At 42.4% G+C, this 57,671-nt stretch carries 53 protein-coding genes and 11 tRNA genes (2 of these 64 cut by a window edge); 41 read left to right on the plus strand and 23 right to left on the minus strand.

The window, feature by feature from the left end; genetic code table 11:
- Nucleotides 1-1,388: the 3' portion of a chaperonin GroEL gene (groL, locus tag C9J40_RS14770; RefSeq protein WP_105061388.1), read on the plus strand. Its footprint begins 256 nt before the window's first position; 1,388 of the gene's 1,644 nt are visible here — the last part of the coding sequence; the start codon falls outside the window, past its left edge; the stop codon is at nucleotides 1,386-1,388.
- An 891-nt stretch (nucleotides 1,389-2,279) separates the two neighbouring features.
- Here the strand turns inward: groL and C9J40_RS14775 are convergent.
- The 3 genes from C9J40_RS14775 to epmB all read right to left on the minus strand — a co-directional run bounded on the left by C9J40_RS14775 (nucleotide 2,280) and on the right by epmB (nucleotide 5,534).
- Nucleotides 2,280-2,738, minus strand: a complete 459-nt coding sequence (locus C9J40_RS14775; protein ID WP_107247320.1) for a molecular chaperone GroEL — start codon at nucleotides 2,736-2,738, stop codon at nucleotides 2,280-2,282.
- Nucleotides 2,739-3,171: 433 nt separating this feature from the next.
- Nucleotides 3,172-4,074 carry a 30S ribosomal protein S6--L-glutamate ligase gene (gene rimK, locus C9J40_RS14780; protein ID WP_045137470.1) on the minus strand — a complete coding sequence of 301 codons (903 nt, stop codon included), beginning with the start codon at nucleotides 4,072-4,074 and terminating at the stop codon, nucleotides 3,172-3,174.
- 437 nt (nucleotides 4,075-4,511) lie between these two features.
- Nucleotides 4,512-5,534: an EF-P beta-lysylation protein EpmB gene (gene epmB, locus C9J40_RS14785; RefSeq protein ID WP_107247321.1), complete on the minus strand. Its 1,023-nt coding sequence runs from the start codon at nucleotides 5,532-5,534 to the stop codon at nucleotides 4,512-4,514.
- A gap of 33 nt (nucleotides 5,535-5,567) precedes the next feature.
- Here epmB and efp point away from each other — a divergent pair, with 33 nt between their 5' ends.
- A complete protein-coding gene (gene efp / locus C9J40_RS14790; RefSeq protein ID WP_008986072.1) occupies nucleotides 5,568-6,134 on the plus strand; it encodes an elongation factor P in 567 nt (188 codons plus the stop codon).
- Between the two features lie 176 nt (nucleotides 6,135-6,310).
- Here efp and frdD read toward each other — a convergent pair whose 3' ends face one another.
- From frdD to frdA, 4 genes are read right to left on the minus strand one after another with little or no spacing between them, the layout of a single operon-like run.
- Nucleotides 6,311-6,673, minus strand: coding sequence for a fumarate reductase subunit FrdD (frdD, locus tag C9J40_RS14795; RefSeq protein WP_107207988.1), 363 nt, complete (start codon nucleotides 6,671-6,673; stop codon nucleotides 6,311-6,313).
- A 10-nt stretch (nucleotides 6,674-6,683) separates the two neighbouring features.
- Entirely contained in the window at nucleotides 6,684-7,067 is a 384-nt protein-coding gene (frdC, locus tag C9J40_RS14800; RefSeq protein WP_107207989.1) for a fumarate reductase subunit FrdC, read from the minus strand.
- A gap of 2 nt (nucleotides 7,068-7,069) precedes the next feature.
- The gene (locus C9J40_RS14805; protein WP_107207990.1) at nucleotides 7,070-7,810 is read right to left on the minus strand and encodes a succinate dehydrogenase/fumarate reductase iron-sulfur subunit; all 741 of its coding nucleotides are present in this window, start codon (nucleotides 7,808-7,810) and stop codon (nucleotides 7,070-7,072) included.
- A complete protein-coding gene (gene frdA, locus C9J40_RS14810) occupies nucleotides 7,810-9,633 on the minus strand; it encodes a fumarate reductase (quinol) flavoprotein subunit (protein WP_107247322.1) in 1,824 nt (607 codons plus the stop codon). The genes C9J40_RS14805 and frdA overlap by 1 nt, the downstream gene beginning before the upstream one ends.
- A 529-nt stretch (nucleotides 9,634-10,162) precedes the next feature.
- Between frdA and epmA the strand changes: the two genes are divergently transcribed.
- Nucleotides 10,163-11,131 (plus strand): elongation factor P--(R)-beta-lysine ligase, encoded by a 969-nt coding sequence (epmA, locus tag C9J40_RS14815; protein ID WP_107247323.1) that lies wholly within the window; start codon nucleotides 10,163-10,165, stop codon nucleotides 11,129-11,131.
- A gap of 278 nt (nucleotides 11,132-11,409) precedes the next feature.
- Here the strand turns inward: epmA and C9J40_RS14820 are convergent, their stop codons facing one another.
- The 3 genes from C9J40_RS14820 to rsgA all read right to left on the minus strand — a co-directional run bounded on the left by C9J40_RS14820 (nucleotide 11,410) and on the right by rsgA (nucleotide 14,551).
- Entirely contained in the window at nucleotides 11,410-12,126 is a 717-nt protein-coding gene (locus tag C9J40_RS14820; protein WP_107247324.1) for a carbonic anhydrase, read from the minus strand.
- 301 nt (nucleotides 12,127-12,427) lie between these two features.
- Complete coding sequence (gene asd / locus C9J40_RS14825; protein WP_107247325.1) at nucleotides 12,428-13,300, minus strand: archaetidylserine decarboxylase; 873 nt, start codon at nucleotides 13,298-13,300, stop codon at nucleotides 12,428-12,430.
- 198 nt (nucleotides 13,301-13,498) lie between these two features.
- On the minus strand, nucleotides 13,499-14,551 hold the full coding sequence (gene rsgA / locus C9J40_RS14830; RefSeq protein ID WP_107207995.1) for a small ribosomal subunit biogenesis GTPase RsgA: 1,053 nt from the start codon (nucleotides 14,549-14,551) through the stop codon (nucleotides 13,499-13,501).
- 72 nt (nucleotides 14,552-14,623) lie between these two features.
- Between rsgA and orn the strand changes: the two genes are divergently transcribed.
- From orn to C9J40_RS14890, 12 genes are all read left to right on the plus strand, one after another.
- Nucleotides 14,624-15,169, plus strand: coding sequence for an oligoribonuclease (gene orn / locus C9J40_RS14835; protein WP_107207996.1), 546 nt, complete (start codon nucleotides 14,624-14,626; stop codon nucleotides 15,167-15,169).
- A 130-nt stretch (nucleotides 15,170-15,299) separates the two neighbouring features.
- Nucleotides 15,300-15,376 (plus strand) — tRNA-Met (locus C9J40_RS14840).
- 22 nt (nucleotides 15,377-15,398) lie between these two features.
- Nucleotides 15,399-15,474: transfer RNA gene (locus C9J40_RS14845), tRNA-Gly, on the plus strand.
- Nucleotides 15,475-15,563: 89 nt separating this feature from the next.
- Nucleotides 15,564-15,640 (plus strand) — tRNA-Met (locus C9J40_RS14850).
- 20 nt (nucleotides 15,641-15,660) lie between these two features.
- A tRNA-Gly gene (locus C9J40_RS14855) sits at nucleotides 15,661-15,736 on the plus strand.
- Between the two features lie 71 nt (nucleotides 15,737-15,807).
- Nucleotides 15,808-15,884: transfer RNA gene (locus C9J40_RS14860), tRNA-Met, on the plus strand.
- 22 nt (nucleotides 15,885-15,906) lie between these two features.
- Nucleotides 15,907-15,982: transfer RNA gene (locus C9J40_RS14865), tRNA-Gly, on the plus strand.
- A gap of 89 nt (nucleotides 15,983-16,071) precedes the next feature.
- Nucleotides 16,072-16,148 (plus strand) — tRNA-Met (locus tag C9J40_RS14870).
- A 21-nt stretch (nucleotides 16,149-16,169) separates the two neighbouring features.
- Nucleotides 16,170-16,245 (plus strand) — tRNA-Gly (locus C9J40_RS14875).
- A 52-nt stretch (nucleotides 16,246-16,297) separates the two neighbouring features.
- Nucleotides 16,298-16,373, plus strand: a tRNA-Gly gene (locus tag C9J40_RS14880).
- A gap of 52 nt (nucleotides 16,374-16,425) precedes the next feature.
- Nucleotides 16,426-16,501: transfer RNA gene (locus tag C9J40_RS14885), tRNA-Gly, on the plus strand.
- Between the two features lie 52 nt (nucleotides 16,502-16,553).
- A tRNA-Gly gene (locus tag C9J40_RS14890) sits at nucleotides 16,554-16,629 on the plus strand.
- A gap of 748 nt (nucleotides 16,630-17,377) precedes the next feature.
- Here the strand turns inward: C9J40_RS14890 and queG are convergent.
- The gene (gene queG, locus C9J40_RS14895; RefSeq protein ID WP_107207998.1) at nucleotides 17,378-18,511 is read right to left on the minus strand and encodes a tRNA epoxyqueuosine(34) reductase QueG; all 1,134 of its coding nucleotides are present in this window, start codon (nucleotides 18,509-18,511) and stop codon (nucleotides 17,378-17,380) included.
- A gap of 201 nt (nucleotides 18,512-18,712) precedes the next feature.
- Between queG and C9J40_RS14900 the strand changes: the two genes are divergently transcribed.
- The 12 genes from C9J40_RS14900 to C9J40_RS14955 all read left to right on the plus strand — a co-directional run bounded on the left by C9J40_RS14900 (nucleotide 18,713) and on the right by C9J40_RS14955 (nucleotide 31,934).
- Nucleotides 18,713-20,197 carry an NAD(P)H-hydrate dehydratase gene (locus tag C9J40_RS14900; RefSeq protein WP_107247326.1) on the plus strand — a complete coding sequence of 495 codons (1,485 nt, stop codon included), beginning with the start codon at nucleotides 18,713-18,715 and terminating at the stop codon, nucleotides 20,195-20,197.
- 4 nt (nucleotides 20,198-20,201) lie between these two features.
- Nucleotides 20,202-20,666: a tRNA (adenosine(37)-N6)-threonylcarbamoyltransferase complex ATPase subunit type 1 TsaE gene (tsaE, locus tag C9J40_RS14905; protein ID WP_107208000.1), complete on the plus strand. Its 465-nt coding sequence runs from the start codon at nucleotides 20,202-20,204 to the stop codon at nucleotides 20,664-20,666.
- A gap of 5 nt (nucleotides 20,667-20,671) precedes the next feature.
- On the plus strand, nucleotides 20,672-22,414 hold the full coding sequence (locus tag C9J40_RS14910) for an N-acetylmuramoyl-L-alanine amidase (RefSeq protein ID WP_199187171.1): 1,743 nt from the start codon (nucleotides 20,672-20,674) through the stop codon (nucleotides 22,412-22,414).
- A gap of 2 nt (nucleotides 22,415-22,416) precedes the next feature.
- Complete coding sequence (mutL, locus tag C9J40_RS14915) at nucleotides 22,417-24,582, plus strand: DNA mismatch repair endonuclease MutL (protein ID WP_107247327.1); 2,166 nt, start codon at nucleotides 22,417-22,419, stop codon at nucleotides 24,580-24,582.
- A gap of 2 nt (nucleotides 24,583-24,584) precedes the next feature.
- A complete protein-coding gene (gene miaA, locus C9J40_RS14920; RefSeq protein ID WP_045129185.1) occupies nucleotides 24,585-25,520 on the plus strand; it encodes a tRNA (adenosine(37)-N6)-dimethylallyltransferase MiaA in 936 nt (311 codons plus the stop codon).
- 86 nt (nucleotides 25,521-25,606) lie between these two features.
- A complete protein-coding gene (gene hfq, locus C9J40_RS14925) occupies nucleotides 25,607-25,873 on the plus strand; it encodes an RNA chaperone Hfq (protein ID WP_005372819.1) in 267 nt (88 codons plus the stop codon).
- Between the two features lie 28 nt (nucleotides 25,874-25,901).
- Nucleotides 25,902-27,191: a ribosome rescue GTPase HflX gene (hflX, locus tag C9J40_RS14930; protein WP_005372817.1), complete on the plus strand. Its 1,290-nt coding sequence runs from the start codon at nucleotides 25,902-25,904 to the stop codon at nucleotides 27,189-27,191.
- 54 nt (nucleotides 27,192-27,245) lie between these two features.
- On the plus strand, nucleotides 27,246-28,412 hold the full coding sequence (gene hflK, locus C9J40_RS14935; protein WP_107208003.1) for an FtsH protease activity modulator HflK: 1,167 nt from the start codon (nucleotides 27,246-27,248) through the stop codon (nucleotides 28,410-28,412).
- Between the two features lie 2 nt (nucleotides 28,413-28,414).
- A complete protein-coding gene (gene hflC / locus C9J40_RS14940) occupies nucleotides 28,415-29,416 on the plus strand; it encodes a protease modulator HflC (RefSeq protein WP_107208004.1) in 1,002 nt (333 codons plus the stop codon).
- Between the two features lie 73 nt (nucleotides 29,417-29,489).
- Complete coding sequence (locus C9J40_RS14945; protein WP_105061373.1) at nucleotides 29,490-29,684, plus strand: DUF2065 domain-containing protein; 195 nt, start codon at nucleotides 29,490-29,492, stop codon at nucleotides 29,682-29,684.
- Between the two features lie 121 nt (nucleotides 29,685-29,805).
- On the plus strand, nucleotides 29,806-31,122 hold the full coding sequence (locus C9J40_RS14950) for an adenylosuccinate synthase (protein WP_107208005.1): 1,317 nt from the start codon (nucleotides 29,806-29,808) through the stop codon (nucleotides 31,120-31,122).
- A gap of 182 nt (nucleotides 31,123-31,304) precedes the next feature.
- The gene (locus C9J40_RS14955) at nucleotides 31,305-31,934 is read left to right on the plus strand and encodes a tetratricopeptide repeat protein (protein WP_107208006.1); all 630 of its coding nucleotides are present in this window, start codon (nucleotides 31,305-31,307) and stop codon (nucleotides 31,932-31,934) included.
- 76 nt (nucleotides 31,935-32,010) lie between these two features.
- On the opposite strand, the gene hmpA is transcribed toward C9J40_RS14955, so the two are convergent.
- Nucleotides 32,011-33,213, minus strand: coding sequence for an NO-inducible flavohemoprotein (hmpA, locus tag C9J40_RS14960; protein ID WP_107247328.1), 1,203 nt, complete (start codon nucleotides 33,211-33,213; stop codon nucleotides 32,011-32,013).
- A 104-nt stretch (nucleotides 33,214-33,317) separates the two neighbouring features.
- Here hmpA and nsrR point away from each other — a divergent pair, with 104 nt between their 5' ends.
- From nsrR to rplI, 7 genes are all read left to right on the plus strand, one after another.
- Nucleotides 33,318-33,752: a nitric oxide-sensing transcriptional repressor NsrR gene (nsrR, locus tag C9J40_RS14965; protein ID WP_005372804.1), complete on the plus strand. Its 435-nt coding sequence runs from the start codon at nucleotides 33,318-33,320 to the stop codon at nucleotides 33,750-33,752.
- 139 nt (nucleotides 33,753-33,891) lie between these two features.
- Nucleotides 33,892-36,450 (plus strand): ribonuclease R, encoded by a 2,559-nt coding sequence (gene rnr, locus C9J40_RS14970; RefSeq protein ID WP_107247329.1) that lies wholly within the window; start codon nucleotides 33,892-33,894, stop codon nucleotides 36,448-36,450.
- Between the two features lie 3 nt (nucleotides 36,451-36,453).
- On the plus strand, nucleotides 36,454-37,188 hold the full coding sequence (gene rlmB / locus C9J40_RS14975; protein ID WP_005372799.1) for a 23S rRNA (guanosine(2251)-2'-O)-methyltransferase RlmB: 735 nt from the start codon (nucleotides 36,454-36,456) through the stop codon (nucleotides 37,186-37,188).
- A gap of 290 nt (nucleotides 37,189-37,478) precedes the next feature.
- Entirely contained in the window at nucleotides 37,479-37,868 is a 390-nt protein-coding gene (rpsF, locus tag C9J40_RS14980) for a 30S ribosomal protein S6 (RefSeq protein ID WP_107208009.1), read from the plus strand.
- Nucleotides 37,869-37,877: 9 nt separating this feature from the next.
- Entirely contained in the window at nucleotides 37,878-38,180 is a 303-nt protein-coding gene (gene priB, locus C9J40_RS14985; RefSeq protein ID WP_005372796.1) for a primosomal replication protein N, read from the plus strand.
- Between the two features lie 15 nt (nucleotides 38,181-38,195).
- Nucleotides 38,196-38,423, plus strand: a complete 228-nt coding sequence (rpsR, locus tag C9J40_RS14990) for a 30S ribosomal protein S18 (RefSeq protein ID WP_002539422.1) — start codon at nucleotides 38,196-38,198, stop codon at nucleotides 38,421-38,423.
- 38 nt (nucleotides 38,424-38,461) lie between these two features.
- Nucleotides 38,462-38,914, plus strand: coding sequence for a 50S ribosomal protein L9 (gene rplI / locus C9J40_RS14995; protein WP_005372794.1), 453 nt, complete (start codon nucleotides 38,462-38,464; stop codon nucleotides 38,912-38,914).
- A gap of 95 nt (nucleotides 38,915-39,009) precedes the next feature.
- Here the strand turns inward: rplI and C9J40_RS15000 are convergent, their stop codons facing one another.
- Nucleotides 39,010-39,768, minus strand: a complete 759-nt coding sequence (locus tag C9J40_RS15000) for a YdiY family protein (RefSeq protein WP_107208010.1) — start codon at nucleotides 39,766-39,768, stop codon at nucleotides 39,010-39,012.
- Nucleotides 39,769-40,017: 249 nt separating this feature from the next.
- On the opposite strand from C9J40_RS15000, the gene C9J40_RS15005 reads away from it, so the two are divergent.
- The 3 genes from C9J40_RS15005 to C9J40_RS15015 are packed head-to-tail and all read left to right on the plus strand — an operon-like array spanning nucleotide 40,018 to nucleotide 43,819.
- Nucleotides 40,018-41,415 (plus strand): replicative DNA helicase, encoded by a 1,398-nt coding sequence (locus C9J40_RS15005; RefSeq protein WP_005372791.1) that lies wholly within the window; start codon nucleotides 40,018-40,020, stop codon nucleotides 41,413-41,415.
- Between the two features lie 27 nt (nucleotides 41,416-41,442).
- Nucleotides 41,443-42,522 (plus strand): alanine racemase, encoded by a 1,080-nt coding sequence (alr, locus tag C9J40_RS15010; protein WP_107208011.1) that lies wholly within the window; start codon nucleotides 41,443-41,445, stop codon nucleotides 42,520-42,522.
- A 28-nt stretch (nucleotides 42,523-42,550) separates the two neighbouring features.
- The gene (locus C9J40_RS15015; protein WP_107247330.1) at nucleotides 42,551-43,819 is read left to right on the plus strand and encodes a BamA/TamA family outer membrane protein; all 1,269 of its coding nucleotides are present in this window, start codon (nucleotides 42,551-42,553) and stop codon (nucleotides 43,817-43,819) included.
- 64 nt (nucleotides 43,820-43,883) lie between these two features.
- On the opposite strand, the gene C9J40_RS15020 is transcribed toward C9J40_RS15015, so the two are convergent.
- Complete coding sequence (locus C9J40_RS15020) at nucleotides 43,884-44,303, minus strand: secondary thiamine-phosphate synthase enzyme YjbQ (RefSeq protein ID WP_005372784.1); 420 nt, start codon at nucleotides 44,301-44,303, stop codon at nucleotides 43,884-43,886.
- A 255-nt stretch (nucleotides 44,304-44,558) separates the two neighbouring features.
- On the opposite strand from C9J40_RS15020, the gene pgi reads away from it, so the two are divergent.
- Complete coding sequence (gene pgi, locus C9J40_RS15025) at nucleotides 44,559-46,211, plus strand: glucose-6-phosphate isomerase (protein WP_105061366.1); 1,653 nt, start codon at nucleotides 44,559-44,561, stop codon at nucleotides 46,209-46,211.
- An 86-nt stretch (nucleotides 46,212-46,297) separates the two neighbouring features.
- Here pgi and C9J40_RS15030 read toward each other — a convergent pair whose 3' ends face one another.
- The 3 genes from C9J40_RS15030 to zur form a co-directional block, all read right to left on the minus strand.
- Nucleotides 46,298-46,504, minus strand: a complete 207-nt coding sequence (locus tag C9J40_RS15030; RefSeq protein WP_005372779.1) for a cold-shock protein — start codon at nucleotides 46,502-46,504, stop codon at nucleotides 46,298-46,300.
- A gap of 225 nt (nucleotides 46,505-46,729) precedes the next feature.
- Entirely contained in the window at nucleotides 46,730-47,191 is a 462-nt protein-coding gene (locus C9J40_RS15035; protein WP_005372777.1) for a chemotaxis protein CheX, read from the minus strand.
- Between the two features lie 24 nt (nucleotides 47,192-47,215).
- Nucleotides 47,216-47,671 carry a zinc uptake transcriptional repressor Zur gene (gene zur, locus C9J40_RS15040; RefSeq protein ID WP_005372775.1) on the minus strand — a complete coding sequence of 152 codons (456 nt, stop codon included), beginning with the start codon at nucleotides 47,669-47,671 and terminating at the stop codon, nucleotides 47,216-47,218.
- 394 nt (nucleotides 47,672-48,065) lie between these two features.
- Between zur and C9J40_RS15045 the strand changes: the two genes are divergently transcribed.
- On the plus strand, nucleotides 48,066-48,308 hold the full coding sequence (locus C9J40_RS15045; protein WP_107208015.1) for a hypothetical protein: 243 nt from the start codon (nucleotides 48,066-48,068) through the stop codon (nucleotides 48,306-48,308).
- A gap of 907 nt (nucleotides 48,309-49,215) precedes the next feature.
- Here the strand turns inward: C9J40_RS15045 and C9J40_RS15050 are convergent.
- The 4 genes from C9J40_RS15050 to C9J40_RS15065 all read right to left on the minus strand — a co-directional run bounded on the left by C9J40_RS15050 (nucleotide 49,216) and on the right by C9J40_RS15065 (nucleotide 54,030).
- A complete protein-coding gene (locus tag C9J40_RS15050; protein WP_107247331.1) occupies nucleotides 49,216-49,521 on the minus strand; it encodes a helix-turn-helix transcriptional regulator in 306 nt (101 codons plus the stop codon).
- A 402-nt stretch (nucleotides 49,522-49,923) separates the two neighbouring features.
- On the minus strand, nucleotides 49,924-51,072 hold the full coding sequence (locus C9J40_RS15055) for a mandelate racemase/muconate lactonizing enzyme family protein (RefSeq protein ID WP_107247332.1): 1,149 nt from the start codon (nucleotides 51,070-51,072) through the stop codon (nucleotides 49,924-49,926).
- A gap of 2 nt (nucleotides 51,073-51,074) precedes the next feature.
- Nucleotides 51,075-52,658 carry a BCCT family transporter gene (locus C9J40_RS15060; protein WP_107247333.1) on the minus strand — a complete coding sequence of 528 codons (1,584 nt, stop codon included), beginning with the start codon at nucleotides 52,656-52,658 and terminating at the stop codon, nucleotides 51,075-51,077.
- 16 nt (nucleotides 52,659-52,674) lie between these two features.
- Entirely contained in the window at nucleotides 52,675-54,030 is a 1,356-nt protein-coding gene (locus C9J40_RS15065) for an FAD-dependent oxidoreductase (protein ID WP_107247334.1), read from the minus strand.
- A 144-nt stretch (nucleotides 54,031-54,174) separates the two neighbouring features.
- Here C9J40_RS15065 and C9J40_RS15070 point away from each other — a divergent pair, with 144 nt between their 5' ends.
- Both C9J40_RS15070 and C9J40_RS15075 read left to right on the plus strand, forming a co-directional pair.
- Nucleotides 54,175-54,828 carry a GntR family transcriptional regulator gene (locus C9J40_RS15070; protein WP_107247335.1) on the plus strand — a complete coding sequence of 218 codons (654 nt, stop codon included), beginning with the start codon at nucleotides 54,175-54,177 and terminating at the stop codon, nucleotides 54,826-54,828.
- 195 nt (nucleotides 54,829-55,023) lie between these two features.
- Nucleotides 55,024-55,644, plus strand: a complete 621-nt coding sequence (locus C9J40_RS15075) for a recombinase family protein (RefSeq protein ID WP_107247344.1) — start codon at nucleotides 55,024-55,026, stop codon at nucleotides 55,642-55,644.
- Between the two features lie 65 nt (nucleotides 55,645-55,709).
- On the opposite strand, the gene dcm is transcribed toward C9J40_RS15075, so the two are convergent.
- On the minus strand, nucleotides 55,710-57,380 hold the full coding sequence (dcm, locus tag C9J40_RS15080; protein WP_107247336.1) for a DNA (cytosine-5-)-methyltransferase: 1,671 nt from the start codon (nucleotides 57,378-57,380) through the stop codon (nucleotides 55,710-55,712).
- A 62-nt stretch (nucleotides 57,381-57,442) separates the two neighbouring features.
- Nucleotides 57,443-57,671, minus strand: partial view of an MvaI/BcnI family restriction endonuclease gene (locus tag C9J40_RS15085; RefSeq protein WP_107247337.1) — the end only. It continues 1,211 nt past the right edge of the window; 229 of the gene's 1,440 nt are visible here — the last part of the coding sequence; the start codon falls outside the window, past its right edge; it ends in the stop codon at nucleotides 57,443-57,445.

Here is a 57,671-nt window from a genome sequence, read left to right on the forward strand (position 1 = left end):
GTGACGGCACAACAACAGCAACAGTACTTGCACAAGCGATCATCGCTGAAGGTCTAAAAGCAGTCGCTGCGGGTATGAACCCTATGGATCTTAAGCGCGGTATCGACAAAGCGGTTATTGCTGCGGTTGAAGAGCTAAAAGCGCTATCTGTTCCATGTGCTGATACAAAAGCTATCGCACAAGTAGGTACAATCTCTGCGAACTCTGATGCAACTGTGGGTAACCTAATTGCTGAAGCGATGGAAAAAGTAGGCCGTGATGGCGTTATCACCGTTGAAGAAGGCCAAGCACTTCAAGACGAACTAGACGTTGTTGAAGGTATGCAGTTTGACCGTGGCTACCTATCTCCATACTTCATCAACAACCAAGAAGCGGGTTCTGTTGATTTAGAAAGCCCATTCATCCTATTGGTTGATAAGAAAGTATCAAATATCCGTGAACTTCTTCCTGCATTAGAAGGCGTTGCTAAAGCATCTCGTCCTCTACTTATCATCGCAGAAGACGTTGAAGGTGAAGCGCTAGCAACATTAGTTGTGAACAACATGCGTGGCATCGTGAAAGTGGCCGCTGTTAAAGCACCTGGTTTCGGTGACCGTCGTAAAGCAATGCTTCAAGATATCGCAGTACTAACAGCAGGTACCGTGATTTCTGAAGAGATCGGTCTTGAGCTAGAAAAAGTTCAGCTAGAAGATCTTGGTCAAGCTAAGCGTGTAACTATCACGAAAGAAAACACAACAATCATCGACGGTTCTGGTGAAGAAGCGATGATTCAAGGTCGTGTTGCACAAATTCGTCAACAAATTGAAGATGCAACATCTGACTACGACAAAGAAAAACTTCAAGAGCGTGTCGCTAAACTTGCTGGCGGCGTAGCGGTTATCAAAGTTGGCGCAGCAACTGAAGTTGAAATGAAAGAGAAGAAAGACCGCGTAGAAGATGCACTACACGCAACTCGCGCAGCGGTTGAAGAAGGCGTTGTTGCAGGTGGTGGTGTTGCACTTATCCGCGCAGCATCTAAAGTTGCAGGCCTTACTGGCGACAACGAAGAGCAAAACGTGGGTATCCGTGTAGCACTTCGTGCAATGGAAGCACCTATCCGTCAAATCACGAAGAACGCAGGTGATGAAGAATCTGTTGTTGCTAATAATGTACGTGCAGGTGAAGCGAACTACGGTTATAACGCAGCAACTGGCGAGTACGGTGATATGATTGAAATGGGTATCCTAGACCCAACAAAAGTAACTCGTTCAGCACTTCAGTTCGCAGCATCTGTTGCTGGTCTTATGATCACGACAGAAGCAATGATTACTGACAAAGCGACTGATACTCCTGCAATGCCTGATATGGGCGGCATGGGTGGTATGGGTGGCATGGGCGGTATGATGTAACCCATTAATAACAGTAGAGATTTTTCTCTTAGTTATTTGAAAAGCCGAGCATGATGCTCGGCTTTTTTATTGCCTGATAAATATAGAACCAATATACGTAACATTGTTTTTATTGTTGTACATAGTTTGTCGGGAATATTCCTAAAAAAGCTGCACAAAAATAAAGTTATTTTAAAACAATGAGTTATGTAAGTGTTACGATGTGTTAGCTTATACCGTTGAAAGTGTACACCTATTTGCTGTTCTTGTTATATAAAGGTCTTCGTCTTGTCCTGTTACTCTCTCTAATACACTCAAGATAAAAGTAAGGCGTGATTGTTATAATCAAGCATATAATCAGAAAAAATCATGTACAGCATTGTGCCTTAAAAATACCAATAACCACTATTTTGAGTGATAAGCATATAAGAGTTTATATTCCCATCTTTTAAATCAAATTGTGTTTTTATGTTTTTATTGTATATAAACTCAATTAAGCCACTTAATTGCCATTAATATATTAGAGCATGTTTTTTGTGAAATAAGATTAAAAATGTGTTCAATAAGTATTGGTTTAATAATTACTTAATCAAACTATCGACTTTGACGTGGTCGATAAATATGATTTTTCTAGTATATTAACCTCTATGAACCATTGCTCATCTAGAAAAAAGCCCTAAAAGCTGTACGTTGTTTTTATTGTTTTATTTCAATAAGTTATGTTGGAATTAAAAGGCGCTATAAATGCGATTGTATTTGAGCATAAAAAAGCTGTAATTTTTTCATTTAGCTGTACAGGTTAGTTCGGAGAGGAGATTTTGATGTCTGATAGGGCTGGAAACGATGGTGTTTAGTTATAAAAACGCCCCTGTATTTAAGCAGAGGCGTAGTGAATATCAAAAAGGGAGTCTATTAGCTCTCGCTAGGCAGGTTATCCTGATTTAATGAGACCCACGCAGCCATAAAGCAAATAATGAACGACTGGATGAAACCACGTAAATCGATATCACCTTGAACTAATACATCATCGGCGTTAGTTTCCATGTTAAAAGATACGGTACGATCCGTTATGCTGAAGAATACACGACCAACCAGTACTAAGTTCTCACCATTATCGTCTGGGTTGTAAACCATACCTGCGCCAATTTGATCGTGTTCAGTGATAGGTAAAGCGCTAAACGCTAACTTTTCAGCTCCTTCAAAGCCAAAGCCAGCGTAATGCTTACTTGGATCTTCTTGTTGTAATAGCTGAGAAAGCATCTCTGTATAAGTCTCTAGGGCTTCTTCTGGTACATCTTTAGTATTTACCTGTCCCATGTCAAAAGGCTTTTCATCTTCAATCATAGCAACGTTATAGGTAAAGTCTGTCATCGTTAATCCTTTGATTTTTAATATCATCATCATTATATAACGTACTACGTTAACGTAATTTTGAACGGTCTGATAGTATTAATCTCATCAGTGATTAGTGGATGTTTTAACGATCACAGTTATAGGAATGTGGCGATATATTGTTCCAAACTTTGCTTTGTCAGTGAAGAAGTAAGCTGTTACTTACTAACTATATTAATAATAAATAAGGTATAAAGAACTTAGCGGTATAAAAGCTTTAGTTTATTGAGGAAAAATCTTAAAAAGCTGTACAGAATTAACTTATTTATAATCAATAGGTTACCCTGATTATTTGAGGTTTTGGCTTGCGGAGTGTTTTGTTCTGCTTTTTGCTGTATTTTTCGTGAAAAGCTGAACTTTATTTAAGTTCATAGTTGCCGTTGTTATGTTTCATAACAACGGCGAGTTCAAGTTATTGATTTAATTGAAACCTTTTGCTCTTGTTGGCATTTTTTTCAATATATTCGATGATCATACCAGCAATATCTTTGCCTGTTGCCGCTTCAATGCCTTCAAGGCCAGGTGATGAGTTGACTTCCATGATTAATGGACCACGGTTAGAACGCAGTAAATCTACACCCGCAACGCTTAATCCCATTGCTTTCGCTGCTGCAATCGCCGTTTTACGCTCTTCTGGTGTAATACGGATCAGTGATGCACTTCCACCACGGTGTAGGTTTGAGCGGAACTCACCTTCAGCTGCCTGGCGCTTCATTGACGCAATGACTTTATCGCCAATAACAAAACAACGGATGTCGGCGCCACCGGCTTCTTTAATATATTCCTGAACCATAATATTGGCTTTTAAGCCCATAAAAGCCTCAATCACACTCTCTGCTGCTTTTTGAGTTTCAGCTAATACTACGCCAATCCCTTGAGTACCTTCTAATAACTTAATAACCAAAGGTGCACCACCGACCATTTTGATTAAATCAGGTACGTCATCTGGTTTACTCGCAAAGCCGGTAACAGGCATACCAACACCTTTGCGGCTTAATAACTGTAATGAACGTAGTTTGTCGCGTGAACGGGAAATAGCAATGGATTGATTGACAGGGAAGACACCCATCATTTCAAACTGACGTAATACAGAGCAGCCATAAAAGGTAATGTCTGAGCCAATACGCGGAATAATGGCATCAAAACCTGTTAAATCATTGCCCTCAAAGTGAATTGAAGGCTGCACAGAGTTGATGTTCATATAACAACGCAGTGCATTAATAATCACAGCTTCATGTCCTCGTTGCTCACAAGCTTCAACAAGGCGACGGGTGGAGTATAGGTTAGCGTTTTGCGACAAAATGCCAATTTTCATTGCGTTACTCGCGACAAATAAGAGGTGATAGTCAGCAGCGTTAAGTTTGGCGAACTTGTTAAATATATGCCGCTGTATGAGTCGCGACTATGCGCTTAAAACAATAAAAAATCGATAGCCGTAAAGATGATTTTTTTTGATTGTGTTGGATAAATTTATTTATCGAATAAGTAAAAGTAACATGATGTTCTTTTTAATGTAAGTAAAAAGAACATCATGTTACCTATTCTTAGTTGTTATTTTACTGGAAAAGCTGTACGTGTTATTTTAGTTTTTAATAATCAATGTGTTATGATTGGTTTATTATGTTACTTTAAGTGATTGTTATAGTGTGGTCACCTTTTTGGTGTAATTAATTCGAAAAGGTGTTTATTTTGTTTTTGGTGTAAAAAAAGACGATTTAATCGTCTTTTTCGTGTTGCTGTTGGGTTTATGGCCTATTCAAGCAGTAAGTCCAGCGGCGTTTTACTTGCTCGTCCACCGACTTCTCTGGTGAGTTTAGGGACGAGATACCCTGAGACTTGGGTGATTAATCCGGCCATTAATTGACGAGCCGTTTCATCATCTACCATATAATGCGCAGCGCCTTGCACGCGGTCTAAAACGTGGAGGTAATAAGGCTGAATACCTGCATCAAATAATGCTTCGCTAAGGTCTGTTAATGTCTTTACCGAGTCATTAATGCCTTTTAGCAGTACGCCTTGGTTAAGTAAGGTGACATTGGCTTGTTTTAGCTTCTGCATTGCTGTTTTTAGCGCATCATCGATTTCGTTGGCATGATTAATATGAGTCACCAAAATCGTTTGTAAACGCGTCTCTGCCAGTATTTGACACAAGCTATCGGTAATACGGTTAGGGATCACCACTGGTAGCCTGCTGTGGATACGTAGGCGCTTGATATGAGGTATTGCTGAAATATGCTCAACAAGCCATTGGAGCTCATGATCTTTAGCCATTAACGGGTCGCCACCGGATAAAATCACTTCATTGATTTCAGGATGGGCGGCGATGTACGCCAGGCTCTGCTGCCATTGATGCTTGTTACCTTTATTGTCGCTATATGGAAAATGACGACGGAAACAATAACGGCAGTTGACCGCACAGCCACCTTTGACTATCAGCAATACACGATTGTGGTATTTATGCAGTAACCCTGGAATATCGTTCTGCTGCTCTTCTAGGGGATCGACAGAGTAACCTTGGTGAACTTCGAATTCTTGCTCTAAGGGTAAAATTTGACGTAAAAGTGGGTCATGTGGGTTGCCGATTTCCATTTTTTCAACAAAGCTCAATGGAACACGTAGCGCAAACAGCTTCCTTGCGGCGAGGCCATTTTCCCATGGTGTGGGATCAATTTTGAGCAATTTGAGTAACTGAAAGGGATCAGATATCGCATTCGATAGATCATTAAGCCAGTTTTGCTCAACAGATGGCACGTTTAGGGGTATGATATGCGACATTAAATACAACTCGAAGATGTTAAGAGGATTAGAATGGCGTCTTTCAGCACCAATGAATTCCGCGGCGGAATGAAAATTATGCTAGATAATGAACCATGTGTCATTATCGAAAACGAATTTGTTAAGCCTGGTAAAGGTCAAGCGTTCAACCGCGTACGAATCCGTAAACTTATTTCTGGTAAAGTTTTAGAGAAGACTTTTAAATCAGGTGAATCAGTTGAAGCTGCGGACGTAATCGATACTGATCTTGATTACCTATATAACGATGGTGAATTCTACCACTTCATGAACAACGAAACGTTTGAGCAAATTGCTGCTGACGTTAAAGCGGTTGGTGAGAATGCTAAGTGGCTAGTTGAAAACAACACTTGTACGCTAACACTTTGGAACGGTAACCCAATTGCTGTTACTCCACCAAACTTCGTTGAGCTAGAAGTGACTGAGACAGATCCTGGTCTTAAAGGTGATACACAAGGTACTGGCGGTAAGCCAGCAACACTAAGTACGGGTGCTGTTGTTCGTGTACCTCTATTTATCGCTATCGGCGAAGTGATCAAAGTTGATACTCGCTCTGGTGAATACGTAAGCCGTGTTAAGTAATTAATCGGTTTATAAGGTCGTTATATTATTAACGATGAAAAGGTCGCGTAAGCGGCCTTTTTTGTTTCTATTTTTTGATATTGATGGAAAAAGGTAAATTAGAAACGGTTGCTATCATAAAATTTAGATAATAAAAAAGCACCGCTTGCGGTGCTTTTTGTGTTTTTGTATACAGTTTAAATCATGAATACAAAAATGATGGATAGGGCGGTGATCAAAAACGCAAATGCGTAACAAGCGATCTTACCGACCACACCTGCATGGATTTTTAAATCATGCATACCGTGGTGCAAACGGTGCATCGCATGCCACATTGGTAGCGACAGAGTTGCGATAACAAACAGGGCACCAATAAAGCTGGTTGCGAAATCTGCTGCGCGATCGTAAGTCATTGCTTCTGGGCTAATAATGCCAAGAGGAACAAGAATACCGAGTACTAAAATCGTAACCGGTGTGATCATTGCAAACCAAGTACCGCCAGCACCGAACAGACTCCACCATACTGGCTCGTCAGAACGTTTAGGATGTAAATTAACCACGACGGACTCCTTAAACTATCGCAAGAACAAACAAGGTAATAACAGCAACAACAGCCCACTGAGCAAGAATGATAATTTTCTTATCAAGCAATTTGCCTTTAATACGAATAGGCACAACTTGTGGCATCATATTGAAGTAGGTGAATGCGTGGAATAGGCTACCTGCTAGGGCAAGAATATTTAAAATAATCACAATAGGGTTAGCCATGAAATCTAACCAGCCTTGCCATGCTTCAGGACCTTTAACTAGGCTACCTAAACCGAATGTTAAGCAGATTGTAAAAAAGATCAAAGGTAGTACTGTTGCTTCGCGGATCATGTAGAAGCGATAGAAAGCGCTGTCTTTCCACCAAGTACGCTTCATTTCACGAACGTAAGGTTTACGGTTGCTCATCCTTATGCCTCCATTGGTTTGATCATTGCAATAACGAAATCTTTAGAAGATTCGACTTTGCCTTGGTTAACAGCCGCAGCTGGATCAACACTCTTAGGACAGACTTCAGAACAGTAACCTACGAATGTACAACCCCAAGCACCGTTTTCACCATTGATAAGCGCCATACGTTCATCTTTACCATTGTCACGGCTATCAAGGTTGTAGCGATGAGCCAGAGTCAATGCTGCAGGGCCAATAAATTCAGGGTTTAAACCAAACTGAGGACACGCGGCGTAGCACAGACCACAGTTAATACAGCCTGCAAATTGCTTGTATTTCGCCATTTGCTCTGGTGTTTGTAGGTTTGTACCATCTTCAGGTGTGCGATCGTTACCAATAATGTAGGGCTTAATCGCTTCAAGACGCTCAATAAATGGCGTCATATCGACAATTAAATCTTTTTCAATCGCAAAATTTGCTAATGGCTCAATTTTTACACCGTTAGGGTAGTCACGTAAAAAGCTCTTACAAGCAAGCTTTGGCACGCCATTTACCATCATGCCGCAAGAGCCACAGATAGCCATACGACAAGACCAACGGTAGGATAAATCCTTATCTAGGTGGTCTTTAATGTAACCAAGCGCATCAAGAACAGACATGGTTTCATTGAACGGTACTTCGAATTGTTCTAGGTACGGTTCTGCGTCTTTTGCTGGGTCATAACGCAGAATTTCAACTGATTGAATGCGAGTCGCTGACATTATGCCTTTTCCTCTTGTTGCTCTGTGGCTGCTAGTTTTTCAGCAGAGTCTTTTGCTGCAGCTTCGTCAGCGGCAGCACCATATAGACGTGCTTTAGGTTGAGATTTGGTGATCGTTACATGGCTGTAATCGATAATTGGTGCTGCGCCATTGTTGTAAAACGCTAACGTGTGTTTTAGGTAGTTCACATCATCACGTTCAGTACAACCGTCATCTAAGCGTTGGTGTGCACCACGAGACTCTCTACGATTTATTGCTGAGTGTGCCATCGCTTCAGCCACTTCTAGGCCGTAACCAATTTCAATTGCGTATAGCAGATCGGTATTAAAGACTTTACCTTTATCTTGAATGGAGATGCGCTTGTAACGATCTTTTAGCTCCGCTAGCTTATCAATCGTTGCCTGCATTAAATCTTCTTGGCGATAGATACCACAACCCGCTTCCATGGTGTGACCCATTTCAGTGCGGATCTCTGCCCAGTTCTCATCACCTTCTTGTGCCATTAGGGCATCAATACGTGCTTGAACTGCATCAATTTGTGCATTGATCGATGCGTCATTCCAACCTTTGAATTCCTCGGCACGTTTAACCGCGTGCTCACCAGCAACACGACCAAATACCACGAACTCTGCTAATGAGTTAGAACCTAAACGGTTGGCGCCGTGAAGACCGACAGAAGCACACTCACCCACAGCAAATAAACCTTTAATGCGAGTTTCACATTCGCCATTTGTTTCAATACCACCCATGGTGTAGTGAACAGTAGGGCGAATTGGGATCGGCTCTTTTGCAGGATCGACGTTGACATAGGCTTTTGCTAATTCACAGATGAACGGTAGACGTTCATGCAAGTATTCTTCACCAAGATGGCGTAGATCTAGGTGTACCACATCACCAAGTGGGTGCTTGATGGTGTTACCCTTTTGTTGTTCATGCCAGAAAGCCTGTGACACTTTGTCACGAGGGCCTAATTCCATGTATTTGTTCTTTGGTTGGCCGACAGGTGTTTCAGGGCCCATGCCGTAGTCTTGCAAGTAACGGTAACCGTTTTTATTTACAATGATACCGCCTTCACCACGACAGCCCTCTGTCATCAGGATCCCTGTGCCAGGAAGACCTGTTGGGTGATATTGTACGAATTCCATATCACGTAGTGGAATACCGTGACGGTACGCCATTGCCATACCATCGCCAGTTACAATGCCACCGTTAGTATTACAGTGGTAAACACGACCTGCACCACCCGTTGCAAGGATCACTGACTTTGCTTTAATACAAATCAATTCGCCTTCAGACATGTGGATTGCAATTAGACCTTGTACTTCACCATCTTCAACTAAAAGATCAACCACAAAATATTCATCAAAACGTTTGATTTGAGAATACTTAATCGAGGTTTGGAATAAGGTGTGCAGCATGTGGAAGCCAGTCTTATCTGCAGCAAACCATGTACGTTCTACTTTCATACCACCAAAACGACGAACGTTTACTTCACCGTTTTCTTTACGGCTCCATGGGCACCCCCACTGTTCCATCTGGATCATTTCGCGAGTGGCGTTCTCAACGAAATATTCCACAACGTCCTGTTCACATAGCCAGTCACCACCGCCAACGGTATCGTTGAAGTGATTATCTAAGCTATCTTCGTCCTTGATCACGGCAGCAGAGCCACCTTCAGCCGCAACAGTGTGCGAACGCATTGGATACACTTTTGAGATCAGTGCAATTTCTAGTTCTGGGTTAGCTTCTGCAGCAGCGATGGCAGAACGTAGGCCTGCACCACCTGCGCCGATTACAGCGATATCTGTGGTAATAGTCTTCACAGCTATCCTCCGAAGGTAAGACGGTAAAAATTGAAAAGATGCGCGTGGGGCATCTATCCTTGAAATCCTGAGCGCATTCTATGAAACCCTGTGATTAGATAAATTGATTTAGACGCAGGTTTTTACCGAAATAGTCAAAAAATGTAAGAAGATTACAAAACCTGTGATATTTGTCACAATCGATCATGTTTTTAAATTGTTATCTCTTTGTATTTATTGGTTTTTATGTTTATTAAATGTTAATTGATGTGTGGCGGTTATTTTGTTTTTATTGGGGGTGCTTTTTAACTTGATGATAAGAAAGACAAATCAAGTGATGCTTTAGTTGCGGGGATGTGGGTGTTGTAAGCTGGTGATTAAATATTAAGTTTTCATCAGAGAAAAAAAGAGAAGCTATTTTTTCATAATTTATTCATATCTTTATCAGTCATAGAGACTTTGTTGTGATCTCTTGTGGGAATCTGCGACGTTTATTGCTGAGCTCTGATAAAATGTGAGCATTAATCAATTTCATTAAAGAAGAAAGTTTATGTCTACTTGGCAACCTACTGCGTCTATTGAGCAACTCAAAAAACGCGCTCATCTGTTAGCGGTTATTCGTCAGTTTTTCGCCGCTCGTGAGGTGATGGAGGTCGATACTCCAGCCATGAGCCAAGCAACGGTGACGGATGTACACCTACATACTTTTCAAACCGAATTTGTAGGGCCTGGGTATGCTGATGGGCAAATGTTATTTTTAATGACTAGCCCTGAATTTCATATGAAACGATTACTTTCCTCGGGAAGTGGGGCGATTTATCAGATTTGCAAATCTTTTCGTAATGAAGAATCGGGTCGTTACCATAACCCCGAATTCACCATGTTAGAGTGGTACCGTCCTAACTTTGATCATCATTTGCTCATGGATGAAATGAATGACTTACTGCAGTTAGTTTTAGGTTGTGGTGCCGCTGAGAAGATGACCTACCAACAGGCGTTTATTAACCAGCTTGGCGTGTGTCCTTTAACTGGCACAATGACGGAACTTAAAGCGGCGGCTGCAAATCTTGGGCTGTCTGATATCGCTGAACCTGAAGACGATCGCGATACCTTATTACAGTTGCTATTTAGCATTGGCGTTGAAGGTAAAATTGGTCAGCATGTACCAGCTTTTGTTTATGACTTTCCTGCCTCGCAAGCGGCATTGGCGCAAATTAACCCAACTGATCCTCGTGTGGCAGAGCGCTTTGAGGTGTATTTTAAAGGCATTGAACTGGCGAATGGCTTTCATGAGTTAGCGAATGGTGATGAGCAATTACAACGTTTTGAGCAAGATAATCAAAAGCGTTTAGAGATGGGATTAAAGCCTCAACCGATTGATATGAATTTGGTTAACGCGCTACGTGCTGGTTTCCCTGACTGTGCGGGTGTCGCCTTAGGTATCGACCGGTTGATCATGTTGGCATTAGGACTTGATCACATTGAAAAAGTGACAGCCTTTCCTATTGAACGAGCATAACCGACAACATTGTTGAGACGTTACGTTTGTTATCAACGTAAAAAAGCACGGTAATTATCATTATTACCGTGCTTTTTTATTACGTAAGATAAATTTAACCGATACCTCCAAGGTGCAGATAAACATCAACAGAGGGCGGTATCAGGGCGACCACAAATTTACCTAAAACAGCTTTAATTCATTTAGATAGTCCGCAAGTAGGATTTCAAGGCGCCTTATCTTTGATGATTTAATATAGAGAATTCACACCTTAAATGCAAGTGGTTCTCATTACGTGGTTATTCAACGATAATTCGCGCGTTAATGGGTTGTACTGGTCGGTTGTTATTGCCCATGATTTGATGCAGTTTCTCGGTTTGATCTTTTGAGCTGTATTGTGGTGTTTCTAAAACAAACCAGCGAACACCTTCAGTACATGGTGGTGTCGTTAGTGAGCCATTGAATTGATAGTACTCTCGCTCGCGAGGAAGAAGATTATTCGGGCTCAGATCATCGGTGAAATCGATGGTATTACCTTTAGTTGGGATATCTTTTAGTAAAGAGCTAAGAGCATTGTTCTCACGTAAGCCGTTTTCAAACATCACTGCGATAACGGCAATGTTGCCTTTATCATCTACATTCACAAAGTGCGCTTCTAACGGGTATTGCTTACCGTTGATTAAGTTTTCAGATGGCGTATGGAAATGAATTTGCTTCAAGGTATACGTATCGCCATCCACAATCAGCTTATTATCACCACTCACGAGTGCTTCCACTGTATGCCCATTATTGGTGATATCTGTGATTTTTCCGTCATACTCAATTCGCAGTGGGGCAAGGTTTGTTTGCAGTGCAGAAGTGATGTTAATTGGGCTTTGATTTTTACCTAATCCGCACATTGGATAGCTTTCAGCCCAGTGTTCGTTGCTTTTGCCATAGCCCCAGTCAGCGGCTTGTGCTGTTAGAGACACTCCTGCAAGGAGAGAAAGAAGAACTAAAGATGCTTTTTTTATCATGTGAAAACCTTTGTTATATCGCATTTATATAGTGAAAAAGCGGCGCGTTGGTGTTGTCAGGTTAAGGACTGACATAACGGCATTTATTCTAGATAGGTATGATGGTAAGTCGAATACGAGAGAAAGGAAAATAAGATTATCTTTGTTAAGAGTTTACGGTATTGAGAGTGGAGGAAATGTCATGTTCTTTAGTGCAATGATTGATCGATGATTACATGGCGTCGTCAACTCGAGCTTAGTGTTTACCGTATTGTGGATAAGAAAAAAGGGCTAATATAGCCCTTTTTTCTTTTATCTATTATTACAGATTTTGGGAGATTTGCTCTGCGTAAGGCTGACCCATACGTGTTGTTTGCAGTGGTTTCATTTGCTCTACAAAACGTACCGCATCTTTAGGGAATAAGTTGATCACCGTAGAGCCGAGCTTAAAGCGGCCCATTTCTTCACCTTTTTTCAGGCTAATTGCTGCAGTACCTGTTGCGGGGTAATCCCAACGACGTACTTCTGGGCCTGTTGGCGGTGTTACTGTTCCTGCCCACGTGGTTTCAATACTGCCCACAATCGTAGCACCAACCAGTATTTGTGCTAATGGACCAAATTCGGTATCAAAAATACACACAACACGCTCGTTACGTGCAAATAGATTAGGGACATTTTCTGCAGTTAGCGGGTTAACTGAAAACAGATCGCCGGGTACATAAATCATTTGGCGCAATATACCATCGCATGGCATGTGAACACGGTGGTAATCACTCGGTGATAAGTATAGTGTCGCGAAATCACCGCCCATAAATTCATCGGCAAGATTTTTATCACCACCTAATAGTTCACAAGCATCAAAGTAGTGACCTTTAGCTTGGAATAAACGGCCCTCTTTGATTGGACCGAGTTGGCTAACGCAAGCATCTGCTGGGTGGCTAATGATACGTGTATCTTCATTAATTGGACGCGCACCATCTTTTAGTTCACGAACAAAGAAAGCGTTAAACGTTGGGTAAGCCGTAGGATCGGGATTACGTGCTTCTGCCATATCAACATTGTATTGTTTGATGAACCAACGAATAATCGCTGTGGTGACTTTGCCGCCTTCTAATGAAGCCAGTTTGCCCACTAAACGTGTTAGCGCATGCTTTGGCGTACAATATTGCAGGCCGATTTTTATCTTATCTAGCACAATTAATCTTCCGAAAAATACCACTTAATCAATAATCTAGCTGCTTATGTCAGAGACAAAGAACAACCCGAACAGGCAATGATACCTAACTCTTAGAGGAAAGTCAGGTTATCTGCATGGGTGGCTAAGAGTTTGAGAGTCGAGTCCAAAAATGAAGAGCATCCCAAAGAGAGTATAGGTACTCTCTTTGGGAGGGGATCAGTCAGGCTTGTTGCGAGAAAATTGGCGGTTAGCAACATTTTCCGACATGCTTTCAATGATCTTATGGTAGCTATTGAAACGGTCTTGGCTAATTTCACCTTTTTCAACGGCTTCACGCAAAATACAGCCCGGATCGTTTTTATGTTTACAATCGCGGAATTTACACCCGCCAAGGTAATCACGAAATTCAACGAAAGCTTCTGTTACTTGCTCTGATTCTAAGTGCCATAAGCCAAACTCACGCACTCCTGGTGAATCAATCAGATCACCACCTTCTTCAAAGTGATATAAACGTGCTGCTGTCGTGGTATGTTGGCCTAACCCTGAGTTACTTGAAACATCACCGATATCAGCTTCAACTTCAGGCATTAAGGCATTAACCATACTTGATTTGCCCACACCCGATTGGCCAGCAAAAATACTGGTATGATCTTTTAAGTCTTGCTTTAAGCCATCTAAGCCTTCGCCTGTATCGGTACTGACAAGGCGAACGTGATAACCAATCTTCTCGTATTGTGCGAGTTTTTGTTCAACATTTTTACGCTCGTCTGCACTCAATAAATCGACTTTATTTACGACAATAAGCGGCTTAATGCCGATAGTTTCTGCGGCAATAATATAACGGTCGATTATGTTAAGCGATAGCTCTGGTAAAATAGCTGAGACGATAACAATACGGTCAACGTTGGCTGCGACTGCTTTTACGCCATCATAATAATCAGGACGAGTCAGCATTGATTGGCGCTCATGCACCGCTTCCACCACGCCAGCAATACCTTGTAAGGCTTCAACTCCTGGACGCCAAACAACACGATCGCCAGAGACGAGACTTTGAATGCTGCGACGTAAGTTACAGCGATGAATTATGCCTGTTTCGGGATCTTCGACATCAGCATGTTGGCCGAAACGAGTGATCACCAGTCCTTCTCGCGCATTTTCTAATAATGACTCATCCCATTGGACGTCATTTTTCTCGCGAGTTAGGCGTTTATTTTGGTTTGAGCGGACGCGTCGGCTCTGACCTTTAGTTAGCTTTTTCTTTTTTGCCACAAGAATATCATTCAATTTGGTTAGCTTTCGGTATTATCATACATGGTTTAGTCACAAAATAGGCAATATCGAATGACAATCAGCGACAAGAATCTCATTTGGATCGATCTTGAAATGACAGGATTAGATCCAGAAACCCATAAAATCATTGAAATAGCGACAATTGTTACTGATCCTCAACTCAATATTTTAGCGGAAGGCCCTGTACTTGCGATCCATCAGCCTGAAGCTGAGTTGGATAAAATGGATGATTGGTGCACAAATACGCATACAAATAGTGGTTTAGTTGAGCGTATTCGTAAAAGTACCGTGACAGAGCAACAAGCGGTGGCACAAACAATTGCATTTTTAGAGCAGTGGGTTCCTAAAGGATCTTCACCTATTTGTGGTAACAGTATTGGTCAGGATCGTCGTTTCTTATACAAGCATATGCCTGAGCTTGAGCAGTACTTCCATTACCGTTATTTAGATGTCAGTACCCTAAAAGAATTAACGCGCCGATGGAAACCTGAATTATTAGATGGGCTTAATAAAAAAGGTAGTCACTTAGCACTTGATGATATTCGCGACTCAATTGATGAATTACGCTACTATCGAGAGAATATATTTACAATTTGATGGTTAAATCGGCACTTGAAAAACTTTATTCGTTTTTTTCTGCAGAAGTCTTGCATCAGTCAATTTTAGTCGTATAATGCGCAGCCTCGAAAGGAGATAACGCGTTTGTTTCCTTTCGATAAAAATCGGACGCGGGGTGGAGCAGCTTGGTAGCTCGTCGGGCTCATAACCCGAAGGTCGTTGGTTCAAATCCAGCCCCCGCAACCAATCTCTTTTAAAGAGATGTGATGCGACACTAGCTCAGCTGGTAGAGCGCAACCTTGCCAAGGTTGAGGTCACGAGTTCGAACCTCGTGTGTCGCTCCACTTTTTTACTTGCTAGAGAAGTGATATTCATGGCTACGGCGATGGATAAAAATAGTTGTCACCCAACTTAAAACAGGTGAAAAATCGGACGCGGGGTGGAGCAGCTTGGTAGCTCGTCGGGCTCATAACCCGAAGGTCGTTGGTTCAAATCCAGCCCCCGCAACCAATCTCTTTAAGAGATGTGATGCGACACTAGCTCAGCTGGTAGAGCGCAACCTTGCCAAGGTTGAGGTCACGAGTTCGAACCTCGTGTGTCGCTCCAAATTGATATTCATGGCTACGGCGGTGAATAAAAATAGTTGTCACCCAACTTAAAACAGGTGCAAAATCGGACGCGGGGTGGAGCAGCTTGGTAGCTCGTCGGGCTCATAACCCGAAGGTCGTTGGTTCAAATCCGGCCCCCGCAACCAATCTCTTTTAAAGAGATGTGATGCGACACTAGCTCAGCTGGTAGAGCGCAACCTTGCCAAGGTTGAGGTCACGAGTTCGAACCTCGTGTGTCGCTCCACTTTTTTACTTGCTAGAGAAGTGATATTCATGGCTACGGCGATGGATAAAAATAGTTGTCACCCAACTTAAAATAGGTGAAAAATCGGACGCGGGGTGGAGCAGCTTGGTAGCTCGTCGGGCTCATAACCCGAAGGTCGTTGGTTCAAATCCAGCCCCCGCAACCAATCTCTTTTAAGAGATGTGATGCGACACTAGCTCAGCTGGTAGAGCGCAACCTTGCCAAGGTTGAGGTCACGAGTTCGAACCTCGTGTGTCGCTCCAATTTGATAGTTCATGGCGAAAGCGGTGAACGTTAGGTGAAAGACCTAGCTATGCGACACTAGCTCAGCTGGTAGAGCGCAACCTTGCCAAGGTTGAGGTCACGAGTTCGAACCTCGTGTGTCGCTCCAATTTGATAGTTCATGGCGAAAGCGATGAACGTTAGGTGAAAGACCTAGCTATGCGACACTAGCTCAGCTGGTAGAGCGCAACCTTGCCAAGGTTGAGGTCACGAGTTCGAACCTCGTGTGTCGCTCCAATTTGATAGTTCATGGTGAAAGCGATGAACGTTAGGTGAAAGACCTAGCTATGCGACACTAGCTCAGCTGGTAGAGCGCAACCTTGCCAAGGTTGAGGTCACGAGTTCGAACCTCGTGTGTCGCTCCAATTTGATTGTTTATTTCATTGTAGATAAACAGAGTTATCATCGAACTTATCGATGAACTATTGCTGTGAAGTAATAGTCCTAATGTAGTATTCCTGAGGTATTCGATTACCGATATCATCAGTGTACTGCTTCAAGTGTTTCTAGCTTAGCTACGAAGCCCACTTAGAAGCGATCGGCTTCGACAACAGAACTCTCTTTGTATAAAGCAACCTTTAAGGGTTGTTTTTGCTGTCTCAGCAATACAGGGTATTCATGTTGTAACATCAATACTGCTGTATTGGCGCGATATAACTAACGCGTACGCTCTTTTCTTAGTAATGTTTATCTATTGCAACAGTAGTGCATAAAGCTGTGCCATCTGAGCGAATAACATTGCAGATAGTGCTAACACATTATTTTTATAATAGTATTTCACCGTTAGATCACAATGAAATTAACAGAGTTATCCACACTACATGTACTGTGGGTAAGTTGGTTGATTAGATGTGCTGATGCTATGTGAGTAACTTTGAATTTTAATTTGAATAGTGTTTAATTACCGTTATCCACAGGTGTTTTTATTCCATTTAACTTTATGTTTTATAATGTAAATATTGATTTTTATACCTGCTTTTCAACAGATTTTATGTCATGTTCCTCCTCGGGATAACTATCTTGATTATGTTATCCACCTCCTGTGTTTAATCTTTACCTATCCCCAAGAAAAAACCTAACTTTAAAAAGTTTTCCACATATCCCCCGAGTGACTTATGCATCTCGAGGTAAGCCTTTCTCAATAATCCGTACTAAACGTTTTGTTTTAGTAGGTAAAATTTCGAGAGCGAGTTGATCTTTTCTTTGTTGTTGTTGCGATAGCGCCCAATCGATATGTGTATCAAGTAATTCAGAGATCCCTTGACGCTGCTGAAGTGCTTCAACAATTTCTATTTGATAAGAAGCATTACCCAGAGCAATTGTGATATTTCTGAGCCATTGAATATGGCCTATCCGGCGAATAGCTGAGCCTTCGGTATTTTTTAAGAATGTCGTTTCATCCCAAGCATAAAGAGTTAGCAAGTCTTGTTGGTATAAGCTGTCACGACAGTGGTAATCGTGCTCTTCTGTTAATTGTCCATGTCTGTTTATGGGGCAGACTAATTGGCAGTCATCGCAACCATAGATACGGTTACCGATAGCACTGCGGTATTGCTCTGGGATCACACCATCAAATTCAATCGTTAAGTATGAGATACAACGACGCGCATCTACGATTCCTTCTTCAACAATAGCACCTGTTGGACAGCTCGTTATACAAGCGACACATTTCCCACATTGCTCACTGCTTGGTTTATCAATTGGCAGTGGAATATCAACTAATAGTTCACCTAAAAAGAACCAAGAGCCTGCTTGCTCATTTAAGATAAGTGAATGTTTGCCTGTCCAACCAAGCCCTGCTTTTTGTGCCAAAGGGCGTTCTAGAATAGGCGCTGAGTCAACAAAAGGTCGGCAGCCAAACTGCCCGACGGCTTGCTCAATACGTTGCCCTAATTGTTTCAGTCGATTACGGATCAGCTTGTGGTAATCACGACCGAGTGAATAGCGACTAATAAACGCTTTTTGAGGTTGCTTAAGTGTTTGGGCAAACTCGGCGTGAGGCGGAAGGTAATTCATTCTTACGCTGATCACACGGATAGTGCCGGGTAGTAGTTCAGCAGGGCGCGCACGCATCATGCCATGACGTGCCATCCAGTCCATATCACCGTGATAGCCAGCATCAAGCCAGCGTTGCAATTCAGCTTCGTGTTGTGACAAATCAATATCAGTGATACCCACTTGTTGAAAGCCCAGCTCTTGTCCCCAAGTTTTGATCTGCTCAGCAAGTTGATGGTAATCGATAGTCATAACCGAACTCTTTTATATTGCGCTAAATGAAAGGGGGCGCATTCTAGCATATTCTTGTTTTGATCATAGCGGTGAGAATGTGGATTGCTAAGAATAGACTGCGATAATGACCTCTGACGTTGCGATTATAGATGTATAAAATTAACACTGTGTATTTTGATTAGTTATAGTTGTTACACGTTTATTGAGGGCACTTTACCTATGATCACTCATGACATCCCCTTATTTCTCTATACCTCAGAGCAAATCAGGCAAGGTGAGCAATTACTCACAGAGCAACAAAATAGTGTCACGCTTTATCACTTAATGGAGCGTGCTGGAGAGGCAACGTTTGATCTTATGAGGCAGCGGTATCCTCAATGTAAAAAATTATTAGTGTGCTGCGGTAAAGGTAATAATGGTGGTGATGGTTATGTAGTGGCTCGTTTAGCACATGATCAGGGTATTGATGTTACTGTGTGGGAATCACCCAATGTTGAACATTTACCTGCTGATGCTCGATGTGCTCGTTCTCACTGGTTGCAATGTAATGGTAAAACGATCACTGATACGCCAACCACAAGTTATGAGTTAATTATCGATGCGTTATTAGGGATTGGGGTTAAAGGTGAAGTTCGCTCAGAAATCGCTGAACGCATTCGTTGGATCAATGATCAAAAGACGCCTGTGATTGCAGTGGATGTGCCTTCAGGATTATGTGCAAATACTGGTGCAACTTTTGGTGCTGTTATTAAGGCCTCACAAACGCTCTCTTTTATTGGTTTTAAACAAGGGCTGACAACAGGGCAAGCAGCACAATATTGTGGGGAACGTTACTTTTCAGACTTAGGATTTGATCTGCAATTCTCGCAAGTCATGAAACCATCAGCATTACACATTACAGAATCGCAGGTACAGTCATTACTTTTTCCGCGCTCACGTGTTGCTCATAAAGGGTGTTTTGGACGCGTGCTTTGTATTGGTGGTGATCTTGGAATGGCGGGAGCTATTCGATTATCGTCAGAAGCTTGTAGCCGTGCAGGTGCTGGCTTAACGTCGGTGATAACACGACCTGACAATGCACTGTCAATTGTGATGATGAGACCTGAGATAATGGCCATTGGTTGGCAAGAGTCTTCAAACATACTTGTTGATAAGCTTGCTTGGTCAGATGTGGTTGTATTAGGGCCTGGGCTTGGAACCAGTGATTGGGGACAATCTCTCTTTGCGCAGTGTCATCATATTGATAAACCTTGTGTCGTTGATGCTGATGGCCTTAATTTACTGGCAAAAGCCCCTGACTACCGAGATAATCGAATCATTACACCACATCCCGGCGAAGCGGCGCGATTATTGGATGTCTCTATTAATGAGATTGAAGCCGATCGGTTTGTCGCGATTCAGCGCTTACAGCAAAATTATGGCGGTGTTGTTGTTTTAAAAGGGGCTGGCAGTTTAATTTATGATGGTAAAACATTATGGATTTGTACTTGCGGCAATCCTGGAATGGCAACGGGAGGGATGGGGGACGCATTATCAGGTATCATTGGTGCTTTACTCGGCCAAGGTTTAGCGTTAGTTGAAGCGGCCTATGCGGGAGTCTGGATCCATAGCCGAGCCGCAGATTTGTGTGCGCAAAGCGGAGAGCGTGGTATGCTGGCATCAGATCTCTTTCCGTTTATTCGTCAATTAGTCAATCCAAGATAAAAACATGCAAACATTTGAAACCTTTCTTGCTGATGAGCAGGCAACAGTAGATTTAGGCCTTAAATTAGCTAAAGCCTGTACGCAACAAACAACGATTTATCTTCACGGCGATTTGGGAGCCGGAAAAACAACGTTTAGTCGTGGTTTTATTCGTGCGCTAGGCCATCAAGGGAATGTTAAGAGTCCGACATATACCCTAGTTGAACCTTATGATCTTGCTCCTTGGCAAGTGTATCATTTTGATCTCTATCGCCTTGCAGATCCTGAAGAATTAGAATTTATGGGAATTCGTGATTATTTCACCCAGGATGCTATTTGCTTAGTGGAATGGCCAGAGAAAGGTGATGGGTTATTACCTCAACCCGATCTTGAATTAGAAATGTGTTATCACGGTGAGCAGAGAAAAGTATTGATCCGCGCCAATACGGAATATGGTGCAGCATTGATCAATCATTTGGAGTTGAGTTAATTAGGATGGCGTTACGGACGTATTTAAAGTTCCTGATAGTAGGAGCAGGATTAGTGAGTTCTGCTGCCTCTTGGGCAAATGAACTCAAAGGGGTGAGAATTTGGCCTGCGCCAGATGAAACTCGCGTAGTATTAGATCTGCAAAGTAAAGCAGACTATTCTCACTTTTCATTAGCAGGACCTTCTCGTTTAGTGGTTGATCTTAAAGATACTAAGATCAAAACTAAACTTCCTATTGCGGTTCAGAAAAGTGATATTTTAACCAAAGTTCGCACCAGTACAGCGCCTGCAAAAGGTACAACGCGACTGGTGTTTGAAGTTAAGCGTGGTGTAACGCCAACAATATTCTCTTTATCACCAACGGGCAGTTATGGTTACCGTTTAGTTTTAGACTTGCCGAATGGAACGTCTAAAACTGTTGGTGCTAAAGAAGAGCAAGCAGAAGAAAAAGCGACGGCAAATAACTTAGCGAAAATGCCATCTGGTACCGCTGATATCGTGGTAGCGGTGGATGCAGGTCACGGTGGTGATGATCCTGGCTCTATTGGTCCAACGCGTAAATATGAAAAAAATGTCACACTAGCGGTTGCGAAAAAACTGGCAGCTAAGATCAATGCAACAACGGGTATGCGTGCAGTACTAACTCGCCGTGGTGACTACTTTGTTCCATTGGGTAAGCGTTCAGAAATTGCACGTAAGAATAAAGCCCTTCTTTTAGTTTCTATCCATGCTGATGGCTTTACAAAACCGCAACCTCGTGGTGCTTCTGTATGGGTGCTCAACACACGCCGTGCGAATACTGAAATAGGTCGCTGGTTGGAGCAAAGTGAGAAGCAATCTGAGTTATTAGGTGGTGGCGATGTTTTATCAAGTAATACCAATGATAAATATCTTGGCCGAGCGGTATTAGACCTTCAATTTAGTTACTCGCAAAAAGAAGGTTACGATGTTGCTACTCGTGTATTACATGAGTTACGTAAAGTGGCACGTTTGCATAAAACGGTTCCGCAATACGCAAGTTTAGCGGTATTGAAATCACCTGATATTCCATCGCTATTGGTTGAAACGGGTTTTATTACCAATCCGACAGAAGAGAAATTACTTAATACGACATCACACCAAAACCAATTAGCGAATGCGGTTTATAAAGGGGTGTTGGAGTATTTTGAAGCAAATCCACCTGAAGGTACTTTATTTGCTTCTCGTTTGAAAGGACGTGGAAGTAAGCATAAAGTGACATCGGGTCAGTCATTAAGCGGTATTGCCCAGAAGTATGGCGTGTCGATGGCATCAATCAAAGCTTCGAATAATCTGAAATCAACCTCAGTGAACATCGGTCAAGTGTTGATTATTCCTGGCAACATTAAGACAGCGTCGGTTTCGACGCCAACGAAAACGGTGAGTACGACATCGAGCAGTGCTACAGTGAAACCTGTTGCCTCAACCAAGGTGATTGTGCATAAAGTCGTTCGTGGTGAATATTTAGGTAAGATTGCAGCAAAATATGGTGTTACCATGAGCAGCATCCGTCAACTTAATCACCTAAAATCAGACAATGTGATGCTTGGGCAAAAATTAAAAATTGCCGTTCCTGCGCCGAAATATGTTCAACATAAAGTAAAGCGTGGCGAGTTTTTGAGTAAGATTGCTGATAAATATGGTGTGTCAGTTGCAAGTATTCGTGCTACGAATAAGCTACGTTCTGATAAACTAGCTGTAGGACAGACGCTAATCATACCAAGAAGTTAATTATGCCGATTCAGATTTTACCCGCTCGGCTGGCTAACCAGATTGCAGCGGGTGAAGTTGTTGAACGCCCAGCTTCTGTAGTCAAAGAGCTTGTTGAAAATAGTCTTGATGCCGGTGCTACTCGAATCGATATTGATATCGAAAAAGGTGGTAGCCGGCTCATTCGTATTCGTGATAATGGAAAAGGGATCCCTAAAGATGAGCTTGCGCTCGCCCTTAGCCGTCATGCGACTTCTAAAATTACTACTCTGGATGATCTTGAAGCGATAGTCAGTCTTGGCTTTCGTGGTGAAGCGCTTGCCAGTATCAGTTCCGTCTCTCGTTTAACGTTAACCTCCCGCACCCAAGCGCAAGAAGAAGCGTGGTCAGCGTATGCTGAAGGGCGAGATATGGACGTCCAGTTAAAACCTGCAGCCCATCCGGTAGGTACAACGCTAGAAGTGCTTGATCTTTTCTTTAATACACCTGCGCGTCGTAAGTTCTTACGGACAGAAAAAACAGAATTTAATCATATTGATGAGTTGATCAAACGTATTGCGTTAAGCCGCTTCGATGTTGCTATTACTTTGCGTCATAACGGTAAGATCATTCGACAATACCGAGCGGCACAAACGCCGATTCAAAAAGAGCGTCGATTAGCAACGGCATGTGGTTCAGGCTTTTTGCAACATGCATTGGTGGTTGAATTAGCGCACGGGGACTTGAAATTATCCGGTTGGGTATGTAGCTCTCAAGGCGCTCGTGCACAAAATGATATTCAGTATTGTTATGTTAATGGGCGGATGATGAAAGATAAGCTGATCAATCATGCGATCCGTCAAGCTTATGAGTCGAGTTTACGATCCGATCAGTATGCAGCTTACGTACTGTATATTGATGTTGATCCTCACCAAGTTGATGTGAATGTTCACCCAGCAAAACATGAAGTGCGTTTTCATCAAGCACGGTTGGTACATGATTTTATCTACCAAGCCTTACAAAGTGCATTACAGCAAGGGGCATTAGAAGAAGAGCAGCATCAGTATCAATCACCGACACGAGCGAGCGCTCATAGTATCGAAGTCGATGAAGATGGTGTCGTGATTGAACCAACAAACTCTGTGACGCAGAGGGTTGCTCAAGCGATAGATGCGACACCAGAGTATCCTCATAAATCACCGTCATCGGAATGGAATAAGTCTGCGTCGACATATTCAGCAGGTTCACCCATTGATAGTGATAGGCGTGACTCAGCAGTATCCGCTGAATATGCGGTAAGTGAAGCGTCTGAGCATAGTAAACCATCTTATTATTCTGCTTCACCAAGCACTAATAATAGAGATCAGCAGCATTATGATCGTAGTCCTCGTGAGCGACAAGGCAGTGAGCAAACAATAAATACCACGAGAACTTCTGATGCTTCATCTGGCGCCTCACGTTCTCCTAAACCGGAAGGGCCGACGGCGGCTGAGATCAAGGCATACCAAAAGTTGTTACAAACGGAATCGCCGACAGAACATGTTTTAGCCGAACAACCCATAGAGCGTGTTGCTGAGCCGCGTAGAGAGTGGCAAGCAATGCCTTCAACAGCAGTTGTTAAACAACATGCGATAGCGGGTAAAGCTATGGGGCTTGGTAAAGCATTATGTTTGGTGGCTGAGCGTTACTTACTAATGCAGCAAGAGACCAATATTGCTTTACTGAATTTAGATCATGCAGAGTTACTACGCTATGTTGGACAATTGCGTTTAGCGCAAACGGAAGGATTAAAACCTCAACCGCTTTTGATCCCACTATCGGTACCTGTAGAGAGCGATTTAATTGCCTGTGCTGAACAACATGCGATGCTACTTAAACAATTAGGGATTCAACTGAAAGCGAAAGGGAGAAATGGCATAATAATCATGTCAGTATGTATGCCATTAAGACAACAAAACTTACAACAGTTGCTCCCGAATTTGTTAACCTACCTACTTACAGCTTGTGATGATCCAGAAGCACAAGGGTGGGATAAATTATTATATTGGTTAGCTGAACAATGTGTTGGTACAGTGGCAAGTTATAGTTTGTCGCAAGCCATTCAGCTAGTCTCTGAATTAGAGCAGCTATGGGGAGAGAATTTGGCAGGTCATGAAAGCCAATTACTTCGACCGGTAGATATGCAAGCAGCAATAGAAGCCTTTAAATAATGATAACTAAGCCACAACCTCAAGCCATTTTTTTAATGGGACCAACAGCTTCGGGTAAAACCGATCTTGCCATTCGATTACGAGAGCAACTGCCTGTTGAGTTGATTAGTGTTGATTCTGCCCTTATTTATAAGGGAATGGATATCGGTACAGCAAAGCCAGATGCGCATGAACTTGCATTAGCACCGCATCGTTTGATCGATATTCGTGATCCAGCGCAAAGTTATTCGGCTGCAGACTTTCGTGCTGATGCACTGAAAGAAATGGCTGATATAGTTGCAGCAGGGCGAATTCCTTTATTAGTTGGTGGTACTATGTTGTACTACAAGGCTTTATTGGAAGGTTTATCGCCTTTACCTGCTGCAGATCTTGAGGTTCGCGCAGGGATTGAACGAGATGCTGCTGAGCATGGATGGCAAGCATTGCATGATGAATTAGTAAGGATTGATCCCGTTGCCGGAGCAAGAATTCATCCCAATGATCCACAGCGATTATCTCGTGCATTGGAAGTTTTCCGAATTTCGGGTAAAACTTTAACTGAGTTAACAAAAACTCAAGGTGAATCTTTACCTTACAAGGTTCATCAATTTGCAATCACTCCCATGGATAGGGCTGTACTGCATCAGCGAATTGAGCTTAGGTTCAATAAAATGATCGAGGCAGGTTTTGAGCAGGAAGTACGTGCGTTGCACGAGCGTGGTGATCTTCACCTTGAGCTTCCTTCTATTCGTTGCGTTGGTTATCGTCAGATGTGGGAATATTTGGACGGGAATTATGACTTAGATGAAGCGGTTTTCCGTGGTATCTGTGCTACCCGTCAATTAGCAAAGCGTCAAATTACCTGGCTTCGCGGTTGGAAAGATTTGACCTGGTTGGATAGTAGTGATGTGGATTCCGCGTTACAAACAGTCACAAACTCAGTTAGATGTGATGTTTGATTAACGTGTATACTCTGAACTGCTTTGCGTATTTTTAGTTTTTGTTCGTTGCTAATACAACTACAAACAAATAAGGAAAAGAAATAATGGCTAAGGGGCAATCTCTGCAAGACCCGTTTTTAAATGCGCTGCGTCGTGAACGAATTCCGGTCTCAATTTACTTGGTAAACGGTATCAAACTACAGGGACAAATTGAGTCTTTTGACCAATTTGTGATCCTATTAAAAAACACTGTAAACCAAATGGTATATAAGCATGCTATTTCAACGGTAGTTCCTGCTCGTCCAGTGAACCATCACCATGCAGGTGATCGTCCAGCAGGTACTGAACGTCCAGAAAAAACTGAAGAATAATTTATTCTTCCATTAAGGAGTTAATGGCTTGTTTGACCGTTATGAAGCCGGTGAACAGGCGATTCTTGTTCATATTAACTTCACGCAAGATGGGGAATGGGAAGATCTTAGCGAATTTGAAATGCTGGTCTCCTCAGCGGGCGTCAATACACTGCATGTTGTCACTGGCAGCCGTAAGACTCCGCACCCTAAATATTACGTTGGAGAAGGTAAGGCACAAGAAATTGCCGACGCGGTAAGAACAGCGGAAGCTGATATCGTTATCTTTAACCACTCCTTGTCTCCCGCTCAAGAGCGTAACTTGGAGCAAATTTGTCAGTGTCGTGTACTCGACAGAACAGGTTTGATCTTAGATATATTTGCTCAACGCGCACGTACCCATGAAGGTAAGTTGCAAGTCGAGCTTGCACAGTTACGTCATATATCAACCCGATTGATTCGTGGTTGGACTCACCTTGAGCGACAGAAAGGGGGGATAGGTCTGCGTGGACCTGGTGAAACGCAGCTTGAAACAGATAGACGTTTATTGCGCGATCGAATTAAAACAATTCTACGTCGTTTAGATAAAGTGGCTAAACAGCGTGATCAAGGAAGACGTGCGCGTAATCGTGCAGAAATTCCAACGATCTCATTAGTGGGATATACCAATGCTGGTAAATCCACACTCTTTAATCGGATCACCGATGCGGGGGTTTACGCCGCCGATCAACTGTTTGCAACTCTAGATCCTACACTACGTAAAATAGCAGTGGCTGATGTAGGTACAGCGATTTTAGCTGATACCGTTGGATTTATTCGACATCTTCCCCACGATCTAGTGGCAGCATTTAAAGCTACCCTTAAAGAAACACAAGAGGCTGATCTTTTACTTCATGTGGTTGATGCAAGTGATGATCGCTTCCGTGAAAACATTGAAGCTGTTGAAACAGTACTAGAAGAAATTGATGCGGGTGAGGTGCCTACTTTAATTATCATGAATAAAATTGATAATTTAGAGCATGCAGAACCTCGTATTGAACGAGATGAAGAGGGAGTTCCTCGTCGCGTTTGGGTTTCAGCGATGGAAGGGCAAGGCATTGACTTGTTATTCCAAGCACTAACTGAACGCCTCTCCGGTACGATGGTAGCGCATACCTTACGTGTACCCCCTGAAATGATTGGGCGTATCCGTAGCAAGTTTTATCAGCTGGGATGTATTTTACAAGAAGAATACGAATCAGACGGTTATTTGATGATTGATATTCGTTTGCCTTTGGCGGAATGGTCTCGATTACAAAAAAGAGAAAGTACTTCGTTAGATGACTTTATCGTTGCTTAATGGATTACTAGAGTGATAAAAACTGTCGTCATATCATATTGATGGAGTTCTATAATGGCGTGGAATGAGCCTGGAAACAACGGCGGCCGTGATGATAAAGACCCTTGGGGTAATAATAATCGCGGTGGACGTGAACAAGGACCACCAGATCTCGATGAGGTTTTTTCAAAACTAAGTCGTAAAGTTGGCGGTGTGTTTGGAAATAAAAAAGGGCCGAGTGGCAGCGGGAGCGCTGTTGGCTTGGGGGCTGTTGCCGTATTAGCTGCGGCGGTTTGGGGTTTTTCTGGTTTTTACACCATTGGCGAAGCAGAGCAAGGTGTTGTGCTACGTTTTGGTAAGTTTGATCAAGTTGTAAAACCCGGTCTGAACTGGAAACCAACGTTTATTGATGAAGTTATCCCAGTCAACATTCAAGCAATTCGTTCTCTTCGTGCATCTGGCTTGATGTTAACGAAAGATGAAAACGTTCTGAAAGTTGAAATGGATGTTCAGTACCGTGTTGATAACGCTGAGAAGTACCTATTTAGCGTAACGAATGCTGATGACAGTTTGCGTCAGGCAACCGATTCTGCACTTCGTGCCGTGATTGGTGATTCAACGATGGATCAGGCATTGACGACAGGTCGTCAGACTATTCGTGCGAATACTCAAGCAGCAATTGATAAAATTATTGCAAAATACGACATGGGTATCCGTGTTGTTGATGTGAACTTCCAATCAGCTCGTCCACCTGAAGCGGTGAAAGATGCATTTGATGATGCTATCGCAGCGCGAGAAGATGAAGAGCGTTACGTTCGTGAAGCAGAAGCTTACAGTAATGATATTTTGCCTAAAGCAACGGGTCGTGCTGAGCGTCTGAAGAACGAAGCTGAAGGTTACTCTGAGCGTGTTGTTAATGGCGCATTGGGTGATGTAGCACAGTTTGATAAATTGTTGCCACAATACCTAGCAGCGAAAGAAGTGACACGTGAGCGTTTGTATCTAGATACCATGGAGAAGGTGTACAGTAACACCAGCAAAGTGTTAATTGATACGAAATCAGGTGGCAGTAATAATATGATGTACTTACCACTTGATAAGCTGATGTCTCAGTCAAATCAAGCTGATAAGAAAACCGATAATTCAGATCGTTTAAGCGGTATTGAATTAGAAAAAGTAGAAACTCCAACTCCAGTTGCACCTGCTTCTCGTGCTGATACTGGCCGTCAAGGGAGATATTAATTATGCGTAAGTTAATGATCCCAGTAGTAGTGATTTTTATTGCTCTATTATTGATGTCAGTGTTTGTCGTAAAAGAAGGTGAGCGTGGTATCGTGGTGCGTTTCGGTCGCATCTTAAAAGATAACAATACTGAAATTGCCCGTATTTATCAGCCCGGCCTGCATTTTAAAGTACCAGTGTTTGACCGTGTTCATGATTTAGATGCGCGTATTCAAACTATGGATGATCAGGCTGATCGTTTCTTAACAGCTGAGAAGAAAGACGTGATCATTGATACCTATGTGAAATGGCGTATCAAAGATTTTGGTAAGTACTACTTAGCAACAGGTGGTGGTAATACATCAACTGCAGAAGCGCTATTAAAGCGTAAAGTAGTCGATAGCCTACGTGCTGAAATCGGTTCGAAAGAAATTAAGCAGATCGTGTCTGGAGAAGACAGCATTTCAACACCAACTACAGCGTCTGATATTGCACAAACTAAAGCGGCTAAAGCTGCTCTAGCGGTAATTGAAGGTGTAGTACCGGTGAAGGAAGTTGAAGGCCAGCGTGATAAAATCATGGCAGATGTACTTGAAGAAACGCGTGAAAGTGCGAAAGATTTGGGTATTGAAGTGGTTGATTTCCGAATTAAGAAAATTAACCTACCAGATGAAATCAGTGAGTCTATCTACCGTCGTATGCGTGCCGAGCGAGAATCAGTAGCGCGTAGTTACCGTTCGCAAGGTCGTCAACGTGCTGAAGAGTTACGTGCACGTTCTGAGCTTGAAGTAGCGACTGTTCTTTCTGAAGCAAAACGTAAAGCACAGGTTATTCGTGGTGACGCGGATGCAAAAGCGGCAGAGATTTACTCAAAAGCTTATAGCCAAAACCCAGAGTTCTACAGCTTCTGGCGTTCGCTTAAAGCTTACGAGAAGAGCTTCAACTCTAAAAATGATGTATTGGTTGTTGATCCTAACAATGAATTCTTTAAGTACATGAATCATTCAGAACTTAAAGCAAACTAAACCAATCACAACAGACATCTGTTATTGTAAAGACAAGGCCTCGGCCTTGTCTTTTTTTATGGGGAAAAGAAAAATGTCACATTCAATTTGGATGGCACTAGGCTTAGTATTAGTGGTTGAAGGCTTAGGGCCATTACTTGCGCCTCGCGGGTGGCGAGAGATGGTTAACCAGTTAAGCCAACAAAATGATAATAATTTGCGTCGTATTGGCGGCTGTCTGGTTGTTGCCGGTGCGGTTATTGCGTATATGATGTATAGGCAGATGTAAAATACATAGCACACAATGGTGACAATTAGCTTGCAGAAACGGTCTACACGGCTAAAAAATGACTGCAAGCTGAATGTTAAGGTGCTAGAATCCCTTTTTAACTACTGATAGATGAAGAAAGATGGCAAATAATGTAGTCGTTCTTGGCACCCAATGGGGTGACGAAGGTAAAGGTAAAATCGTTGACCTACTGACCGAAGATGCAAAATATGTGGTTCGCTACCAAGGCGGTCACAATGCAGGTCACACCCTAGTTATTGACGGTGAGAAAACAGTTCTTCACCTGATCCCATCAGGTATCCTACGTGACAATGTTAAATGCATCATCGGTAACGGTGTGGTGCTTTCTCCTGATGCGTTAATGAATGAAATGGGCCCACTAGAAGCACGTGGTATTCCTGTTCGTGAGCGTTTATTCCTGTCAGAAGCTTGTCCATTAATTCTTCCTTACCACATTGCTCTTGACCAAGCGCGTGAAGCTGCTCGTGGTAAAAAAGCAATTGGTACGACTGGTCGTGGTATCGGTCCTGCTTACGAAGATAAAGTTGCACGTCGCGGTCTACGCGTTGGCGATCTTTTCAATAAAGAAGCATTTGCAGAAAAGCTTAAAGAAGTGATGGCTTACCATAACTTCCAGCTTGAGCATTACTACAATGCTGAGCCTGTAAACTACGAAGAAGTGCTAGAAAAAGTACTTTCTCAAGCTGATATCCTAACGTCTATGGTTATCGACGTAACTAAAGAGCTTGATGATGCTCGTCTACGTGGCGACAAGATCATGTTCGAAGGCGCGCAAGGTACGCTACTTGATATCGATCACGGTACTTATCCGTATGTAACCTCTTCTAACACAACTGCTGGTGGTGTTGCTGCAGGTTCTGGCTTTGGTCCTCGTCACCTAGGTTACATTCTTGGTATTGCGAAAGCTTACTGTACACGTGTTGGTGCTGGTCCTTTCCCTACAGAGCTATATGATGGTCTAGACAAGCAAGATCCAGTAGGTAAGCACTTAGGTACTGTTGGCCACGAGTTTGGTGCAACAACAGGTCGTCTACGTCGTACCGGTTGGTTCGATGCCGTTGCTATGCGTCGTGCGGTACAAATTAACTCTATCTCTGGCTTCTGTCTAACTAAATTAGACGTACTAGATGGCTTAGAAGAGCTAAAAATCTGTACTGCATACAAAACGAAGACGGGCGAAATCTTAGAAGTTTCACCAATGGCTGCTGACGAGTACGAAGATCTAGAGCTTGTTTATGAAACAATGCCGGGTTGGAGTGAAACTACATTTGGTGCTAAGTCATTAGACGTGCTTCCACAAGCAGCATTAGATTACATTGCACGTATCGAAGAGCTAACAGGCGTTCCAATTGATATTATCTCTACAGGTCCTGACCGTAACGAGACAATTATTAAAGTTCACCCATACGGTGAATAATTATCGCTGATGCGAATTGATTTAAAAACCAGCTTTCGGGCTGGTTTTTTTATATCTAATTAAAATGAATACTGCCTTATTCGTATATTTTGGAAGTGATATCATTAATTAACGATAGAATGTTAGCTAAAGTCTTTAGGCTAGATGTCGATAAAAAGTTATCCCTAGCCTGAGATCTAATGATGAAAAAGCTTCCGATCTTATTATTGACTAGCCAGTTATTTATATCTGCCGCTTACGCATTGGATAATGTGGGAGATGCTGTTCCCATTTATAGCGATGATGAACTGATACAGCTTTTTGAAACGAACCAGCATTTAAAAAAAATAAAAGCTGATGATTGCCAGCTTGTACAAGATATTAAAGCGCGCGCTGAGCGAGTAGAGTCACCTTCTTATCAGTTTTTATATGGTGATATGTTGGCTTGGGGCGTATGTGTAGACAAAGATGTCGAGCAAGGTTTGTATTATATGCGAGCGGCTGCGCAGCAAGGCTCACCGGTAGCACTTGAACAATTAGGGCGTTATTATGCGAACGGAGTGTTATTGCAACAAGATAAAGAGCGTGCGATCCCATATTTACGAGAAGCTGCGGCGCTAGGAAATATTAAAGCGCGTCTTCAGTTAGCTGAACTATTAGTGTCAGATCATGGTAGTCCACTTGATTACGAAGATGCTTATCGCTGGCTGTATCAAACCACGACGGCGAATAAATCGTTATATAACCAACTGAATACGTTACGTCGAAAATTAGAATTACGTATGCCTGAAAATATTATTGCTCGGGCAAAACAACGTTCAAGTTTATGGTAACCTGTCCCAAATAATCCAGTAACCAGATAAAAAAGCACAGCATTTCGCTGTGCTTTGTTGTATTAGCTGCGTTAAGTTATAGGACTTTGTGTGGGCCGAAACATTCGTAGTGAATACGATCTTCAGATACACCTAATGCTAATAGCTGTTTAGCGATATATTGCATGAAGGCAACAGGACCACAGAAGTAAAAGTGCATGTTTTCATCTGTTAGCTGTGGTGCTATCGTGCTGAGATCCATCAAACCTTGGTAGTCATAATCTTCGGCAGGAAGATCGCTATCAAGTGGTGCGTTATACCAAGTGATATCTTGAATGTGATTGTGCTGCTGCGCGAGTGCTTTTACCTGTTTTTTGTAGGCATGATGTGCGCCATTTTCTGTGGCATGTAGCCAGTTAACAGGTGCTTGGTGATCTGTTAGTGATTCAAGCATTGAAAGTGTTGGCGTTAAACCCACACCTGCGGAAAGTAATGTGACAGGTGTGTTTGCTTCAACATCTAAGAAGAAGTCACCAGCAGGGGCGGCAAGCATTACTTTATCGCCAATATTGATATTGTTATGTAAGTAGTTTGAAACTTTACCGTGAGATTCACGTTTTACTGAAATACGGTACTGATCTTCTTGTGGCGCTGAAGATAAGCTATATTGACGGATTTCTTGGTTCTCTAATTCGTCAGCATTAAGGTAGATCCCCAGATACTGCCCAGGTTTATAGCTTGCGACCTTACCGCCATCTGTAGGTTTAAAGGTAAAGCTCGTAATAAATTCGCTGTCTTGTTGCTTGTTGGTTACGACGAACTCACGAGTGCCACGCCACCCACCAACTTTATTCGCATTTTCTTGATAGATTTCTTCTTCACGATTGATGAAAATATTAGCCAGTAAACCATAAGCTTCAGCCCAAGCGTCTAATACCTCTTGTCCTGGCGCTAATAATTCATCAATGGTGGCGATAAGGTGAGAGCCAACAATATTGTATTGCTCAGCGGTGATCATAAAACTGGTATGTTTGTGAGCAATCTTTTCTACTGCAGGTAAAAGCACAGCAAGATTTTCGATATTATTGGCATAAGCACAAATGGCATTAAATAACGCTTTTTGTTGGCTAGAAGGTTCGTTATTTTCCCCATTTTTTTGGTGGCTCATGTTAAAAACATCTTTTAGCTCAGGGTTATGGTTAAACATACGTTGATAGAAATGTTGGGTAACCATAGGGCCTGCTTCTGCAATGACAGGAGCTGTTGTTTTAACAATATCGATCGTTTTTTGACTAAGCATGAGCACTTCCTATAAACATGTATTTATAATGTATGTTATAAGTTGTATCTGATCTGTATCTTTTAGTCAATAAGAAGATTAAAATAACAACAGGAGGAGCCATTGTGCAGTTAACTAGTTTTACCGATTACGGCTTACGAGCTCTGATATATCTTGCGTCGCTACCAGAAGGTGAGCTAACAAGTATTACGAAAGTGACAGAAATATACAATGTGTCACGTAACCATATGGTTAAAATAATCAATAAATTAGGTCAATTAGGCTATATCGAAACGGTGCGCGGAAAAAATGGTGGTATTCGTTTAGGTAAGTCAGCTGAATCTATTATTGTTGGCGATGTCGTACGTGCAATAGAACCGTTACAGATTGTTAATTGTAGCCTTGATTTTTGCCATATAACGCCAGCTTGCCGATTAAAAGGTGTGCTTGCTGATGCAAGAGAAGCATTTTTGGCTGAGCTAGATAAATATACCTTGTTAACCTTAGTTGAAGATAATGCGCCGTTGCTGAATTTATTAAGCAACCCTAACAAGTTATAAAACATCATTTGGTTATACGTTTAATTAGCATATTCCTCCCAAAATTTAGTGGAGCAGCAGTCTTTATAGCGCTGCTCCCGTCTGATCACCTAAAAGCCAGATATACCTCAGGTATAGGTTGGCCTACAGGAAAAATATAATGTCTAAAGGTACTACCGATTTACCGGTCGACCCTTTTCGCGATCGCGAAGCATCTAATTATGAAAACCCGATCCCAAGCCGTGAACACTTACTTGAAGTGATTCGTGGTTTTAGTGCCCCGGTGAGTCGTGACCAGTTATTTGCTGAGCTAAAGCTAGAAGGCGATGATCACTATGAAGGCTTACGCCGTCGTTTACGTGCGATGGAGCGTGATGGCCAGTTAATTTTCACCCGTCGTCAATGTTATGCGTTGCCTGAACGTTTAGATTTGATCAAAGGTTACGTTATGGGTCACCGTGACGGCTTTGGTTTCTTACGCCCTGAAGGTTCGCTAGGTAAAGACAATGATTTGTTATTACCGCATCACCAAATGCGTGGTGTGATCCACGGTGATTACATTTTGGCGCAAGCGGGCGGTGAAGATAAGCGTGGTCGTAAAGAAGCACGTGTTGTTCGTGTGTTAAAAGAAAGCACAGCTCAGATTGTTGGCCGTTTTTTCCTTGAGGATGGCATGGGCTATGTGGTGCCAGACGATTCTCGCATTGCTCAAGATATCATTATCCCACAAGACGTTCGCCAAGGCGCACGTATGGGGAATGTTGTGGTTGTCGAAATTAACCAACGAGCGACGCGTCAACACAATGCTGTTGGTCGTATTGTAGAAGTACTGGGCGAAAATATGGCGCCGGGTATGGAAATTGATATTGCGTTACGCACCCATGATATTCCGCACGTATGGCCATCAGAAGTTGATAAAGAAATTCAACATTTGACAGAAGAAGTGCCAGAAGAGGCGAAAAAAGGCCGTGTAGATTTACGTCAATTACCACTGGTCACCATTGATGGCGAAGATGCTCGTGACTTTGATGATGCGGTTCACTGTGAGCGTACTACATCAGGTGGCTGGCGTTTATGGGTTGCGATTGCCGATGTGAGTTATTACGTCCGTCATAAATCAGCACTTGATAACGAAGCCGTTAAGCGTGGTAACTCTGTTTACTTCCCTGCACAAGTGATCCCAATGTTGCCGGAAGTACTCTCGAATGGTTTATGTTCACTAAACCCGCAAGTTGATCGCTTGTGTATGGTGTGTGAAATGACCATTTCTGACACCGGTGAGTTAACAGGTTACAAGCACTACGAAGCGGTCATGAATTCTCACGCTCGTTTGACTTACACCAAAGTCAGTAAAATGCTTGAAGGCGATGAAGAACTTCGTCAGCGTTATGAACCACTTGTTCCGCATTTAGAAGAGCTTTACAGCATGTTCAAAGTGCTGAAAGCAGCACGTGAAGAACGTGGTGCGATTGAATTTGAAACGGTTGAAACTCAGTTCATTTTCAATGCAGATCGTAAGATTGACCGTATTGTGCCTGCTGTGCGAAATGAAGCGCATAAGATCATCGAAGAATGTATGATTTTAGCCAATATTGCCTCTGCACGTTTTGTTGAAAGTGCCAAAGAGCCAGCATTATACCGTGTTCACGATACCCCAGGTGAAGAGCGCCTACAGGGCTTTCGTGATTTCTTAGGTGAACTAAGCTTACATCTTGGCGGTGGTTTAGAGCCTACACCAAAAGATTATGCAGAGCTGGCAAATGCGATTCAAACTCGAAAAGATCGCGAGTTGATCCAAACCATGCTGCTACGCTCAATGAAGCAGGCGGTATACCAAGGTGACAATATTGGACACTTTGGCTTGGCATTAACTGAATATGCGCACTTTACCTCGCCAATTCGTCGCTACCCTGATTTAACGCTGCACCGCGCGATTAAATACTTAGTTGCGAAGCAAGCAGGTAACAGTGGTAACACAACACCAACGGGTGGTTTCCATTACTCATTTGATGAAATTGATGCATTAGGTGAGCAATGTTCAATGACTGAGCGCCGTGCTGATGACGCAACGCGTGATGTCTCTGATTGGCTTAAATGTGAATACATGCAAGATCACTTAGGCGATGAGTTCGACGGTGTGATTGCCAATGTGACAGGTTTTGGCTTCTTTGTTCGCTTAAACGAATTGAACATTGATGGCTTAGTTCATATTTCAAACCTAGCGAATGACTACTACCAGTTTGATCCAGTAGGTCAACGCTTGGTAGGTGATAGCTCAGGTGTGGTATACCGTTTAGGCGATACCGTGAAAGTGAAAGTGGCATCGATTAACTTAAACGATCGTCAGATTGACTTTGATATTGTTGGCGCTGAGCGTAAGCAACGTGGCGCAGGTAAAACGGCTAAGAGTCATGAGAAAAAACAGCGTTTACGTAAAGCCGATGGTCTACGTCGTCAAAGCCTGAAAGTGTACAAATCAGAAGATGGCGTGGCAAAACAAGAAGAGCGCAGTGAATCAAAACGCGAACGTTCTTCGGTACGTAAAAAGCTAAAAGAAGGCGCAATTCCACTGGCGGACGAGAAGAACAAACCGAAGCCAAAGAAACGCCGTAAGCCAACGGATGAAAAACCGAAAGCTGAGACAAAAAAGAAACCGAAATCTCGCAAAAAGAAAAAGCAACGTGCGGGAAAAGCCGAACGCGCAGCAAAGAAGAGTTAAACCATGAGTAATGATATGATTTTTGGCATCCATGCCGTGAAAGCCGTGCTGGCATCTGATCCAGTTCGTTTTATTGAAGTCTTTGTACTGAAAGGACGAGAAGATGATCGTTTACTGCCGCTAGTAACAGAGCTGCAGTCACTAGGTATCACGATCCAAGAAGCAGGGCGTAAAGCACTTGATGACAAAGTTAAAGGTGCTTCTCATCAAGGTATCGTTGCTCGTGTTCGTCCAGGTAAGCAATACAACGAGAACGATCTCGATGATTTATTGGTGGGTAAAGAAAATCCATTATTATTGATTTTAGATGGTGTGACTGATCCGCATAACTTAGGCGCATGTCTACGTAATGCGGATGCTGCGGGTGCGGTTGCTGTTATCGTCCCGAAAGATCGCTCGGCACAGCTCAACGCAACGGCAAGTAAAGTTGCCTGTGGCGCGGCTGAAATCATGCCATTAGTACGTGTGACTAACTTGGCGCGTACCATGCGTGCACTGCAAGATAAAGGTGTATGGATTGTCGGTACGGCTGGTGAAGCAACGCATGATATTTACCAAAGTAAGCTGACTGGCCCATTAGCGATTGTGATGGGTGCAGAAGGCGAAGGTATGCGTCGTTTAACCCGTGAAACCTGTGATGATTTGATCAAAATTCCAATGGCAGGTTCGGTATCAAGCTTAAACGTATCAGTTGCAACAGGTATCTGTTTGTTTGAAGCGGTACGTCAACGTAGCTAATATGTTACTGACAACAGTAAAGAAAGTTGCACATTTAACCTGGTATCAGTAATCCCACACCCTTATTCGGTTTAACTGGATAAGGGTGTTTTTATTGGGATAGACAAACAGTCAAGATAACTTGCCAGTGGGCAGGAAAAACCTTGGCGTAGAGCACAGAATTTTCTTGCTTCAATTGATCATTCTCTGTACTATCCATCGTCCAAATTCTCGGTTCTTTTTTTAGTTCCTTGCTTCCCCAGGATAACCGAGCCGACAAGGGAAGCTGAATAATCCGTAAGGAGCAACCTATGCGTCATTACGAAATCGTATTCATGGTGCACCCTGATCAAAGCGAGCAAGTTGCTGGCATGATCGAGCGTTACACTGCTGCTATCAAAGATTCTGGTGGTCAGATTCACCGTCTAGAAGATTGGGGTCGTCGTCAAATGGCTTACCCAATCAACAAACTGCACAAAGCACACTACGTTCTAATGAACGTTGAAGCTGAGCAGTCTGTAGTTGACGAGCTTGAGTCAAACTTCCGCTTCAACGACGCAGTGATCCGTAACATGATCATGCGTACTAAGAACGCTGTTACTGAGCCATCTCCAATGATGAAGGCTAAAGAAGAGCGTTTCACTAAGCGTGAAGATCGTGCAGAAAATGCACAATCTGAAGGCGAAGCAGCTGCTGAGTAATTTGTATAAATGACCAATCGTCTGGAGTTAGTTGGCACTATTGCTAAACAACCCAAACGAAGCCAGTCTCCTGCGGGCATACCTCATTGTCACTTTGTGCTTGAGCATCGTTCGATTCAACAGGAAGCAGGCCTACCACGCCAAGTATATTGTTATATTAACGTGGTAGTCAGTGGCAAAGGTCAACAAGTACTCACTCAAGATTTAGTTATCGGAAGCAATGTTAAGGTAGGAGGGTTTATCTCTTATCAAACCGGCCGTAACGGCATTGGTAAATTAGTATTGCACGCCGATCACATTGACATAATTTAGATCAGGAGATAGCCCATGGCTCGTTTCTTCCGTCGTCGTAAATTCTGCCGTTTCACTGCAGAAGGCGTACAAGAGATTGACTACAAAGACGTAGCAACTCTAAAAAACTACATCACTGAAGCTGGTAAAATCGTACCTAGCCGTATCACTGGTACTCGCGCTAAATACCAGCGTCAGCTAGCTCGCGCTATCAAGCGTTCTCGTTACCTAGCACTTCTACCGTACACTGACAAGCATCAGTAATCGGTAGTAGTTTTTAGACTTTTATAGAGGACAAGATAATGCAAGTTATTCTACTTGATAAAATCGCTAACCTAGGTAGCCTTGGCGACCAAGTTAACGTTAAAGCTGGCTACGCTCGTAACTTCCTTATCCCACAAGCTAAGGCAGTAATGGCAACTAAAGCTAACGTTGAAATGTTCGAAGCACGTCGTGCAGAGCTAGAAGCTAAAGTTGCTGAGCAACAAGCTGCTGCTCAAGCTCGTGCTGAAGCACTAAACGCACTAGAAGCAGTAGTAATTGCTTCTAAAGCTGGTGACGAAGGTAAACTATTCGGTTCTATCGGTACTCGTGACATCGCTGATGCAGTTACTGCTGCTGGCGTTGCACTTGTTAAGAGCGAAGTACGTCTACCTGAAGGTGCACTACGTACTACTGGCGAATTCGAAGTTAGCGTTCAGCTAAATTCAGATGTATTCGCAACTGTTAAACTAAACGTTGTTGCTGCAGAGTAATCGCTTTTAGCTTTAATAGAAAAAAACCAGCCTTCGGGCTGGTTTTTTTATGTCTGAAATATGAGAAAAAACAACGTTAGCGTCAACCCTTAGCTTTACTTCATACTGTAAATCAGGCTAACAATCGTACTAGAATCGAAGTTTTTCATATTGTTAGGTACCCAGGTGTAATAGGTATAGTTAAAGCCAATACTCAATGCGATGTTATCGGTGATGGAGTTGGTTAGTGATAAATCATTTTGGATCGTAGTATTACTTTTACCAGCCACAATATTGGTTTTATTTTCCAAGGAAAGTGTTTTAAGCGGTTTCCATGTCATGGTTAATGAGCTTTGTAAAACAGCTTCATTCACTACTTCTGGTTTGACTATATCACCATCAATTTCATCTAGGTTAGGATCTTGGTGGCGAAAACCAGGACCGATATCGACCAAGGTTTGAAACGTTTCATAGCTAAAGAGACGATAACCGATACCAGCAGAAGCCAGTGAATCAACATAATATGGACCATAGCGATCATCAATATAGCTGCCGCTACCATATAAGTAATAGCCGTCACGGATCAGCATTTGTGATTTCAAATTGGCTGAAATCTTACGTTTATCTTCTTCGCCATTTTTCTTCGCCATTAGTAGGCTAGTATCTGCGTTAGTTTTATAACGACCTTTGATATATTGCAGATCATAATTAGCGTTTAGCGTCTGTGAATCTGAATTACCAGCAAGTGCTGTAAACCCAAGCCCCACCTCACTGGTAAAGTGAGAAGGCGAGACATCTTCTTCGATATCTTGATCGTCAGCAGCATAGGCTGCAGTATTGGCAAGCAGCAATAATGTCAGTAGGTATCTTGCCAAAGGTCCTCCCACGGCAGGTGTTGTAAATTGAGTGTTATTGATGATAAGTATTATGCGCTCGCATTCTAACCCAAATTTGTCAGCTTTTGGTTAGGAATCGTTACGCTTGACTGTTAGTTAATTTAAAAAGGCGCATAATTAAATAACCATCAGGTTTGAGGCGAGTCGTAAGTTTATGACTGCTCAGAATCGAATGTATGGGGTATACTACTATGCTTCATTCTTGTTCTTGGCTAATACGCAATTTCTATGGCAGATAATAGTAAACCGAAAAAACCAAAAGATAATCAAATGGACGCCATTAAGATGCCGCCTCACTCTTTAGAGGCTGAGCAATCTGTTCTTGGTGGTTTGATGCTGGATAACGAAAAGTGGGACATGGTGGCTGAAAAAGTCGTTGCCAATGATTTCTACAGTCGTCCACACCGGATTATTTTTCAGGCGACAGCGGCACTATTAGAAGCGGGTCAGCCGCTAGATTTGATCACCCTGTCTGAAAACCTTGAGCAATCAAGCACTCTTGATGATGTCGGCGGTTTTGCTTACTTAGCTGAACTGGCAAAAAATACACCATCTGCGGCAAATATTTTAGCGTACGCTGATATTGTCCGTGAGCGTGCACTTATTCGTGACATGATTGGTGTGGCAAATGAAATTGCCGATGCCGGTTATGATCCACAGGGCCGCACCAGTGAAGACTTACTGGATATGGCTGAAAGTAAAGTCTTTGCGATTGCAGAGCAACGTACCAACGATAAAGAAGGCCCACAAAGTGTTGATACGATCTTAGAAAAGACCTTAGAACGTATCGAGATTCTATACCAATCGCCGCAAGATGGCGTGACCGGTGTATCGACAGGTTTTACCGATCTCAATAAAAAAACCGCTGGCCTTCAAGGTTCAGATTTAATCATTGTTGCGGCACGTCCATCGATGGGTAAAACTACCTTTGCGATGAACTTATGTGAAAACGCCGCAATGGAGCAGGAAAAACCTGTACTTATTTTCTCGTTAGAGATGCCAGCTGAACAGATCATGATGCGTATGTTGGCGTCACTTTCGCGAGTCGACCAAACTAAAATACGTACCGGTCAACTCGATGATGAAGACTGGGCACGTATATCATCAACAATGGGTATTCTGATGGAAAAGAAGAATATGTTCATTGATGATAGTTCGGGCTTAACACCAACGGAAGTCCGCTCACGTGCCCGTCGTATTGCCCGCGATAACGGCGGTTTAAGCCTTATAATGATTGACTACCTTCAGTTAATGCGTGTACCTGGTTTGCAAGATAACCGTACATTAGAGATCGCTGAAATTTCCCGCTCGTTAAAAGCGCTGGCAAAAGAATTAAACGTACCGGTTGTTGCCTTGTCGCAGCTTAACCGATCGTTGGAGCAACGTGCCGATAAACGCCCTGTTAACTCAGATTTGCGTGAATCCGGTGCGATCGAGCAGGATGCCGATTTAATTATGTTTATTTATCGTGATGAGGTTTATCACGAAGATAGTGCCCTGAAAGGGATCGCTGAAATCATCTTAGGTAAGCAACGTAATGGTCCTATCGGTACCGTCCGTTTAACCTTCCAAGGCCAGTTCTCTCGCTTTGATAATTATGCAGGCCCCGCCTACGATGAAGAGTAAGCGTAAGAATATTATTTAGGATTTTGGATGAAAGCTGCAACCGCACATATAGATACTGAAGCATTAGCCCACAATTTGGGGTTAATCCGTCATCATGCACCAAATAGTAAAGTTTTGGCGGTCGTAAAAGCCAACGCTTATGGGCATGGCTTACTTCGAGTTGCTCAAACGCTTACAAATGTTGACGCGTATGGTGTTGCTCGTATTGAAGAAGCATTAATTTTACGTGCAGGTGGGATCGTGAAACCTATTTTATTATTAGAAGGGTTTTATGCACCGAGTGATCTTCCAGTATTAGTGACCAATAATATTCATACTGTGGTTCACTCGATTGAGCAATTGGAAGCATTAGAGCAAACAGAGCTTGATAACCCAGTGCGAGTCTGGGTTAAAATTGATACCGGTATGCACCGCTTAGGGGTACGTCCAGAAGATCTGACGGATTTTATGGCGCGTTTACATGCCTGTGAAAATGTCGCAAAGCCACTACGTTTTATTAGCCACTTTGGTAATGCAGATGATTTAAGCTCTGATATTACATTAAAGCAGTTAGATACCTTTTTGGATTTGACTCAAGATTATCAAGGTGAGCGTTCATTAGCCGCCTCTGCGGGTATTTTAGCGTGGCCTGATAGCCAGCTAGAATGGATTCGCCCAGGGATCATTATGTATGGTGTTTCACCATTTAATGAGTCTGAACGTTTTGCTTCGGCTTATGACTTAAAGCCAGTGATGACATTAACCTCTAGCCTGATTGCTGTACGTGATGTTAAAAAAGGTGAACAAGTCGGTTATGGCGGTATTTGGACAAGTGAACGAGATACCAAAGTTGGTGTGATTGCGATTGGCTATGGTGATGGTTATCCACGTACCGCACCTAACGGCACGCCAGTGCTTGTTAATGGTCGTATTGTGCCGATGGCTGGGCGTGTATCAATGGACATGCTAACGGTGGATTTAGGGCCCGATGCTCAAGATAAAGTTGGCGATACTGCCACATTATGGGGCGAAGGATTACCTGCTGAAATTGTAGCAGAGCACATTGGCACGATTGCGTATGAATTGGTTACTAAATTAACACCACGGGTTGCGATGGCATATACGTGATGATTTAAATATTGGACGAAAAGCTTTAATGGAAGATATAAAATTAAAAGCCGTGGCGTATGCTGCGGCTTTGTTGGTTTCAGTAGATATTTATGCTGAAAATGAATTGCTTGATATTGAGGGTTCTGAAACGGTAGAAAAGACGGATTCAGATATTGCCGCAGTACCCTTTATGTTTTCTACCGATAGCATGGGATTGTCTATTGGTGCCGCAGGTGTGGTCAAAAAAGCAGGGCAACCACAAGCTTCACTATTAGTGGCTGGATTGGTGACAGATAAAGGTACATGGATGACGTATCTGGGGGCTTACAATTACGCGTTATCCGCCGACAGCCGCTGGCTATTTGGAGTAGAGCTTTACAGTGGTGATTATAAAGATTTTAATTACTATGTAGGAAAAGCGACCCAAAATGATTCCCACCTCGATGATAGGATCATTGCCGATGCGCAAGAGTCACTGTACCAACTGAGTGCGCGTTATATTTTGCCTATTGGCCAAGGTAAGCATGATCCTATTCAATCTGCGCTTTATCCTAACCGTCAATTAACGGGTCATACGCCATGGGAAAGTGGCGTATCGTCAATAGATTTTCGCCCGTTCTATCAATCTCGTCAGTTTGCTAAAAACACACCGAACCCACCTTCTGATTTTTCACATAATGACAGTGTGTGGGGGCTAGAAACGCGGTTTGAATGGAACAACCGAAACAATACTGCGAATCCAACTCAAGGCAGTAAAAGTCAATTTAAGCTGACATATGCGCCTGATACTTCAGATCAAACAAGCTGGTGGAAATGGGAAATCAACCAAAGTTGGTATTTGAATTTAGGCAAGCTGGATAACTTATTTGATCAGCAAGTCTTGGCGTTTAATGTGTATACCGCCGATACCCCAAGTTGGAATACAACGGATTCAAAGCATGGTTATCATCGTCCACCTGAATATGCAGGAGTCAAACTGGGGGGCTTATATCGCTTGCGGAGTTTTCAAACGGGGCGATATGTTGGGCGATCTGCAATCAGCTACAGCGCAGAATATCGCGTGATGCCAGATTGGCAACCTCTGAGTGAATGGCCTGTCTTTAATTGGTACAGCGTGCCTTGGTGGCAGTGGGTCGCATTTGCTGATGTTGGTCGTGTTGCGGATAGTTACAATCTCTCTGAGTTGCATTCAGACATGAAATGGAGCGCCGGTGGCGCTGTACGTTTTCAAGTCGAAGGTGTTGTTGTCCGAACCGAAATGGCGTGGGGCAGTGAAGAAAGTACCTTTAGAGTGATGGTTAACCAGCCGTTCTAGTCTTAAATATAAAGCACTTAACCATCATTGTTAGGGATAAGTGCTTTTTTGTCTCTTCAATATACTATTCGCCTTGAATAGTGATCACGACTTGGCGAGAGCCGCCATGATCACGGTGCTCACCTAAATAAATACCTTGCCATATACCTAATGCTAAACGTCCTTGTGAAATAGGGATCGAGATACTATTACCTAACAATGAACTTTTAATATGTGCCGGCATATCATCATCTCCTTCATAGGTATGTCGATAATAAGGCGCGCGTTCTGGTACAAAATGATTAAAGTGTTTCTCCATATCATGACGTACCGTAGGATCGGCATTTTCATTAATGGTTAAGCTTGCCGAGGTGTGTTGAAGAAAACAATGGACTAATCCAACGCTTAAAGGTCGGATCTCATGTAAATGTTGCGCTATTTCCTCAGTGATAAGGTGAAAACCGCGCTTTTGAGGAGTAAGATTAATTGTTTTTTGATACCACATGGCTATTTACCTATAGGTTTAACCTTTTAGTTTGATTAGTTATTCGCATTATTACATTGATGCGAAATACAGGTATGATGCATTCCAAGTTTTCGTGATTTACCGCAATGACGACCTTTTTCTTTTCGCGGCATCATCACAAGTGATCAAAATTATAAATAAGCCTGCCATCATAGGCTAATGAGCAAAATCGGGGATCTTTCGCAAACAGTGTATGGGCGCGAAAGGTAAACATAACAAAATTAGGATATTTTTATGTTGAAGAACATCAACCCAACGCAAACTCAAGCGTGGCAAGATCTAACCGCACACTTTGAACAAGCTCAAGATTTCCAATTAAGCGACTTATTTGCTAATGATAGCGCTCGCTTTTCTAAGTTTTCTGCGCAATTTGGCTCAGATATCCTACTTGATTACTCTAAAAACCTTATCACTGAAGAAACGCTAACTAAGCTGTTTGCTCTTGCAAAAGAGACAGAGCTAGATGCTGCTATTGCAGATATGTTTAGTGGCGAGAAAATTAACCGTACAGAAGATCGCGCAGTCCTTCACGTAGCACTACGTAACCGTAGCAACACACCAATTATGGTTGATGGCGAAGATGTGATGCCTGCTGTGAATGCGGTACTTGAGAAGATGAAGTCTTTCTCTGATCGCATCATCAGCGGTGAATGGAAAGGTTACACAGGTAAAGAAATTACCGATATCGTGAACATCGGTATCGGTGGCTCAGATCTTGGCCCTTACATGGTATCTGAAGCGCTAGGTGCTTATAAAACACGCCTAAACATGCACTTTGTTTCTAACGTTGATGGCACGCACATTGCTGAAACGCTAAAAGATCTTAACCCAGAAACAACATTGTTCTTGATCGCATCAAAAACCTTCACGACTCAAGAAACCATGACTAACGCGCTATCTGCACGTGACTGGTTCTTAGCAAAAGCAGAAGATAAAGCACATGTAGCGAAACACTTTGCTGCGCTTTCAACAAACGGTGAAGCCGTTGCTGAATTTGGTATTGATACTGACAACATGTTCGAGTTCTGGGACTGGGTTGGCGGCCGTTATTCACTATGGTCTGCAATCGGTCTATCAATCTGCTTATCAGTAGGGTTTGATAACTTTGTTGCGCTACTTGATGGCGGCCATGCAATGGACAAACACTTTGCAGAAGCACCATTAGAACAAAAGCTACCGGTTATCCTTGCGCTTATCGGTATCTGGTACAACAACTTCCACGGTGCAGAAACAGAAGCGATTCTTCCTTATGATCAGTACATGCACCGTTTTGCAGCGTACTTCCAGCAAGGTAACATGGAGTCAAACGGTAAATACGTTGATCGTGGCGGTAACCCAGTGGATTACCAAACAGGCCCAATTATTTGGGGCGAACCTGGCACCAATGGTCAACATGCTTTCTACCAGTTGATCCACCAAGGTACGAAATTGATCCCATGTGATTTCATTGCTCCTGCGATTAGCCATAACCCATTAGGCGATCACCATCCAAAATTAATGGCGAACTTCTTCGCGCAAACTGAAGCACTAGCATTTGGTAAGAGCCGTGAGAAAGTTGAAGCAGAATTCTTTGCTGCGGGTAAATCACAAGAAGAAGTGAATGAACTAGCAGAATTTAAAGTATTCGAAGGCAACCGCCCAACGAACTCAATCTTAGTGAAAGAAATTACGCCTTATACACTCGGTGCATTGATTGCGCTTTATGAGCACAAGATTTTCACTCAAGGTGTTATTTGGAATATCTTTAGCTTCGATCAGTGGGGCGTAGAGCTTGGTAAACAACTGGCTAACCAAATCCTGCCAGAGCTAAACAATAAAGAAGAAGTATCAAGCCACGATAGTTCGACTAATGGTTTGATCAATGCATTTAAACAATGGCGAGCATAATCTTAGGCTAATGTACTAAGTTATATGTTTGTATAATAAAAACGCCGCTAAATAGCGGCGTTTTTTTATCTTTTCAGTGATAGTTATTACAGTGCAATAACTTCGCTGGCTTGTGGGCCTTTCTGACCATCCGTAACGATAAACTCAACACTTTGGCCTTCACGTAAGGTGCGGCGCCCTTGAGCTTGAATAGCACTGAAGTGTACAAACACATCTTTGCCATCTGTTCCAGAAATGAAACCAAAGCCTTTGTCATCGTTGAACCATTTTACGGTTCCAGTCAGTTTACTCATGTACGTCTTTCCCTTTTAGACAAATAATATACAGTCATCTCCGCAGTTATAAGTAACATGATGCGTATGACATAAGCTAGTCTAGATCGAAAAAAGAGCGGAGAGTAGTCTTTTATTTAAGAATGGTTTTATTAATAAAAGACTTAATAAAGAATTAGATAGCGTTAAGTAAAGTAAAGAATTTATCGTGTAATTGACGCTATATTTTCATTAAAAAAGACGATATCAATCGAAACAAATTTCGATATAGGCTTTGCCATAGTCAGAATCAAATGGCATTAAGATGATCGCATTATCACATTTATGGGTAATGGTATGGCCTTTACCAGAAACAACCGCAGGTGTTGCCATATCAAAATCATAGCCATTTTCAGCCAGTGCACGTTTTGCACCACCTGTTACCATATTAGTAATTTCACCAACCATATCAGTAACATCTTCATTAATGCCTGCTGGACGTTCACCGAGCATGCGTTGCATGATTTCAAGCGCCAGATCTTGCTCAAACGTGATTGACATCGACCCTTTGGTTTTTGGGCCAATCATACCGATTAAGCCAGATACATCACCACGCGCAATTTCATCTTTCTTTAGTCTTGGCTTTTGTGGTGTCATTGGCATAGATGCCATGGTGTTAAGCACATTAATCAGAGATGCAAGAAAAGGGTTTATAAATTCTGCGCGCATAATTGTAAGACTTTTCGTTGTAGGTTAAATAATAGGTTTATTGCCTTGGCATTTTTCACAAATACCATGGCTTTCAACAACATGATGATTAATCTTAAAACCAAGTTTTTCTGATTTTTGACGAAGCAGTTTGGCTAACTCATCATCATGGCACTCTTCAACACTGCCACATTCATCACAAATCAATAACTGCGAACAGTGATCGGCATGTCCTAGTACACAGCAAGCAATATAGCTATTTGTGGACTCCACTTTGTGAACAAAACCTTGTGCTAAGAGAAAATCTAAAGCTCGGTAAATCGTTGGCGGCTTTGCTTGCGGTTCTGAAATTTTGAGTTGATCTAATAACTCATAAGCGCTGATTGAGCTATGGTGCTCAATAATCAACGCCAACACTTTTAAGCGCTGTGGCGTAAGTCGAACGCCTCGCTCTTCACAGAGCCGCTGCGCCTTTGTTAATAATTGGGCTTGATCCGCCATAAAACCTCAAAAAACTACAATAACCGTTTTATTTTATCACAGCCTATTTGAAACATATCGTAACTTAGCAATTAAGCTGCAATAAGCTGTAGTGTTTCGTGTAGAGGATCACGTAATAAGAAAAATAAGAATAAGTGAGCACTGATTTTTTCATTGATGCTTGCGGTGACTCGAAATATTCCTTTTAGGTGTTAATCATCGTTTATACGCTTCAAGGAATAGTGGGGTTAAGCCATAAGGTGGAGGGCTGATTAGATTTCCTCTTCTATAGTTACTTGTTGGTAATAATCTTTTGTTATTTTGCTGTATTGTTGTTTTTGGTGTAACTATTGATAATACACCCATCGAAACGCACAGGCGTTTATAAACATAAAGACACAAGGTTTTATTACTCATGAAAACAGTTATTAAAGCAACTATCGCAGCCGCTATCATCGCTATGTCTTATAACGCTTCAGCTAAAGATGGTGCGTTTACAGGTAATGTTCAATTTCAAAAAGCAGCCGTTAGCAACATAAATGTCGCACATTACCAAAAACAAGGTACCGCAGAGCGTTCACACTCAGGTGTGGTATTTACACAATCAGCATCACAACTCACATTTACTGGAAAGTTACTGTCTGCAGCTGATAAATAAGCCGCAGATATCGGCAAGCGATACCTCATTTTAATTATTACGTTTACGTAATAGTGGTTAACTTTTCATTTTATTGTTTATTTCCAGTAAGTGAGATGTTGTTAGCATTAACACTAAGAATCACCATAAAAATTTGGTGCTGGTAACATTCACCTTCCACAAAAAGAACAATTAATGAGGATTTATTCGAATTTAATGAATGGTTATTGGTGGGGGTGATATGTAATATTTGCATTAGTAAAACTAATGCAAAGAAGCATTATTTCTCACTTTTAAAAGCCGATTAAACTCCTATAATGCCCCCCATCGAAACGCGACCAATGCCTTATAAATACTGTGTTTAGGCAAGGTTGTACATTATATAAAACTTGCTTTATTAAGGAATTCACAATGTCACGTATCATTAACAAAATTGTTGGCTTATACACTCCAGTTTTCGCTTCTATGTACAAAGCGCAAATCAAATAAGTGTTTAAAGAATTTAAAAAAGGGCGTTGAAGGTAACTTCAACGCCCTTTTGCTATTTGGTAAAGAGATAACTCAAAAACGCAGCGAAGAATGATCCAAGAGTGATATTCTCTAAGTCATAATCCTGATTTTATGATATTTCGTTAATTGTTATATTGATGACTTCAAATTATTACTTAAATATAACCCTGTATTTATGACTTCATAAATACGGGTGGTCTATTGTAAGTGCGTGAGATTCGGGCTTGTTTAACGAGATCCTCTGCCTACCCAGTGTAGCCCGCTTGGTGCTAAAAAATAGTGTCTATCCTTTGGCCTGTCCGTATTTGGTTATAGGCTTTATTTTCTTATTTCTATAGCGGCCTACGTGGGCTGGTCGTTGCGGTAAAGCAAGATCAAAAGCAATAAAAAAGCCTGTTGGCGCAGGCTTTTATCGTTTTTAATGAGGCATCGCGTCAGCAATGTTTGGGGCTTTTTTCACATACCGTTGTTGGAGTTCTTCAAATAATTCCATGGTATCAAAACTGTCTAACGAGGGACGTTCGCCAGTAAAATACGCGACACTTTTATTAAACAGTGCCGATATTGCAATGAGTGTATCTAATCGTGGTAGTGTTTTTCCGTACTCTAAATCTAAGTAGGTTTGCCTTGCAATTTTCAAGTGTTTAGCGGCATCGACTTGCGTCATGCCATGCTCTTCACGGACTTGCTTTAGCAAAAAGTGAAATGCGTTAGGGGTGCTCATTATTTTAGTTCTTCTATGTTTTTGTACGTCGGACCAAGGAATTGTATCGCTAAACAGGAAGTTGAAAAGTAGGGAAAAGTGATTTTTCGTTATAAATGGTTAGGCTGGAAAGTGCCATTAACTAGACGATATAACGCTTTGTGTTTAATCGCTCTTCTTTACTACGATTTAGAAAATAATCGCTTTCTGTTGCGGTAGATATAACAGATATTATGTGGCATGGGTGGGAGTTGGTTGTGAATAAGTAATCCTTATTCGTTACAACATTATAATAATATGCGCTTTTTCCCATTATCATGTATATCTGAATCCTAACAATTGGCAATCTATTGAATTAACAGTAATTTAAAAGGCACCCGTAGATGCCTTTGATTTATTTACTGTTTCCAAATGAGTTTGAAATTATTGGCTGACTTTATTTAAGTACTCCATATTGAGTTTAATACCTAAACCCGGAGCGTCACTTACTGCAATCATACCATCGATGATTGGCGGCTCATCTAGGGTTAGATTTTGAGTGAGTTCACCTTGCCAGAATTCTTGATGCAGATATTCAATGTAGTGATCAGTTTTCATCGCAGCACCAAAGTGACGGGCTGCCGCAGAAGTAATACCGGTTTTCCAGTTGTGTGGCATTAGGATCGCATTGTGATATTCACATAACTCTTCAATACGCAACAGTTCCGTTAGACCACCGCAGCGATTGTAATCGGATTGAACCACTGAAATACCCGTCGTGTTTAACCATTCTTGTGCTTCAAAGCGAGTAGTAGACATTTCAGCGCCACATAAACGTGTCGATAAACACGCAGCGAGCTTCTTGTGACCAATTAAATCGTCATGTTGAAGTGCTGCTTCGACAAAATAGAGATCGATATCTTTAAGTTGATTGAATGTCCAACGTGCAGCCTGCCAATCATGCCAGCGGTATAAACAATCCACCATCATATCAATATCATAGCCAAGTAGATTACGCAGTTCGCGAAGATACCAAACAATCTCTTTATCTGTCGCAGGGCAGCTAGGCATGATACAAACCTTAACGGCTTTAGCACCTACCGCTTTCGCTTTATCGAATAGTACAGCATATGCATCGATGATTTCTTGCAGAGAAGCATCTGACGATACACTCGGGTATAGAGTGAAATAAGGGGTAATCTTGTCGCGATTCTTACCCCCCATTAGTTGGTATGCAGGTACGCCAAGCTGTTTGCCTGCAAGATCGTACAGTGCCATGTCGATACCCGAAATAACAAACATTCCTAGGCCACGCATGCCAACCCATCGAGTGGTGTCGTACATATTTTCCCAAATAGAGCGGAATGCCATTGGTTCACGGCCAATCACCGCTTCTTTAATATTTTTAAGCCATTTATGTTCGGTTTCTAATTCGGCAAAGGCTTTGATGACTTCAGGGGAACCATCGGCTTCGCCAATACCGTACATACCGTTCTCATCAGTCACTTTAACGATAACGGTATTTTCACTCCAGTTTGTCGCTTCAACATTGACTGGAATAAATTCAACAGAGGTGATTTTTGCAATAGACATTGTTATGCCTCAACTTTATTTAGTTCAACAGCGTTATCGCTTACTTGTGCTGGTGCAGCAACTGTTTGGTTAAAGAGTTCAGGATGGTCACGACGAATCCATTTCATCAAACAAACCACTAGCATGAAATAAAGAACAATCATTGGTAGGCCAACAACCACACACATAGATTTAATGGTATCTATGCTTCCGCCCATGAAGAATGCAGCCATTGATACCGCACCGATACCAATTGCCCAAATCATACGTACTGAAACATCAGGATCTGCGTCATGGTCAAGTTCTTTAGTCGTCATCATTGATACTGCCATTGCTGCTGATGTCATTGTCGTCGACATAAGGAAGAACTCAACGACCAAGAACGTCACCAGAATGATACCGCCAAATGGCAAAGACTTAATGGTTTGAATAATTGCACTTGATACGCCGGATTCCGTCATCCATTGTAAAATAGGTAATGCGCCGGTGATTTCGTTAAATACAGAGTAGCTACCAAAAATAGCAATAAAGAATGAACAGCCAGCAGAACCAAAAGTAATGGTTGTTAGGACTAACTGCTTGATCGTACGTCCTTTAGAGATACGAGCAAGAAAAACACCCATCATCACCAAGTAAGCGAAGTACCAAGCCCAGTAATACATAGTCCAAGCTTGTGGGAAGCCAGATTTCTGCACTGGATCAGTCCAGAAGCTCATTCGGATGTAGTTGTTAAACATCACACCTAAGCTATCGAAGAAGTAAGAGAAAATAAAAGCTGTTGGACCAGATATTAGAATGATCAAACCTAGCGCAAATGCAGCGTACACACATGCATTAGCAAGTTTCGACACGCCTTTCTTCATACCGGCAAACATCACGAGTGCATAGAATGCGATAAAAAGAATAATGATGCTCACTTGCACTTCGATGCCATTTTTAATGCCAGTTAGGTTTTCAATACCTGCACCGATAAGGTCTACAGCAAGTCCCATCGAGGTAGAAAACGCACCGAGTGTACCGAAAATAGCAACGATATCGATGATGTAACCAACGATGCCTTTAGCGTGTTTTTCACCAATAATATCAACAAGTAGTTGGCTAAGACGAAGATTACGGCGTTTCATCTTGTGCAAGTAGTAGGCAAATGGAACTGCAGGTAAACAGAAAATAGCCCAACCGGTTGGTCCCCAATGGAATAACGTGTAGGTGATAAGCCATTGTGCTGCCTCAGGAGAACCTTGCTCTGCAAACATTGGTGGACTTTGCATGTAGTACATCGGTTCGCCAACGGCCCAGAAAATCAATGCAGCGCCTACGCCAGCAGAGAAAATCATGAACGCATAGCTTGAATAGCTAAATTCAGGAGTGTCTGAATCAGTTCCCAGTTTGATGTTACCGAAACGGCTGAATGCAAGGTAAAGAAGGAACATCAAAGATGAAAAACCAGCAAGCTGGATAAACCAACCGATATCGTTGGTTACCCATTTCATGCCAGCATTTGCAGCCGCGCCTGATTGCTCAGGGAAGAATACAGCGAGCCCGAGTGCCAAGAACGTAAAGCTTATGGCAGGCCAGAATAGTTTGTGGTCTAGATTATTGAATTTCATTGCAATTCCTTGCTAATTATAAATTGCTGCCGTTTTCAATCATGATGGCGCGAATATCCGCAACATTTAGGTCACGAATCGCTGAATTTGTATTTATTGCTTGTACCGCGGCAACGCCGGCTGCGTGGCCGAGTTCAAAGCACTGCGCGGTTACGCGTGCTGAAGCGAGAGCTTCATGTTCTGCACTTAGGCAGCGGCCTGCGACGATAATATTTTCACCAATAACAGGGACTAGTGTGTGGAATGGGATGTCATAGTAATCGTTCAGTAGCCAGTGTAGTTTTGGCTTATCGCCAGAGTGTAATTCGATTGGCCACGGAGTTCGACAGATGCCGTCTTCACGTTTGCGGCAGTTAACCACGTCTTCGTTAGTTAGCGTTTCAACACCCACAATTGAACGAGTTTGACGAATACCCACTTCAACACCGGTATCCACCACGTAAGCATTTTCACAACCCGGCACGTATTTATTGAGGAAACGTGCGTAGTCACGAACTTGGCGACGGCCAAAAATCTCTGCTTCAGTGAAATCTTTCGGATCGATAACGTTCAATGTGCGGCCATCTTGGCCAGCTAAGCGAGTCGCGTTGACCATCAGTTCACTAGGGCGAGTGGTTGGGAAGATCCAAATCTTATGGCGTGGAAGATCGTAGTCACCCGATGCATTAGCCGCGAGAATGTTCTCGGTTACTTTTGGTGGACAGATGGTATCTTCACCGTAGTACGCAAGGTACTTATCCATATCTACCCCCGCATAGCGGAAGAACATGGTTGGGTTTTGAATACGACCGTTGTCACCGAAGTAGTAATCCATACCCGCGCGCGCTACCACCGCCGCATCGCCAGAGGCATCGATGATTTTTTTGCTGAGAATGATGCTTTGACCTGCGTTTGACTCAATGACCACACCTTTAAACGCATCGCCATCCATGATCACGCCAGTAACCGCTGTATGGAATAGCGTGTTTACGCCAGCCTGCTCAAGAAGGTCATCGGCGACTTCGCGCCATACCAACGGATCGTGCGTCACTGTGAAGGTTTTGCCGTAAATTTGTGGAGGTGTCACGCCACCACGTTTTTCCAATTCTTGACGAAAACGTTCAGTAAAACCGAAGACAACTTGCTCGGGTTGGGCATTTTCGTCTTCTGTTGCCATGTACATACCACAAATGGTGCCGGATAGGCCTGCGACTGCTGCGCCACCGCAAAATCCATATTTCTCAATCAGCCATGTATCTTTACCCATACGACCAGCGGTCTCTGCCGCCGCTACGCCTGCGGGACCACCACCAATAACCAATACCTCAGCTTCTGCCAGAATTGGCAGTTCTGGTAGAGATTCATAACGACGGATAATACTCCAAGATTTCATTGTTGCCTCACTAATAGATTACTGGTATACATGTGATATATCAGGTGTGTGCGTTGAATATATACCTGTATTTTTTGTGGTAAAATTAATTCTGGTCTTATTGTGAGGTTGCTCACTGAGAATTTAACAAAGGAACAAAAGGGTATGAAAATTAACCCCCTAAATAAGAATGAAGTTGCGTATAATCAGCTAGAGAAAATGATTATCTTCCGCGAACTAGAGCCGGGAAGCATGGTGAGCGAGAAGCAACTAGCTGAAAGCTTAGGTCTAGGTAGAACACCTGTACGTGAAGCGTTACAACGTTTGTCTTATGAGCGGATGACTGAAATTCACCCGAGAAGAGGGATACAAATCCCACCGATAACAGTGGAAAGCCAGCTTAAAATATTGGAAGTTCGACGTGATATAGAAGCACTGTGTGTACGTTATGCGGCATCACGAGCAACCCTTGAAGTGAGGTTGAAAATGCTGCAGCTTGCTAGTGAGCTAGAAACCTGCGCTCAAAAAAGAGATGACTTTAAATATGCTGAGTTATTAAAAGAGATACATATATTATTGGTAAAAGCAGCAGATAATGAGTATTTAGAATTGGCGATGGCACCGCTACAGGGCTTGTCGCGCCGTTTTTGGTTTACGTATAAAGATGAAGGACAAGATTTTGTTCAAGCGTCGTCATTGCATGCTGCTGTATTACGCGCGGTATACAATGCAAATGAAGAAGAAGCTGTGATCGCGTCTCATCGCCTTAATGACTATTTAACCGATGTTGCTTATCGAAGTATTCAACCTCGTAAATGATCCGTACCATTAATTATAAGCAATAGCTCTTTCCTTACTGATCCCCTTTAACTCAAACATTGAATAATTTTTATCATTCGTAGAGCTTTGCTTTGATATTCATGTAATCTTTATCATATAAGAGCATGATTCCTTGTATACCTTTTTAAGAGTCTATTTTTTGTGCACCCTAACGAAACCAGTTTAGGGGTAACCATGCTGATCCGTGCCTATCTTCGTGCTTCAACCACCGAGCAAGATGCCCAACGGGCAAAAGAAGAACTCAAAGCCTTTGGCGCTAAGTTTGATTTTCGTATTGCTGGCTACTACATCGAAAACCAATCAGGCACCAAGTTAGAACGTCCTGAACTCAACAAGCTGATCGACGATAGCGAAGCCGGTGATGTGTTGCTGATTGAAAAGATGGATCGCCTTACTCGTTTACCTTGGCTTGAATGGAAAACTTTAAAAGCACGTATCATGGAAAAAGGGTTGGTGATTGTGGTGGCAGATCAGCCTATGACGCATGCGGTGTTCAGCGCAGGAGAGCAGAACAGCATTACCTTGGCTTTAACCGAGTTCATGTTGGATTTAGGTGCAGCCATGGCCCGTGATGATTACGAAACTCGCCATAAACGCCAAGCACAAGGTATTGCGAAAGCAAAAGCAGAAGGTAAGTATCGTGGTCGCCGTGTGAATGAATCTCTGCATCAAGATATAAGGGATCAGTTAAAACTTGGGCGGAGTTATTCAGAGATACAGCAGAAGTTAGGCTGTAGCAGGGCGAAAATAGCGAGAGTGGCTAAGTCAATTATATGGTTTAAATCAATAGATTAACCTTAATGATTTATGTTAAAGGCCGCTTTATTCGCGGCCTTTTTATATAAACTCAGGTAATTAGATTACATTTTACTTTTTAATAAGGCTGCGACCGAACGAAAGACAGGTACAACAACTGAGTTACCAAATTGTTTGTACGCAGCTGTATCTGCGCAAACAATCCTAAAATCAGTATCTGTTTCATTTCGATCAAACTCTGGCTTTTCAAATCCCATTAATCTTGCACATTCTCGCGGAGTAAGTCGTCGTGGTGTCTTATATAATGAATCAAACTCAGGTGCATAACGCCCGTGCAGCTCATCATATTTCTTTTCACCCTCTTTAAGTGCAAGTTTGTATTCTTTTTCTGATGTGTTTGGATTATTACTTTTGAAGCGCTCAGCGAAGCTTTTTGCTACTTCCTCTCGTTCAAGGTTCTTTCTAATACCGTTGGGTCTGTTATCAATCAAGTATTCAGGCTCGAGTCCATCTTGGTTAATTAATATTTCAGATCCATCTTTGTAATAACGTGCTGAAAGTGTACGTGTTATTGCTTTTGGGTTTTGTGGATCAACCAACCCAAATCCAAAACCATTACCTTTTGTTTGATGCTTTAGTGCGTAGTGGTATAAATAGTTCCAAAGGTTTGGTGTAAGAGTGTATTTCTCTTTCTCTGCTTTGTTGAGTTTGCAAAGTATATTATCCACAGTATAACGATTTTTTGGCTTCTCTATATTGTTGAGAGAAAGCTGCTTTAGCTCAGGTCTTACTTGAGTTAAATCTTTACGTATACCAACTAATACAATACGTTCACGGTGTTGCGGTGTAAAATGAGCGCCATCAATGATTGTTGGCTCAGGCTTACGTTTACGTACTTGTTTTATCGCTTCTTCAATATCTGAATCAACATTCGATATATCAGCAACCCAATATCCTGCGTTATCGAGCGCTCTGATGATTGTTGCAAAGGTATTCCCTTTATCATGGCTTTTTAAATTCTTAACATTTTCAAGTACAAAGTATTTTGGCTGTCTTGTTATAAGAATTTGTTCTACATCGAAGAATAAAGTGCCTTGTGTATCACACTCAAACCCATGCGCTCGGCCTAATGAATTTTTTTTAGATACGCCTGCGAGTGAAAATGGCTGGCAAGGAAAGCCTGCAAGAAGTAAATCGTGCTGCGGTATATGCTTTAAGATGCTTGCTTGTCTGTCTTCTTCTGTCGCTTCTGTATTTCCACTCTGCGTAATTTGAGTGACATCCATATAAGAAGTATTCTTCTCTGGATTATCATTTATATCATCTAGGAAATACGGCAGCTCGTGCTCATCAACATAGTGATTAGCTAGATAAGTTCTACGTGCGGCCATATCCCATTCACAGGTAAATACGCATTTTCCACCGACATCTTCAAAGCCTTTGCGTAAGCCGCCAATGCCAGCAAAGAGATCGATGTACGTAAAACTTGGCGTATCCCAATGGGGGGGCTTTTGGGGTAAGAGTTTTTCTTTTAAATCTTCTAGCGCTTTTTCATGAAAAATAATAAAACCAGCGTTAGGGTTAGCTTTCCACTTACTTAATTTTTCACGTGATATATCACTATAATTGCCACCAAGTTGTTGAAATTTAATAGCTAGGTTCTTTTGGTCGTAAATTTCAATAAGAAGTTTTAATAGCTTATTTGTTTCTTCTAAATTTCGATGTAGGCGCTTCTCATCTTCTAGATCACCTTTAAGTATTTCGTTGTATCGCATGACTTCTTCTTGGTGGGTGTTTTGTGCTTGATTCTATCACACAAAACTCCCTTTTTTGGTTTTTATAATTGAACTATTGCAGTTTCCTCATATAAATCGCAAGCTGCTTTGTAAATGTCATTGATTCGCCATTGTGAGCGTCGTTTGTTTTCTTTCGGGTTATCGGGGCAATATTTAGGTGCAGGATCTAAGTAAATAATCCCTTTATGAATGGCCTGGAACAGATTCTCTGCATTAGTCTTATTACACCATAAGACCTTATTGGAAAACTTCACTTTCCATTTGTAACCA

The organism is Photobacterium sp. GB-72 (genome assembly GCF_003026095.1).
In the GTDB taxonomy this organism is placed as follows: domain Bacteria; phylum Pseudomonadota; class Gammaproteobacteria; order Enterobacterales; family Vibrionaceae; genus Photobacterium.

Excerpts from the sequence above, each read along its gene's own strand:
- C9J40_RS14775 (WP_107247320.1), bottom strand. The coding sequence starts at position 2,738 with ATGACAGACTTTACCTATAACGTTGCTATGATTGAAGATGAAAAGCCT.
- rimK (WP_045137470.1), bottom strand. The coding sequence starts at position 4,074 with ATGAAAATTGGCATTTTGTCGCAAAACGCTAACCTATACTCCACCCGT.
- epmB (WP_107247321.1), bottom strand. The coding sequence starts at position 5,534 with ATGTCGCATATCATACCCCTAAACGTGCCATCTGTTGAGCAAAACTGG.
- efp (WP_008986072.1), top strand. The coding sequence starts at position 5,568 with ATGGCGTCTTTCAGCACCAATGAATTCCGCGGCGGAATGAAAATTATG.
- frdC (WP_107207989.1), bottom strand. The coding sequence starts at position 7,067 with ATGAGCAACCGTAAACCTTACGTTCGTGAAATGAAGCGTACTTGGTGG.
- C9J40_RS14805 (WP_107207990.1), bottom strand. The coding sequence starts at position 7,810 with ATGTCAGCGACTCGCATTCAATCAGTTGAAATTCTGCGTTATGACCCA.
- epmA (WP_107247323.1), top strand. The coding sequence starts at position 10,163 with ATGTCTACTTGGCAACCTACTGCGTCTATTGAGCAACTCAAAAAACGC.
- C9J40_RS14820 (WP_107247324.1), bottom strand. The coding sequence starts at position 12,126 with ATGATAAAAAAAGCATCTTTAGTTCTTCTTTCTCTCCTTGCAGGAGTG.
- orn (WP_107207996.1), top strand. The coding sequence starts at position 14,624 with ATGACAATCAGCGACAAGAATCTCATTTGGATCGATCTTGAAATGACA.
- queG (WP_107207998.1), bottom strand. The coding sequence starts at position 18,511 with ATGACTATCGATTACCATCAACTTGCTGAGCAGATCAAAACTTGGGGA.
- C9J40_RS14900 (WP_107247326.1), top strand. The coding sequence starts at position 18,713 with ATGATCACTCATGACATCCCCTTATTTCTCTATACCTCAGAGCAAATC.
- tsaE (WP_107208000.1), top strand. The coding sequence starts at position 20,202 with ATGCAAACATTTGAAACCTTTCTTGCTGATGAGCAGGCAACAGTAGAT.
- C9J40_RS14910 (WP_199187171.1), top strand. The coding sequence starts at position 20,672 with ATGGCGTTACGGACGTATTTAAAGTTCCTGATAGTAGGAGCAGGATTA.
- mutL (WP_107247327.1), top strand. The coding sequence starts at position 22,417 with ATGCCGATTCAGATTTTACCCGCTCGGCTGGCTAACCAGATTGCAGCG.
- hfq (WP_005372819.1), top strand. The coding sequence starts at position 25,607 with ATGGCTAAGGGGCAATCTCTGCAAGACCCGTTTTTAAATGCGCTGCGT.
- hflK (WP_107208003.1), top strand. The coding sequence starts at position 27,246 with ATGGCGTGGAATGAGCCTGGAAACAACGGCGGCCGTGATGATAAAGAC.
- hflC (WP_107208004.1), top strand. The coding sequence starts at position 28,415 with ATGCGTAAGTTAATGATCCCAGTAGTAGTGATTTTTATTGCTCTATTA.
- C9J40_RS14945 (WP_105061373.1), top strand. The coding sequence starts at position 29,490 with ATGTCACATTCAATTTGGATGGCACTAGGCTTAGTATTAGTGGTTGAA.
- C9J40_RS14950 (WP_107208005.1), top strand. The coding sequence starts at position 29,806 with ATGGCAAATAATGTAGTCGTTCTTGGCACCCAATGGGGTGACGAAGGT.
- C9J40_RS14955 (WP_107208006.1), top strand. The coding sequence starts at position 31,305 with ATGAAAAAGCTTCCGATCTTATTATTGACTAGCCAGTTATTTATATCT.
- hmpA (WP_107247328.1), bottom strand. The coding sequence starts at position 33,213 with ATGCTTAGTCAAAAAACGATCGATATTGTTAAAACAACAGCTCCTGTC.
- rnr (WP_107247329.1), top strand. The coding sequence starts at position 33,892 with ATGTCTAAAGGTACTACCGATTTACCGGTCGACCCTTTTCGCGATCGC.
- rlmB (WP_005372799.1), top strand. The coding sequence starts at position 36,454 with ATGAGTAATGATATGATTTTTGGCATCCATGCCGTGAAAGCCGTGCTG.
- rpsF (WP_107208009.1), top strand. The coding sequence starts at position 37,479 with ATGCGTCATTACGAAATCGTATTCATGGTGCACCCTGATCAAAGCGAG.
- priB (WP_005372796.1), top strand. The coding sequence starts at position 37,878 with ATGACCAATCGTCTGGAGTTAGTTGGCACTATTGCTAAACAACCCAAA.
- rpsR (WP_002539422.1), top strand. The coding sequence starts at position 38,196 with ATGGCTCGTTTCTTCCGTCGTCGTAAATTCTGCCGTTTCACTGCAGAA.
- rplI (WP_005372794.1), top strand. The coding sequence starts at position 38,462 with ATGCAAGTTATTCTACTTGATAAAATCGCTAACCTAGGTAGCCTTGGC.
- C9J40_RS15005 (WP_005372791.1), top strand. The coding sequence starts at position 40,018 with ATGGCAGATAATAGTAAACCGAAAAAACCAAAAGATAATCAAATGGAC.
- alr (WP_107208011.1), top strand. The coding sequence starts at position 41,443 with ATGAAAGCTGCAACCGCACATATAGATACTGAAGCATTAGCCCACAAT.
- C9J40_RS15015 (WP_107247330.1), top strand. The coding sequence starts at position 42,551 with ATGGAAGATATAAAATTAAAAGCCGTGGCGTATGCTGCGGCTTTGTTG.
- C9J40_RS15020 (WP_005372784.1), bottom strand. The coding sequence starts at position 44,303 with ATGTGGTATCAAAAAACAATTAATCTTACTCCTCAAAAGCGCGGTTTT.
- pgi (WP_105061366.1), top strand. The coding sequence starts at position 44,559 with ATGTTGAAGAACATCAACCCAACGCAAACTCAAGCGTGGCAAGATCTA.
- C9J40_RS15030 (WP_005372779.1), bottom strand. The coding sequence starts at position 46,504 with ATGAGTAAACTGACTGGAACCGTAAAATGGTTCAACGATGACAAAGGC.
- C9J40_RS15035 (WP_005372777.1), bottom strand. The coding sequence starts at position 47,191 with ATGCGCGCAGAATTTATAAACCCTTTTCTTGCATCTCTGATTAATGTG.
- zur (WP_005372775.1), bottom strand. The coding sequence starts at position 47,671 with ATGGCGGATCAAGCCCAATTATTAACAAAGGCGCAGCGGCTCTGTGAA.
- C9J40_RS15045 (WP_107208015.1), top strand. The coding sequence starts at position 48,066 with ATGAAAACAGTTATTAAAGCAACTATCGCAGCCGCTATCATCGCTATG.
- C9J40_RS15050 (WP_107247331.1), bottom strand. The coding sequence starts at position 49,521 with ATGAGCACCCCTAACGCATTTCACTTTTTGCTAAAGCAAGTCCGTGAA.
- C9J40_RS15055 (WP_107247332.1), bottom strand. The coding sequence starts at position 51,072 with ATGTCTATTGCAAAAATCACCTCTGTTGAATTTATTCCAGTCAATGTT.
- C9J40_RS15060 (WP_107247333.1), bottom strand. The coding sequence starts at position 52,658 with ATGAAATTCAATAATCTAGACCACAAACTATTCTGGCCTGCCATAAGC.
- C9J40_RS15065 (WP_107247334.1), bottom strand. The coding sequence starts at position 54,030 with ATGAAATCTTGGAGTATTATCCGTCGTTATGAATCTCTACCAGAACTG.
- C9J40_RS15070 (WP_107247335.1), top strand. The coding sequence starts at position 54,175 with ATGAAAATTAACCCCCTAAATAAGAATGAAGTTGCGTATAATCAGCTA.
- C9J40_RS15075 (WP_107247344.1), top strand. The coding sequence starts at position 55,024 with ATGCTGATCCGTGCCTATCTTCGTGCTTCAACCACCGAGCAAGATGCC.
- dcm (WP_107247336.1), bottom strand. The coding sequence starts at position 57,380 with ATGCGATACAACGAAATACTTAAAGGTGATCTAGAAGATGAGAAGCGC.